The 55,421-nt window shown below is 69.3% G+C and carries 54 protein-coding genes and 3 tRNA genes (1 of these 57 cut by a window edge); 25 read left to right on the top strand and 32 right to left on the bottom strand.

The genetic code is table 11. The annotated features are described in order from the left end of the window. Nucleotides 1-8: 8 nt before the first annotated feature. From purQ to purC, 3 genes are all read right to left on the bottom strand, one after another. Complete coding sequence (gene purQ / locus D3218_RS02450) at nt 9-692, bottom strand: phosphoribosylformylglycinamidine synthase subunit PurQ (protein WP_119538281.1); 684 nt, start codon at nt 690-692, stop codon at nt 9-11. 11 nt (nt 693-703) lie between these two features. Next, the gene (gene purS / locus D3218_RS02455) at nt 704-946 is read right to left on the bottom strand and encodes a phosphoribosylformylglycinamidine synthase subunit PurS (RefSeq protein ID WP_119538282.1); all 243 of its coding nucleotides are present in this window, start codon (nt 944-946) and stop codon (nt 704-706) included. Nucleotides 947-1,013: 67 nt separating this feature from the next. Continuing rightward, on the bottom strand, nt 1,014-1,778 hold the full coding sequence (gene purC, locus D3218_RS02460) for a phosphoribosylaminoimidazolesuccinocarboxamide synthase (protein WP_119538283.1): 765 nt from the start codon (nt 1,776-1,778) through the stop codon (nt 1,014-1,016). Between the two features lie 210 nt (nt 1,779-1,988). Here purC and D3218_RS02465 point away from each other — a divergent pair, with 210 nt between their 5' ends. Both D3218_RS02465 and D3218_RS02470 read left to right on the top strand, forming a co-directional pair. Beyond that, complete coding sequence (locus tag D3218_RS02465) at nt 1,989-2,306, top strand: DUF1476 domain-containing protein (RefSeq protein ID WP_119538284.1); 318 nt, start codon at nt 1,989-1,991, stop codon at nt 2,304-2,306. Then, entirely contained in the window at nt 2,306-3,067 is a 762-nt protein-coding gene (locus tag D3218_RS02470; protein ID WP_119538285.1) for an HpcH/HpaI aldolase family protein, read from the top strand. Before D3218_RS02465 ends, D3218_RS02470 begins: the two co-directional genes overlap by 1 nt. Nucleotides 3,068-3,078: 11 nt before the next feature. On the opposite strand, the gene D3218_RS02475 is transcribed toward D3218_RS02470, so the two are convergent. Next, nucleotides 3,079-3,618, bottom strand: a complete 540-nt coding sequence (locus tag D3218_RS02475) for an RBBP9/YdeN family alpha/beta hydrolase (RefSeq protein ID WP_119538286.1) — start codon at nt 3,616-3,618, stop codon at nt 3,079-3,081. A gap of 54 nt (nt 3,619-3,672) precedes the next feature. Beyond that, nucleotides 3,673-5,118, bottom strand: a complete 1,446-nt coding sequence (gene cls, locus D3218_RS02480; RefSeq protein ID WP_119538287.1) for a cardiolipin synthase — start codon at nt 5,116-5,118, stop codon at nt 3,673-3,675. Between the two features lie 191 nt (nt 5,119-5,309). On the opposite strand from cls, the gene D3218_RS02485 reads away from it, so the two are divergent. Further along, nucleotides 5,310-6,122, top strand: a complete 813-nt coding sequence (locus D3218_RS02485) for an endonuclease/exonuclease/phosphatase family protein (protein ID WP_119538288.1) — start codon at nt 5,310-5,312, stop codon at nt 6,120-6,122. 38 nt (nt 6,123-6,160) lie between these two features. Here D3218_RS02485 and purB read toward each other — a convergent pair whose 3' ends face one another. The 3 genes from purB to D3218_RS02500 form a co-directional block, all read right to left on the bottom strand. After that, nucleotides 6,161-7,468 (bottom strand): adenylosuccinate lyase, encoded by a 1,308-nt coding sequence (gene purB, locus D3218_RS02490; RefSeq protein ID WP_119538289.1) that lies wholly within the window; start codon nt 7,466-7,468, stop codon nt 6,161-6,163. An 87-nt stretch (nt 7,469-7,555) separates the two neighbouring features. Then, nucleotides 7,556-8,566 carry a P1 family peptidase gene (locus D3218_RS02495; RefSeq protein WP_119538290.1) on the bottom strand — a complete coding sequence of 337 codons (1,011 nt, stop codon included), beginning with the start codon at nt 8,564-8,566 and terminating at the stop codon, nt 7,556-7,558. A 4-nt stretch (nt 8,567-8,570) separates the two neighbouring features. Beyond that, nucleotides 8,571-9,638: an ABC transporter substrate-binding protein gene (locus tag D3218_RS02500; RefSeq protein WP_168990392.1), complete on the bottom strand. Its 1,068-nt coding sequence runs from the start codon at nt 9,636-9,638 to the stop codon at nt 8,571-8,573. A gap of 121 nt (nt 9,639-9,759) precedes the next feature. Between D3218_RS02500 and D3218_RS02505 the strand changes: the two genes are divergently transcribed. Next, the gene (locus D3218_RS02505) at nt 9,760-10,971 is read left to right on the top strand and encodes an ABC transporter substrate-binding protein (protein WP_119538292.1); all 1,212 of its coding nucleotides are present in this window, start codon (nt 9,760-9,762) and stop codon (nt 10,969-10,971) included. A 68-nt stretch (nt 10,972-11,039) separates the two neighbouring features. Here the strand turns inward: D3218_RS02505 and D3218_RS02510 are convergent, their stop codons facing one another. The 5 genes from D3218_RS02510 to D3218_RS02530 form a co-directional block, all read right to left on the bottom strand. Next, on the bottom strand, nt 11,040-11,381 hold the full coding sequence (locus D3218_RS02510; RefSeq protein WP_119538293.1) for a DUF3140 domain-containing protein: 342 nt from the start codon (nt 11,379-11,381) through the stop codon (nt 11,040-11,042). A gap of 65 nt (nt 11,382-11,446) precedes the next feature. Beyond that, nucleotides 11,447-12,730 carry a branched-chain amino acid ABC transporter permease gene (locus D3218_RS02515; RefSeq protein ID WP_119538294.1) on the bottom strand — a complete coding sequence of 428 codons (1,284 nt, stop codon included), beginning with the start codon at nt 12,728-12,730 and terminating at the stop codon, nt 11,447-11,449. Beyond that, entirely contained in the window at nt 12,730-13,722 is a 993-nt protein-coding gene (locus tag D3218_RS02520) for a branched-chain amino acid ABC transporter permease (protein ID WP_119538295.1), read from the bottom strand. Before D3218_RS02520 ends, D3218_RS02515 begins: the two co-directional genes overlap by 1 nt. A gap of 43 nt (nt 13,723-13,765) precedes the next feature. After that, nucleotides 13,766-14,470 (bottom strand): ABC transporter ATP-binding protein, encoded by a 705-nt coding sequence (locus D3218_RS02525; protein WP_119538296.1) that lies wholly within the window; start codon nt 14,468-14,470, stop codon nt 13,766-13,768. After that, nucleotides 14,467-15,270, bottom strand: coding sequence for an ABC transporter ATP-binding protein (locus tag D3218_RS02530; RefSeq protein WP_119538297.1), 804 nt, complete (start codon nt 15,268-15,270; stop codon nt 14,467-14,469). Before D3218_RS02530 ends, D3218_RS02525 begins: the two co-directional genes overlap by 4 nt. A gap of 222 nt (nt 15,271-15,492) precedes the next feature. On the opposite strand from D3218_RS02530, the gene D3218_RS02535 reads away from it, so the two are divergent. The 7 genes from D3218_RS02535 (at nt 15,493) to D3218_RS02565 (ending at nt 21,267) form a co-directional block, all read left to right on the top strand. Further along, nucleotides 15,493-16,008: a flavin reductase gene (locus D3218_RS02535; RefSeq protein ID WP_245414887.1), complete on the top strand. Its 516-nt coding sequence runs from the start codon at nt 15,493-15,495 to the stop codon at nt 16,006-16,008. 63 nt (nt 16,009-16,071) lie between these two features. Further along, a complete protein-coding gene (locus D3218_RS02540; RefSeq protein ID WP_245414888.1) occupies nt 16,072-16,983 on the top strand; it encodes an AAA family ATPase in 912 nt (303 codons plus the stop codon). Next, complete coding sequence (locus D3218_RS02545; RefSeq protein WP_119538298.1) at nt 16,980-18,188, top strand: vWA domain-containing protein; 1,209 nt, start codon at nt 16,980-16,982, stop codon at nt 18,186-18,188. Before D3218_RS02540 ends, D3218_RS02545 begins: the two co-directional genes overlap by 4 nt. A 10-nt stretch (nt 18,189-18,198) precedes the next feature. Further along, nucleotides 18,199-18,519, top strand: coding sequence for an XdhC family protein (locus D3218_RS02550; RefSeq protein WP_119538299.1), 321 nt, complete (start codon nt 18,199-18,201; stop codon nt 18,517-18,519). Further along, nucleotides 18,519-19,223: an XdhC family protein gene (locus D3218_RS02555; protein ID WP_119538300.1), complete on the top strand. Its 705-nt coding sequence runs from the start codon at nt 18,519-18,521 to the stop codon at nt 19,221-19,223. Before D3218_RS02550 ends, D3218_RS02555 begins: the two co-directional genes overlap by 1 nt. Then, nucleotides 19,220-20,833, top strand: coding sequence for an NTP transferase domain-containing protein (locus D3218_RS02560; protein WP_119538301.1), 1,614 nt, complete (start codon nt 19,220-19,222; stop codon nt 20,831-20,833). Before D3218_RS02555 ends, D3218_RS02560 begins: the two co-directional genes overlap by 4 nt. 149 nt (nt 20,834-20,982) lie before the next feature. After that, a complete protein-coding gene (locus D3218_RS02565; RefSeq protein WP_119538302.1) occupies nt 20,983-21,267 on the top strand; it encodes an usg protein in 285 nt (94 codons plus the stop codon). Between the two features lie 4 nt (nt 21,268-21,271). Here the strand turns inward: D3218_RS02565 and radC are convergent, their stop codons facing one another. The 3 genes from radC to phaC all read right to left on the bottom strand — a co-directional run bounded on the left by radC (nt 21,272) and on the right by phaC (nt 24,809). Next, entirely contained in the window at nt 21,272-22,036 is a 765-nt protein-coding gene (gene radC, locus D3218_RS02570) for a RadC family protein (RefSeq protein ID WP_119538303.1), read from the bottom strand. A gap of 6 nt (nt 22,037-22,042) precedes the next feature. Beyond that, on the bottom strand, nt 22,043-22,894 hold the full coding sequence (gene map, locus D3218_RS02575) for a type I methionyl aminopeptidase (protein WP_119538304.1): 852 nt from the start codon (nt 22,892-22,894) through the stop codon (nt 22,043-22,045). A gap of 85 nt (nt 22,895-22,979) precedes the next feature. After that, a complete protein-coding gene (gene phaC, locus D3218_RS02580; protein ID WP_119538305.1) occupies nt 22,980-24,809 on the bottom strand; it encodes a class I poly(R)-hydroxyalkanoic acid synthase in 1,830 nt (609 codons plus the stop codon). A 273-nt stretch (nt 24,810-25,082) separates the two neighbouring features. Between phaC and D3218_RS02585 the strand changes: the two genes are divergently transcribed. The 5 genes from D3218_RS02585 (at nt 25,083) to recJ (ending at nt 30,957) form a co-directional block, all read left to right on the top strand. Beyond that, on the top strand, nt 25,083-25,385 hold the full coding sequence (locus tag D3218_RS02585) for a hypothetical protein (RefSeq protein ID WP_136625045.1): 303 nt from the start codon (nt 25,083-25,085) through the stop codon (nt 25,383-25,385). Nucleotides 25,386-25,508: 123 nt separating this feature from the next. After that, nucleotides 25,509-26,723: an LL-diaminopimelate aminotransferase gene (locus tag D3218_RS02590; protein ID WP_119538307.1), complete on the top strand. Its 1,215-nt coding sequence runs from the start codon at nt 25,509-25,511 to the stop codon at nt 26,721-26,723. A 49-nt stretch (nt 26,724-26,772) separates the two neighbouring features. Further along, nucleotides 26,773-28,077 (top strand): homoserine dehydrogenase, encoded by a 1,305-nt coding sequence (locus D3218_RS02595; RefSeq protein WP_119538308.1) that lies wholly within the window; start codon nt 26,773-26,775, stop codon nt 28,075-28,077. A 73-nt stretch (nt 28,078-28,150) separates the two neighbouring features. Beyond that, nucleotides 28,151-29,140, top strand: coding sequence for a class II fructose-bisphosphatase (gene glpX, locus D3218_RS02600; RefSeq protein ID WP_119538490.1), 990 nt, complete (start codon nt 28,151-28,153; stop codon nt 29,138-29,140). A 20-nt stretch (nt 29,141-29,160) separates the two neighbouring features. After that, nucleotides 29,161-30,957: a single-stranded-DNA-specific exonuclease RecJ gene (recJ, locus tag D3218_RS02605; RefSeq protein WP_119538309.1), complete on the top strand. Its 1,797-nt coding sequence runs from the start codon at nt 29,161-29,163 to the stop codon at nt 30,955-30,957. 69 nt (nt 30,958-31,026) lie between these two features. Here the strand turns inward: recJ and D3218_RS02610 are convergent. The 3 genes from D3218_RS02610 to D3218_RS02625 all read right to left on the bottom strand — a co-directional run bounded on the left by D3218_RS02610 (nt 31,027) and on the right by D3218_RS02625 (nt 32,943). Then, a tRNA-Glu gene (locus D3218_RS02610) sits at nt 31,027-31,101 on the bottom strand. Between the two features lie 128 nt (nt 31,102-31,229). Then, nucleotides 31,230-32,297 (bottom strand): YcbK family protein, encoded by a 1,068-nt coding sequence (locus D3218_RS19905; protein WP_245414889.1) that lies wholly within the window; start codon nt 32,295-32,297, stop codon nt 31,230-31,232. Between the two features lie 205 nt (nt 32,298-32,502). Then, the gene (locus D3218_RS02625) at nt 32,503-32,943 is read right to left on the bottom strand and encodes a VOC family protein (RefSeq protein WP_119538310.1); all 441 of its coding nucleotides are present in this window, start codon (nt 32,941-32,943) and stop codon (nt 32,503-32,505) included. Between the two features lie 328 nt (nt 32,944-33,271). Between D3218_RS02625 and D3218_RS02630 the strand changes: the two genes are divergently transcribed. The 6 genes from D3218_RS02630 to D3218_RS02655 all read left to right on the top strand — a co-directional run bounded on the left by D3218_RS02630 (nt 33,272) and on the right by D3218_RS02655 (nt 36,077). Then, nucleotides 33,272-33,847: a cold-shock protein gene (locus tag D3218_RS02630; protein ID WP_119538311.1), complete on the top strand. Its 576-nt coding sequence runs from the start codon at nt 33,272-33,274 to the stop codon at nt 33,845-33,847. Then, complete coding sequence (locus D3218_RS02635) at nt 33,847-34,302, top strand: DUF192 domain-containing protein (RefSeq protein WP_119538312.1); 456 nt, start codon at nt 33,847-33,849, stop codon at nt 34,300-34,302. The genes D3218_RS02630 and D3218_RS02635 overlap by 1 nt, the downstream gene beginning before the upstream one ends. Before the next feature lie 89 nt (nt 34,303-34,391). Next, nucleotides 34,392-34,468: transfer RNA gene (locus tag D3218_RS02640), tRNA-Pro, on the top strand. 14 nt (nt 34,469-34,482) lie between these two features. Next, nucleotides 34,483-34,818 (top strand): ETC complex I subunit, encoded by a 336-nt coding sequence (locus D3218_RS02645; RefSeq protein ID WP_119538313.1) that lies wholly within the window; start codon nt 34,483-34,485, stop codon nt 34,816-34,818. 18 nt (nt 34,819-34,836) lie between these two features. Then, nucleotides 34,837-34,912 (top strand) — tRNA-Arg (locus D3218_RS02650). Nucleotides 34,913-35,039: 127 nt separating this feature from the next. After that, a complete protein-coding gene (locus D3218_RS02655; RefSeq protein ID WP_168990393.1) occupies nt 35,040-36,077 on the top strand; it encodes an ROK family protein in 1,038 nt (345 codons plus the stop codon). A 22-nt stretch (nt 36,078-36,099) separates the two neighbouring features. On the opposite strand, the gene D3218_RS02660 is transcribed toward D3218_RS02655, so the two are convergent. Together D3218_RS02660 and D3218_RS02665 are read right to left on the bottom strand one after the other, a co-directional pair. Continuing rightward, the gene (locus tag D3218_RS02660; protein ID WP_119538315.1) at nt 36,100-37,230 is read right to left on the bottom strand and encodes an FAD-binding oxidoreductase; all 1,131 of its coding nucleotides are present in this window, start codon (nt 37,228-37,230) and stop codon (nt 36,100-36,102) included. After that, a complete protein-coding gene (locus D3218_RS02665) occupies nt 37,227-38,483 on the bottom strand; it encodes an aromatic ring-hydroxylating oxygenase subunit alpha (protein WP_119538316.1) in 1,257 nt (418 codons plus the stop codon). Before D3218_RS02665 ends, D3218_RS02660 begins: the two co-directional genes overlap by 4 nt. A 194-nt stretch (nt 38,484-38,677) precedes the next feature. Between D3218_RS02665 and D3218_RS02670 the strand changes: the two genes are divergently transcribed. After that, complete coding sequence (locus tag D3218_RS02670; protein ID WP_245414890.1) at nt 38,678-39,583, top strand: GlxA family transcriptional regulator; 906 nt, start codon at nt 38,678-38,680, stop codon at nt 39,581-39,583. Nucleotides 39,584-39,586: 3 nt separating this feature from the next. On the opposite strand, the gene D3218_RS02675 is transcribed toward D3218_RS02670, so the two are convergent. The 11 genes from D3218_RS02675 to D3218_RS02725 all read right to left on the bottom strand — a co-directional run bounded on the left by D3218_RS02675 (nt 39,587) and on the right by D3218_RS02725 (nt 52,767). Continuing rightward, nucleotides 39,587-40,093, bottom strand: coding sequence for a prolyl-tRNA synthetase associated domain-containing protein (locus D3218_RS02675; RefSeq protein ID WP_168990394.1), 507 nt, complete (start codon nt 40,091-40,093; stop codon nt 39,587-39,589). A 121-nt stretch (nt 40,094-40,214) separates the two neighbouring features. Next, nucleotides 40,215-41,294, bottom strand: a complete 1,080-nt coding sequence (locus tag D3218_RS02680) for a quaternary amine ABC transporter ATP-binding protein (RefSeq protein WP_119538319.1) — start codon at nt 41,292-41,294, stop codon at nt 40,215-40,217. Further along, on the bottom strand, nt 41,287-42,174 hold the full coding sequence (locus D3218_RS02685; RefSeq protein ID WP_119538320.1) for an ABC transporter permease: 888 nt from the start codon (nt 42,172-42,174) through the stop codon (nt 41,287-41,289). Before D3218_RS02685 ends, D3218_RS02680 begins: the two co-directional genes overlap by 8 nt. Before the next feature lie 119 nt (nt 42,175-42,293). Beyond that, nucleotides 42,294-43,301 carry an ABC transporter substrate-binding protein gene (locus D3218_RS02690; RefSeq protein ID WP_119538321.1) on the bottom strand — a complete coding sequence of 336 codons (1,008 nt, stop codon included), beginning with the start codon at nt 43,299-43,301 and terminating at the stop codon, nt 42,294-42,296. Between the two features lie 452 nt (nt 43,302-43,753). Beyond that, nucleotides 43,754-44,938 (bottom strand): formaldehyde dehydrogenase, glutathione-independent, encoded by a 1,185-nt coding sequence (gene fdhA / locus D3218_RS02695; RefSeq protein WP_119538322.1) that lies wholly within the window; start codon nt 44,936-44,938, stop codon nt 43,754-43,756. A 34-nt stretch (nt 44,939-44,972) separates the two neighbouring features. Then, nucleotides 44,973-46,361 (bottom strand): L-serine ammonia-lyase, encoded by a 1,389-nt coding sequence (locus D3218_RS02700; protein WP_119538323.1) that lies wholly within the window; start codon nt 46,359-46,361, stop codon nt 44,973-44,975. A gap of 84 nt (nt 46,362-46,445) precedes the next feature. After that, entirely contained in the window at nt 46,446-47,000 is a 555-nt protein-coding gene (locus D3218_RS02705) for a sarcosine oxidase subunit gamma (protein ID WP_119538324.1), read from the bottom strand. 12 nt (nt 47,001-47,012) lie between these two features. Next, nucleotides 47,013-50,006 (bottom strand): sarcosine oxidase subunit alpha, encoded by a 2,994-nt coding sequence (locus tag D3218_RS02710; protein ID WP_119538325.1) that lies wholly within the window; start codon nt 50,004-50,006, stop codon nt 47,013-47,015. Then, the gene (locus tag D3218_RS02715; RefSeq protein WP_119538326.1) at nt 50,003-50,305 is read right to left on the bottom strand and encodes a sarcosine oxidase subunit delta; all 303 of its coding nucleotides are present in this window, start codon (nt 50,303-50,305) and stop codon (nt 50,003-50,005) included. The genes D3218_RS02710 and D3218_RS02715 overlap by 4 nt, the downstream gene beginning before the upstream one ends. 11 nt (nt 50,306-50,316) lie before the next feature. Further along, nucleotides 50,317-51,570, bottom strand: a complete 1,254-nt coding sequence (locus D3218_RS02720) for a sarcosine oxidase subunit beta family protein (RefSeq protein ID WP_119538327.1) — start codon at nt 51,568-51,570, stop codon at nt 50,317-50,319. 120 nt (nt 51,571-51,690) lie between these two features. Beyond that, nucleotides 51,691-52,767 (bottom strand): GlxA family transcriptional regulator, encoded by a 1,077-nt coding sequence (locus D3218_RS02725; RefSeq protein WP_119538328.1) that lies wholly within the window; start codon nt 52,765-52,767, stop codon nt 51,691-51,693. 218 nt (nt 52,768-52,985) lie between these two features. Here D3218_RS02725 and purU point away from each other — a divergent pair, with 218 nt between their 5' ends. Further along, nucleotides 52,986-53,843: a formyltetrahydrofolate deformylase gene (gene purU, locus D3218_RS02730; RefSeq protein WP_119538329.1), complete on the top strand. Its 858-nt coding sequence runs from the start codon at nt 52,986-52,988 to the stop codon at nt 53,841-53,843. A 106-nt stretch (nt 53,844-53,949) separates the two neighbouring features. Further along, nucleotides 53,950-55,421 carry the 5' portion of a GcvT family protein gene (locus D3218_RS02735; RefSeq protein WP_119538330.1) on the top strand. Its footprint extends 1,090 nt past the window's final position, so the window shows 1,472 of its 2,562 coding nt (coding positions 1-1,472); its start codon is at nt 53,950-53,952; its stop codon lies beyond the right edge, outside the window.

Here is a 55,421-nt window from a genome sequence, read left to right on the forward strand (position 1 = left end):
CGTCGTCCTCAAGCGGCGAGACCGCGACCGAGAAGGCCGAGCGCGCCCTGGAAAAGGGGGCGACCATCGGTGCCGCCGTGCTCCGGCTCCACGAGGTTTTCCGGGTGCGGCATCATGCCGAGAACATTGCCGCGATCGTTGACGATGCCGGCGATGTCGTTGATCGCACCGTTGGGATTGGTGCCCTCCGCATAGCGGAACACGACGCGGCCTTCGCCCTCGATGCGCGCGAGCGTCTCGGCCTCGGCGAAGTAGTTGCCGTCGTGGTGCGCCACGGGCGAGCGGATGATCTGATCCTGCGCGTAGCCCGAAGTGAACAGCGTCTGTGCGTTGGTGACCTTGAGCTTCACCTCGCGGCAGACGAAACGCAGGCTCGTGTTGCGCATCAGCGCGCCCGGCAGAAGGCCTGCCTCGCACAGGATCTGGAAGCCGTTGCAGACGCCGAGCACCGGCACGCCGGCGGCGGCCTTCTCGGCGACGGCCCGCATCACCGGCGAGCGCGCGGCGATCGCCCCGCAGCGCAGGTAGTCGCCGAACGAGAAGCCGCCCGGCACGACGATCAGGTCGACATCGGGGATCTGCGTCTCGGTCTGCCAGACGGTCGCGGGAGCCCGGCCGGAGATCGTGGTGAGCGCCGCGATCATGTCGCGGTCGCGGTTGAGGCCCGGCAGGAGGACGACGGCGGACTTCATGGGCGGGCTCCTCAAACGAGCTCGATCGCGTAGTTCTCGATCACCGTGTTGGCGAGCAGCTTTTCGCACATCGCCTTGAGGTCGCCTTCCGCCTTGGCGCGGTCGGTGCCGTCGACCTCGACGTCGAAAACCTTGCCCTGGCGTACGCCGGACACGCCTTCGAAGCCCAGCGTGCCGAGGGCCCCTTCGATCGCCTTGCCCTGAGGATCCAGGACGCCGTTCTTGAGGGTGACGACGATGCGCGCCTTGATCACGTTGTCTGCCTGCCTTGCGAATGAACCAATCGGAGAGCCGGAGCCGGCTGCGACACGGGACGCCGTGCTACTTGACCAACACCGGCCCGGAAGGGCGGGGCGGCTCGTTCTCGTTCATGATGCCGAGCCGGCGCGCGACCTCCTGGTAGGCCTCCACGAGGCCGCCCATGTCTCGGCGGAAGCGATCCTTGTCGAGCTTGTCCTGAGTCTGCACGTCCCAGAGACGGCACGAGTCGGGCGAGATCTCATCGGCCACGATGATGCGCATCATGTCGCCCTCGAACAGACGGCCGGTCTCGATCTTGAAGTCCACGAGCTGGATGCCGACGCCGAGGAAGAGGCCGGACAGGAAGTCGTTGACGCGGATGGCGAGCGCCATGATGTCGTCGATTTCCTGCGGCGTCGCCCAGCCGAAGGCCGTGATGTGCTCTTCCGACACCATCGGGTCGTCGAGCTGGTCGGCCTTGTAGTAGAACTCGATGATCGAGCGCGGCAGCACCGTGCCTTCCTCGATGCCGAGCCGCTTGGCCAAGGAGCCGGCGGCGACGTTGCGCACCACCACCTCGAGCGGGATGATCTCGACTTCCTTGATAAGCTGCTCACGCATGTTGAGCCGCCGGATGAAGTGCGTCGGGATGCCGATCTTGTTCAGATGGCTGAAGATGTACTCGGAGATGCGGTTGTTGAGGACGCCCTTGCCGTCGACGACCTCGTGCTTCTTCTTGTTGAAGGCGGTGGCGTCGTCCTTGAAGAACTGAACCAGCGTGCCGGGCTCGGGACCCTCGTAAAGGATCTTGCCCTTGCCTTCGTAGATACGGCGGCGACGTGTCATGGATAATGCCTGATCGCGTAAAAGGGCGAGTCGAACGCCGACCCGCGAAAACCATATGTCTCCCGCGGGTGAATAGACCAAACGCCGTGCCTAAACAATCGCAAACCAGAAGCGGCGCGCGGAGCGCCCGCGTGACGATTGCTGGACAAGGCGGGCCGAGCCGCTAGCATGGTCACGACAAGCATGCGCAAGTGACGAAAGGACATCGGAATGTCGCTGAACGATCGGGGCCAGGATTTCGAGGCACGCTACGCCCACGACGAGGAACGCAAGTTCCGCATCGAGGCGCGGGCGACCAAACTCCTGGGCCTCTGGGCGGCCGGCAAGCTCGGCAAGGACGGTGCGGAAGCGGACGCCTACGCCCTGGCGCTCGCCCAGCTCGACCTCGGCGCGAGGGGGCCGGAGGACGTGTTCGCCAAGATCCGCGCGGATTTCGACGCGGCCAGCGTGAACCAGTCGGACCACCAGATCGAGCGCCATCGGAGCGAGTGCCTGGACGAGGCGGCTCGGCAGATCGCGGCATCCTGATGAGCCTGACGCGGCTGCGGGACCTTCTCGCGCGGCCCGAGCCGGTCCTCAGCGGCTGGTCGAGCCTCGCGGACCCCGTGGTCCACGAGATCCTGCTGCGTGCCTTCGACGCGCTGGTTCTGGACGGCCAGCACGGGCTCGCGGGGGTCGCCGACCTGCGCGAGGGTTGCGCCCGCGCGGCGCTTCTCGGCAAGCCGGCGATCGTCCGCGTCGCGCCCGGCGACCTGGCGCTCGCCGGACGCGCGGCCGATCTCGGCGCGGCGGGCGTCATTCTGCCCATGGTGGACAGTGCCGACGAGGCGCGGGCCTTCGCCAGGTCGCTGCGCTACATGCCCGGCGGCACGCGCTCGTTCGGGCCGACGCGGGCGGCCGACCTCTTCGGCATGACCCCGCGAGACTACATGCGGGCGGCCGACGAGGCGGTGGTGTCGTTCGCGATGATCGAGACCGCCGCCGCCTATGCCGACCTCGACGCGATCCTCGCCGTGCCCGAACTCGGCGGCGTCTTCGTCGGCCCGTCCGACCTCTCGATGGCGCTCGGAGACGGCGTCCTCGATCCGCAGGGAGAAGCCAACGACCGCGCGATCGCGCACATCGCAGCCCGCGCCCGGGCAGCCGGCAAGGCGGTCGCCATCTACGCCCTGGATGCGGCGGATGCGCGCCGATACGCGGACATGGGCTGCCAGTTGATCGGCATCGCGTCCGACGTCGGCATCCTCAAGGCGGGGTGCGCGCGGCTCGCGTCGGAATTCCGGGGCTGACGCGCCGCCCGTCAGGGCGCCGGAAGCCGAGACAGGAACTTGCCGAAAGTGAGCAGCCCCTCGGGCCAGGGGCCGTGGCCGCTCGCCTCGTCCAGCCCACCGGACTCGCCGGCGTCCACGAACAGGGAGCCCCAGGCGGCCGCCACGTCCTCGATCGCGTCGAAGGAATGGTCCGGCGCGCCGCGGCTCGCCACCACGATCGACGGGAAGGGAAGCGGCTCGCGGCTGTAGGCCTCGAAGCCCGACGCGCCGTCGCCGAGGTCCGTCGGCGCGACGAAGAAGGCGCCGGCGGCGGGGCGCCGGAACAGCGGCGCGGCGGCGACGGCGGCGGCAACGCCGAGCGCATGGGCGACGATCACGGGCGGGCGTTCCGCGCGCGACACCGCATCGGCCACGGCCGCGATCCAGGCCTTCGCGTCGTGCGGGTCGGCCGCGGGTGGTGCCACCCGGCTGGCGGTCGACAGCTTCGCCTCCCAGCGGGATTGCCAGTGCTGCTCGGAAGCGCCTTCGAGGCCTGGAACGATCAGGATATCGACGTCTGAAACTCGCATCGTTTGCAGATGCGAAGGGGCGCGCGCCTTGTCAAGGCGGCGCAACGCGCGCGTTCACAGCAGCGGGCTGATGAGCCGCGTGACGTTCTCGCCGAGTTGGATCATGAAGCCGCGCTTGTTCCAGTCCTCGAGGTTCAGCCGGTGGCTCTTGGCGCGGTAGTCGTCCTCGATCGCGCGCAGATCGCGCACCGTATCTTCGCTGTAGGCGATCAGCGTCACCTCGGAGTTCAGCTCGAACGAGCGTCGGTCCATGTTGGCCGAGCCGACGATGGCGATGTCGTCGTCGATCGACAGATGCTTGGCATGGAGGAACCGCTCCCGGTAGAGCATCACCTCGACGCCGGCCTCCAGCAGCTCGTCGTAGTAGGACTGCTGGGCGCGGTCGATCAACAGGCTGTTGGTGGTGGAGGTGACGAAGAGCGTGACCCGCACGCCCTTGGAAACCGCCGTGCGCATGGCCAGGAGCAGCGGCTCGTTGGGAATGAAGTAGGGCGTCGCCAGGACCACGCGCTGCCGCGCGCTGTAGATCAGGTCGGTGAATAGGATGTCGACGCCGGCTTCCGGGTAGTCCGGCCCCGACGGTAGAACCTGAGCCGTCGCCGTCCGGTCGGCCGAGGGCGGCTCGGGCGCCGGCATCAGCTCGGGCGAGCCGATATCCTCGGCCGTCTCCAGGTACCAGTCGCCGATGAAGATCGCCTGGAGTTCGAGCACCACCGGTCCCTCCACCCGGGCCATGAGCTCGCGATAGAAGGTCTTCGGCTCGTATTCGATGCGGTGCATGTTCTGCGAGCCGACCCAGCCGACCTTGCCGTCCACCACCACGATCTTGCGATGGTTGCGCAGGTCCATGCGCGTCGCCTGGTTCCAGAAGCGCAAGGGCAGGATCAGGCGCAGCTCGACGCCGGTGGTCCGAAGACGCTTGGCGATGGCCTTGCGATCGCGCGACGAGCCCACGGCGTCGATCAGGAGGCGGCACTTCACGCCGCGCCGCGCGGCCCGTTCGAGTGCACTCAGCACCTTGTTTCCCGCCTGGTCGTTCTGGAGGATGTAGACCATCACGTGGGCGTGGTGCCGGGCGGAGTCGATGTCGGCGGCGATGCGGTCCACCACGCGGTTGTAGTCCGCGTCCAGCACGATGCGGTTGTCGGCGAGGCTGGGAAACCGGCCGATCCGATGCACGAGGTGGGCAGTCATGCGATGGTGCGGGCGCAGGGTGCGCATGCCGCCCATGCCCTCCAGCGTCATGTGGGCGATGGCATGCCGGATGATGTCGGGCACCTTCTCGATGCGGTCGCGCCGCCATTTCGGATGGCGTGCGTTGCCGACGGCGAGGTAAACCACGAGCGCGCCCCAGGGCAGGAAGAAGAACAGCAGCAGCCAGGCCTGCGCCGCCACCGGGCTGCGCCGGAACGGGATGTAGATGACCGCGCCGATCAGGATGGCCCAGCTCAGGAACGCCAGGACCATCGGCAGGACCGTGCCGTCGAGATATTGGACCATCCTCGTCTCGACCCCCGGTCGCCACGCCGCCGGGCCTGCCTTGCACAGGTCCGTATCGAGCGATATGGGCGTCGGCGCGCGGGGGACGAGGGACCGCCCGGCAAGATCGTCGGCGGAACGGGCGCTCCCGGCGCCGCGTTTAGGGGCTCGACCGCACGCGAAGGCGGAACGGTTGCGGAAGCGGTGAGGGCATGTTGCGGATCGTCTACGCCAATCTGGGCTACAGCCGGGACATCGACGGCTCCATCGGGCACCATGTGCGCAGAGCCCATCACCACGTGTTCACGACGCGGCGGGTGCAGTTGCGAAGCCTCGGCCTCGTGCGCCAGCGCCTCGCCGAGCTGCAGCCGGACCTGTCCTGCTTCGCCGAGATCGACAAGGGGTCGCTCACCAACGGCTTCTTCGACCAGGTCGGGGCCCTGGCGGAAGCGCATCACACGACGGTGCGGATCGACAACAAGTACAGCGCCGACCGGCGCTTCCGCCGCCTGTCGGTTTCGCGCGGCAAGTCCAACGCGTTTCTCGCATCGCGTCCGCTGACCTACGTCGCCAGATACCTGTCGGCCGGCAAGAAGCGCCTCGTCTACGACATCAACATTTCGGGCGTGCGCATCCTGATGGCGCACCTGTCGCTGCGCTACCACGTGCGCTGCCTCCAGATGGCGGAGCTGGCGCGCTGGGTCGGAGAAAGCGACGCGCCGACCGTGGTGATCGGCGACTTCAACCTGTTCCGGGGCGCGGGCGAGTTGCGCCCGCTCTTGGCGGATGGGCGGCTCGTCCATGCCAATGCCCATTCCGGTCCAACCTTCCGCCTCGGGCCCTATCGCGCCGCGCTCGACATCTGCCTCCTGTCGCGCGACCTGCGCGACCATTGCCGGGTCGCGATCCTCGACCAGCCCTATTCGGACCACCAGATGATCCAGCTCGACATCGCGGGCGTGGAGGAACGGGGGGCGCCGCTGGAAACGCCGATCCTCGTGACGGCCGACGCACAGGCCGCCTGACGCCGGGCGGATCGTCCCGCCCGGCGCCCCGTTCGCGGTCAGGCCGCGCCGAACACGCGGGCGAAGATCGTGTCGACGTGCTTGGTGTGGTAGCCGATGTCGAACTTCTCGCGGATTTCCGCCTCGGAGAGCGCCGCCGTCACCTCGGCGTCGGCCAGCAGTTCCTCGAGGAAGTCGGCGCCGTGCTCCCAGACCTTCATCGCGTTGCGCTGGACGAGCCGGTAGGCGTCCTCGCGGCTGACGCCCGCCTGGGTAAGCGCGAGCAGCACGCGCTGCGAGTGGACGAGCCCTTTGAACTGGTTGAGGTTGCGGTCCATCCGCTCCGGGTAGACGAGCAGCTTGTCGATCACGCCGGTGAGGCGGGCGAGGGCGAAGTCCAGCGTCACCGTCGCGTCGGGCCCGATGTAGCGTTCGACGGAGGAGTGCGAGATGTCCCGCTCGTGCCAGAGCGCGACGTTCTCCATGGCCGGCATCGCGAAGGCGCGCACCATCCGGGCGAGGCCGGTCAGGTTCTCGGTGAGCACCGGGTTGCGCTTGTGCGGCATGGCCGACGAGCCCTTCTGTCCGGGCGAGAAGAATTCCTCGGCCTCCAGCACCTCGGTGCGCTGCAGGTGGCGGATCTCGGTCGCGAGCCGCTCGATGGACGAGGCGATCACCGCCAGCGTCGCGAAGTACATCGCGTGCCGATCGCGCGGGATGACCTGCGTCGAGACGGGTTCGGGCTTCAGCCCCAGCGCCTCGGCGACATGCTCCTCGACGCGCGGGTCGATGTTGGCGAAGGTGCCGACGGCGCCGGAGATGGCGCAGGTGGCGACCTCCTCGCGCGCGGCGCGCAGGCGCTCGCGGCAGCGGTCGAACTCGGCATAGGCGAGGGCGAGCTTGACGCCGAAGGTGGTCGGCTCGGCATGGATGCCGTGGCTGCGACCGATGGTGACCGTGTCCTTGTGCTCCAACGCGCGGCGCTTCAGCGCGGCCAGGAGCGCGTCCATGTCGGCGAGCAGGAGGTCGGTCGCGCGCACGAGCTGGACGTTGAAGCAGGTGTCAAGCACGTCGGACGAGGTCATGCCCTGGTGGACGAAGCGCGAGTCCGGGCCGACGAACTCGGCCAGATGCGTCAGGAAGGCGATCACATCGTGCTTGGTGACGCGCTCGATCTCGTCGATCCGGTCCACGTCGAACGTCGCCGCACCGCCCTTTTCCCAGATCGTCCGGGCGGCTTCCTCGGGGATCACGCCGAGTTCGGCCAGCGCGTCGCAGGCGTGGGCCTCGATCTCGAACCAGATCCGGAACTTGGTCTCCTGCGACCAGACGGCGACCATCTCGGGGCGGGAATAGCGGGGGATCATGGGCGAGGCCTTTCGCGCGCGGCATACGGGAGGTTCGCCGCGCTGTAACAGACCCCCGCGCCCGCCTCAATCAGCGCCGGCGCGCGCTCATGCCAGTTCCCGCCAGCAGGGGCGCAGGTCGCCCGGCGCGGGAGCGGCGGCGTGGACGCCGCGCGCGATCGCCCGCGCCATGACGGCGGCGGCCGCCGCCGCAAGCTCGATCCGCTCGGCGCCGTCGGGGCGCCAGCCGCTCCCGCCGGTTGCGGCCGCGAACACGAGGTCGCCGTCGAAATCCGTATGGGCCGGCCAGATCGCGCGGGCGAAGCCGTCATGCGCCGCGACCGCCAGCCGGCGCGCGCCGCCCTTGTCCAGCACGGCGTCCGTCGCCACCACCGCTATGGTCGTGGCCGCGCCCGACTGCGGCGCGAGCTTGGTGGGGGGCGGCGCCGACATGGCGGGGTGCGGATCCGGGAGGCCGAGCCCGCCGAACTCGGCGTCGAGCTCGAACGGGGCGGCATGGAAATGCCGCGTGGCGCCGATCAGCGGGGAGCCGACCGCGTTCACCGCGACCAGCGCCGCCACCGTCGCGCCGGAGGGGAGAACCACGGAAGCCGAGCCGAGCCCGCCCTTCACGAGCGCCGTGGTGGCGCCCGTGCCGGCCCCGACGCTGCCGAGCGCGAAGGCGGCACCCGCCGCCTCGGCGGCGCGAAGCCCCAGCTCGCGATAGGGCGAATGAAGACCCCAGTCCTTATCGCCGCCGTTGGCGAGGTCGAACAGGATCGCCGCCGGAACCAGGGGCACCCGGTGGCCTGCGACCTCGAACCCGCGCCCCGCCCGGCGCAGGAAGGCCTGCACGCCCGACGCCGCGTCGAGGCCGAAGGCGGAGCCGCCCGACAGGACCAGGGCGTCGATGCCCGGCACCAGCTTGTCCGGCGCGAGAAGCTCGGTCTCCCGCGTGCCCGGAGCGCCGCCCAGAATCTCCACGGCGGCCACGCAGGGGCGGTCGAACAACACCGCGGTCGTGCCGCTCTTCAACCGCTCGTCCTGCGCATGACCGACCATGAGGCCGGGAACGTCGGTCAGGAGGTTGCGCGGGCCGGCCCGCCAGAGGCGCGACACGACCTCAGCCCTGCGTCTGCGCCAAGAAGCGCGTGCCGTCCCAGCGATAGGGGCGGAAGGGAACGATGTCGGCAGAGCCGTCTCCACGGAAGCGCACGAGGCCGGCCGAGGTGACGAACGTCTCGACGTTCAGGACGTCGGCCAGGGTGCGGCCCTCGGCGGACGCACGGCGCGCGGCCTCGATCGCGATCTCCGCGCCCACGCGGGCGACCCGGGCATAGCCCTCGTCCTCGGGGGCGGTCTCGGACGGCGTCCAATCGACGTCGAAGCCGGACGCCACGGCGGTCACGCCCGCCGGCAGGGTTGCGCCGTCCGCCGCGTCCACCAGCGATTCGCCGCCGACCGCCTCGATCGACAGCCCGATCTCGGCCGCGTCGCGCAGGATGATCGCGGTGTCGCTGCGCGCGCCCAGGAACAGGACGCGCATGACGCCGCTCTGCCGAAGGCGCCGGACCAGCGGGAACTGCTTCTCCTCAGCCGGGCGATAGGTGTCGGTCACCGACGCGCGCAGCCCGCTTTCGTCCAGGGCCTGGCGCAGCTTGTCGGCAAGGTCCCGCGACTGGGGCGAGCCGTCCTCGACCATCGCGAAGGGGCTGTCCGGCCAGTGTTCGCGCACGAACGCGGAGAGCGCGACGACCTCGGCGTCCGCCGCCGGAGCGAGGCGCCAGAGGAGAGCGCCGTCCTTCTCGCGATGGCGCTGGATGCGCGTGGCCCGCACGCCCACGTCGATCACCGGGATGCCGGCGGCCGTCAGCCCCGGCAGCGCGGCCTCCAGCGCCACGGCGCAGAGGAAGCCGACGGCCAGCGTCGCGCGCGCCTCGGTCAATGCGGCGACGGCCTCCCGGCCGCCCTCGGTCGTGCAGCCGGTGTCGGCCCGCGCCGCGCCGACCCCGGCCGCGCTCGACGCGCGCTCCGCGCCCACGGCGATCTGCCGTCCGAGGATGTCGCTCGGGCCGGTGAGGGGGGCGGCGATCCCGACGACGATCCCGTCCGCCGTCTGGGCGGCGGCGCCGGCGAGAGGGGCGGCGGCGAGCACGATCGCGAGAGCGAGCCGGGGCGGGGTGCGGATCATGGCCTCTTCTACCGCCATCCGCCGCCGGGCGCGAGGCGCCTTCGCTTGACCCTCCGCGCGGGCCCCGCTTAAGTCGCGGCAAGCCGCCGCTAGGGCGCGCCATCAGTTCGGGAGTCTACGCATGATCGGCGGACGCAAAGCCATTCTCGGCCTCACGGCCTCATTCTTGGCGCTCGGCGTGTCCGCCGCGTCGGCGCAGGACGCCGCGCTGAAGCTGGGCTTCATCGGTGGCATCACCGGGCCGATCGAAAGCCTCATGCCGCCGATCACCAACGCCGCCAAGCTGGCCGTCTCGCAGGTCAACGAAGCCGGCGGAATCGGAGCGGGCGGCGCCAAGGTGGAGATGGTGATCGGCGACGACGGCTGCGTCGACGCCGCCCGCGCCTCGGACGCCGCCGACCGTCAGGTGAACTCGGAGAAGGTCGTGGGCATCGTCGGCGCCATGTGCTCCGGCGCCACCATCGCCGCGGCCAACGCGGCGGCGATTCCGGGCGGCGTGGTGATGGTTTCGCCGGCGTCCACCTCGCCCGCCGTGAGCGATCTCGACGACAAGGACCTCGTGTTCCGCACCGCGCCCTCCGACGCCTACCAGGGCGAGGTCCTGGCGCGCGTGGTGCGCAAGAACAATATCGACAACGTCGCCATCACCTACGTGAACAACGACTACGGCACCGGGTTCGCCCAGGCCTTCCAGAAGGCGTTCGAGGCCGACGGCGGCACGGTCACCGTTTCGCAGGCGCACGAGGACGGCAAGGCGGACTATCGGGCCGAGATCGGCTCGCTCGCGTCCTCCGGCGCGGATGCGCTGGTCGTGCTCGCCTATGTCGACGGCTCGGGCGGCCGCATCGTGTCGCAGGCGCGCGAGACGGGCGACTTCTCGACCTTCATCGGCGGCGACGGCATGGTGGGCGGCAACCTGACCAACGCGAGCGGCGGCGACGAGACGCTGATCCTGACCCGCCCCGGCGGCACGGCGGCGGTGGGCGCGGAGACCTTCGCGGCGGCGGCCAAGGCGGCGAACCTCGATCCGTCCGCCACCTATGCCTCGACCTCCTACGACGCAGCCTTCGCGCTGCTGCTGGCGCTGGAGAAGACCGGCGGCTCGCGCGACGGCCTCTCCCAGGCGCTGCGCGACGTCGCCTCGGCGCCCGGCGAAGTGATCCTGCCGGGCGAGTGGACCAAGGCCAAGCAGCTCATCGCGGCGGGCAAGGACATCAACTACGAGGGTGCGTCCGGCGCGCTGGAGTTCGACGCCAAGGGCGACGTGCCCGGCTCCTACGACGAAGTGACCGTCAAGGACGGGCAGATCGTGGTGGTCGGCCCGGCCATGTAAGCCGAACGGCCGAGACGCGAATTGGGAAAGGGCCCCGGCGCGGATGCGCCGGGGCCCTTTTCGTCTGTTCAGTGCTTCTTCATAGGGTCGTGGCCCCAGTTCATCAGCGAGTAGCGCCAGGGCGTGTCCTCGACCTCGCCCTTCGGCTTCTGCTTCATGTGGCGCTTGATGTAGCCCACCACCTTCTGCATGTGCTCGTATTCGGCATCGGTGAGATCGGACTTCTTCATGCCCTTGATCTCGATGATCTCGCGGCCTGACGTGTGGCCGACCGACTCGCCCTTTCCACCCGACTTGGCGCCGACTTCCTTGGACTCGTCGGTGCCCAACCACTTCTCGAGCTGCTTCGGCGTCATGTTCACGAGGTCCTTGAACTCGGCATAGACCTCGGCTCGCTTGTCGTCGTTCATTGGGGTCGCTCCCGCTCTCTTTGCGCGCCCAACGTGCCGTCGCTGTGGACGGTTCCTGCGATGCGTCAGTCCGCGCTGCACCGCTCCGGCAGGACGCCGTTCGGCGCGAAGCGCAGGACCAGCGTGATCGTCAGGCCGATCACGAAGACCCGCATCTGCAGCGCGCGGGAATCGAGGTCCGCCGGCGCGACCCATCCGAACAGGTCCCGCCCCCAATCGCGGGCCAGCGAGAACAAGGCGAGCGCGGCGGGCTCCGACATGGTCCAGACGATGTAGACGAACACCGCGCCGAAGATCGCGCCGCGATTGTTGCCCGCCCCTCCGAGGATCACCATCACCCAGATCAGGAACGTGTGGTTCAGGTCCACGAAGCCGGACGGATCGAAGATCGAGGTGAAGTGGACGAGGATCGCGCCGCCGAGCCCCATCAGCATCGCGCCCAGCACGAAGATCTCCAGCCGGCGCCCGTCGACGTTCTTGCCCATGGAGGCCGCCGCCGCCTCGTTGTCGCGGATCGCGCGCATCATCCGGCCCCAGGGTGCACGGTAGGCGCGCTCCATCAGGAGATACACCACGAGCAGCAGCGCGGCCGTCAGCGCCAGATAGAGGCTGCGACCCCACAGGAAGCCGACCTCGGCCGGGGTCGGGACGGGCCAGGGCAGGGGCGAGACGGTGAGCGTGCCGCGCGTCAGCCAGTCGGCGTTGCGTAGGAACGTCTTCACGATCTGCGCGATGCCGAGCGTCGCGATGGCGAGATAGTCTGCGCGCAGGCCGAGGCAGATCCGGCCGATCACGAAGGCGATGGCGCCCGCCACCACCCCGGCCGCGACCCAGCCGACCCCGACCGGAAGCCCGAACCCGCCGATGAAGCCCGCTTCCGCCTCGATCGCCACCGTGGCCGGATCGAACTTCGCCGTCACCACCATGAAGGCCACCGCTCCGGAGATGACCGTCAGCGCGCTGACCAGCCCCTGCGGCAATCCAAGCCGACGAAGCTGCGACACCAGGCCGACCGCGACCACCGCGCCGACCAGCCACAGCAGCGCCACGCCCAGCAGCGGCGCGCCGCTCGACGCCCAGAAGGCCTCGTTGATCGGAAAGGTCATCAACACGGAGGCGAACGCCCCGGCCACGATGAACCCCATGATGCCGACGTTGAAGAGGCCGGCGTAACCCCATTGAATGTTCAGGCCGATCGCGATGATCGCGTAGGCTGCCGCCTCGACCAGCATGCGGGTCGCGTAGGCGGAGCCCTGGAGCTGGAAGATCAGCGCCACGAGAAGGAGGAGTGCCAGCACGAGCAGCAGCTCGCGGCGACCGCCGCGCGACAGGGAGGACATTGCGGCCATCAGAACACCCGCCCCTTGAAGATGCCGGTCGGCCGGTAGATCAGGACGACGACCAGGATGAAGAAGGGGACCACGAGCCGGTATTCGGTCGGCACCAGGGCTAGGTTTGCGGGAATTTCGAGGCCGGCGGGCAGGAGCCCCGCGAAGGGCCGAAGCAGCAACGACAGGTTGAACACGGAAAGCGTCTCGGCGAAGCCGATCAGGTAGCCGCCGGCGATGGCGCCGTAGGGCTGGCCGATGCCGCCCAGGATCGCCGCGGCGAAGATCGGCAGCATGATGTTGTAGGCGAGGTCCGGCTTGAGCTGCACGTCCATGGCCAGCATCGTGCCCGCGATGGCGGCGAGCGAGCCGCCGATCACCCAGGTCGCCTTGACCACCGTATCCAGCGGGATGCCGGTGACGCGCGCGAGGTCCGGGTTGTCGGACACGGCGCGCATCGCCTTGCCGAGACGCGACCGGGTGAGAAAGAGATGCAGCGCGACCACCGAAACGACGGTGAGGACGATCAGCGCGACCTGCGGTTCGGTGATGACGATGGGCCTGCCGCCGGTGGGGATGCGGAAGATCTGCTTGGGTGCCTGCAGATACATGTCGCGCGATCCCGTGCCGGCGAAGAGGCGGATCAGCCCCTGGAGCATCAGCGCGACGCCGATCGAGGCCATCACCATCACCACCGGCCGCGCGCCGCGCTGGCGCAAGGGGCGGTAGAACGCCCTGTCGAGGCCGATCGCGAAGACCGACGTCAGCAGCATGACGACCGGCAGCAGCGCCAGCGCGAGCGGCACGGGAAGCGAGACGCCGAGCGCCGCGCACAGGCTGGCCAGCGCGAAGGCGAAGAAGGCGGCCGCCGTCATCATGTCGCCATGCGCGAAATGCGCGAAGCGCAGGATGCCGAAGATCAGCGTCACGCCCACCGCGCCGAGCGCATAGATCGAGCCGATGATGAGCCCGCCCATCAGGCCTCGGTTGATGAAGAAGACTAGCTCGTCCAACGGATTGTCCCGAAGAGTTCGTTCTGCGCGCGAAGCGTTCAGCTCAGCCGCCGAGAAAGGACTTGGCGACATCGGGGTCCGCCAGCAGCGCGGCGCCCGTATCGGTGAAGCGGTTGCGACCGCCGGCCAGCACGAAACCCTTGTGGGCGATGCCGAGCGCCTGGCGCGCGTTCTGCTCCACCATCGCCACCGTGACCCCGGCCGCATTGACGGCCAGGATGCGGTCGAAGATTTCGCTCATGTAGCGCGGCGAGAGACCGGCGGTGGGCTCGTCCAGAAGGATCAGCTTCGGGTCGATCATCAGCGCCCGGCCGACCGCCACCATCTGGCGCTGGCCACCGGACAGTTCGCCCGCGGGCTGCCGCCGCTTCTCCTTCAGCGGCGGGAAGATGTCGTAGACGCGCTCCAGGAGCCCGGACACGTCGTCGCGCCGGACATAGGCGCCCATTTCGAGGTTCTCGTGGACGCTGAGCGTCTTGAAGACATTGTGCTCCTGCGGAACGAAGGCCATCCGCAGGGCGCTGAGGGAATCCGTCGGGCGGTTGGTGATGTCCTGCCCGTCGAACATCACCCGGCCCGACGACACGCGCAGCAGCCCGAAGATCGCCTTCAGCGTGGTCGACTTGCCGGCACCGTTCGGCCCCACGATGACGCCGATCTCGCCGGCCTCGAGCGCGAGGTCGACGCCGTTGAGGATGGTGGCCTCGCCATAGCCGGCGACGACGTTTTCGACCGCGAGGAGGCTCATGCGGAATTCCCCGCGCGGGTGGTGGCGTGGCCCATCGGCGAGCCACCGAAATAGGCCTCCACCACCGCCGCGTCGGCCTGGATCTCGGCGAGCGAGCCGGTGCGCATCACCTCGCCGGCGGCCATCACCACGACCGGGTCGCAGAGGCGGCCGATCAGATCCATGTCGTGCTCGATCACGAAGAACGTGTAGCCGCGTTCGGCGTTGAGCCGCTCGATGTTGGCGGCGATGTCGTTGAGCAGCGTGCGGTTCACGCCCGCCGCGATCTCGTCCAGGAGCACGATCTTGGCATCCACCATCATCGTCCGACCGAGCTCGACCAGCTTCTTCTGGCCGCCCGAGAGGTTGCCCGCGGGCTCGCGGGCGACGTGGCCGATCTTCAGGAAGTCGATCACGTCCTCGGCGCGCTCGCGCACCTTCGCCTCGAACTCGCGCACCTTGCGGCCCCGGAACCACGCGTCCACGAGGTTTTCGCCCGGCTGCCCGCCCGGCACCATCATCAGGTTCTCGAGAACGCTGAGCCGCGAGAACTCGTGCGCGATCTGGAACGTGCGCAGAAGGCCGCGCCCGAACAGCTCGTGCGGTCGCAGGCCCTGGATCTCGCGCCCCTCGAAGAGGATCGTGCCCGAGGACGGCGGGAGGTTTCCCGCCACCATGTTGAAGAGGGTCGACTTGCCCGCGCCGTTCGGGCCGATCAGCCCGGTGATGCTCCCGGCCTCGACGGACAGGGAGCAGCGGTCCACGGCGGTGAAACCGCCGAACCGACGCGATACGTCGCGGATCTCCAGGATCGGCGCCATGGCGAAGTCCCATCGTGTGAAAGCGGGCGGCGAAGCGGCCTCGTCCGCCGGGCGGCAAGGAAGCGGGCTCGTCCTGACGCCTGCGGTGCGCGATGTCAAACCTGTTGACCTTTACGTCGCTCACGATCTTGAAAAGTTTCTCGGCGCATGCTGCGCCCGGCGCCGCCGCGCCCCATCTTGGAAACGCGTCCCAAACCGATGCGTCAGCCCGAAGGACCGACCGTGCTTTTGACCCGTGCCGAGATCGACAGAGCTGCCTTCCGCGAAGCGATGAGCCATTTCGCCGCCGCCGTCAGCCTGGTCACCACGGACGGCGCGGCCGGGCGCCGGGGCGTCACGGTCACCTCGGTCTGCTCCGTCTCGGACGAGCCGGCGACGCTGCTGGTCTGCCTCAACCGGTCGAGCGGAGCCAACGCGCGCTTCGACCAGAACGGCGTCTTCGCGGTCAACGTGCTGGCCGACCGGAGCGAGGCGGTGGCGCGCGCCTTCGCCGGCGAGGGCAAACTCGACCTCGAGCAGCGTTTCGCCGCCGGGCGCTGGACCACGCTGGAGACGGGCGCGCCGATCCTGGAGGACGCGATCGTCGCCTTCGACTGCCGCATCCTGGAAAGCCGGACGGTCGCCACGCACCGGGTCACGATCGGGCAGGTCGTCGGCCTTTCGGTCCCGCGCGCCGGCCAAAGCCTCGTCTACCGCGCGCGCCGCTACCACGCGTTGCAGCACCACGAGCCCGAATGACGCGGTTGTGACGCGGCGCGGTTGGCCTATCTTCCTGGCGACCCCGCATTCGGACCGGAACCGGTGACCACACTTCCCGACAGCATCGATCAGACCCGGACGCTTCTTCTCGACGGCGGCTATGTCGCCGATCGCTCGCTGGCGACGGTGCTCTTCCTCGCGTTGCGCATGGGACGGCCGATCTTCCTCGAAGGCGAGGCGGGGGTCGGCAAGACGGAGGTGGCCAAGGTCCTGGCCGAACGCCTCGGCCGCGACCTGATCCGGCTCCAGTGCTACGAGGGGCTCGACGTCTCCACCGCGCTCTACGAGTGGAACCACGCCGCGCAGATGATCGAGATCCGGCTGCGCGAGGCGAGCGGCGACACGGCGCGCGACGCCATGCGCTCCGACATCTTCTCCGAACGGTTCCTGATCCGCCGTCCCGTACTCCAGGCGCTGGCGGGCGAGCGCGGGCGGGCGCCGGTTCTGCTGATCGACGAACTCGACCGAGCCGACGAGGCTTTCGAGGCGTTTCTCCTGGAAGTGCTTTCCGATTTCCAGGTGACGATCCCCGAACTCGGCACCATTCGGGCCGCCGAGCCTCCGATCGTCGTGGTCACCACCAACCGGACGCGGGAGATCCACGACGCGCTGAAGCGGCGCTGCCTCTACCATTGGCTCGATTATCCGAGCGCCGAGCGCGAGCTGGAGATCGTGCGTCGCAAGGTGCCGACCGCCCATGCCGACCTGTCGGCCGAGCTCGTCGCCTTCGTGCAGCGCCTTCGCTCGGCCGATCTGTTCAAGGCGCCGGGCGTCGCCGAGACGCTGGACTGGGCCACGGCGCTCACCGAGCTCGACACGGTCGCGCTCGACCCGGAGGTGGTCACCGACACGCTCGGCGTTCTGTTGAAGTATCAGGACGACATCGCGCGGATCGGCGGCACGGAGGCCGACGAGATGCTGCGGGCGATCCGGCGCGAGCGCGCGCCCGCATGAGGGCCGCCGGCCATCTCGCCGACAACGTCGCCCATTTCGCCAGGGCGCTGCGCCGCGCCGGCATGCGGGTCGGGCCGGCGGACACGCTCGTGGCGATCGAGGCGATCCGGGCGGGCGGGATCGGCTCGCGCGAGGACTTCTTCTGGACGCTGCACGCCGTGTTCGTGTCCCGCCGCGAGGACGCGCCGGTGTTCGCGGAGGCGTTCCGGCTGTTCTGGCGCTCGCGCGAGCTCGTGGAGCGCATGCTCGCGCTCTTTTCGTCGCAGACGCCCGCCAAGTCGCCGCCGCCCGAGCCCAAGGCCGGCGCCCGGCGCGTCTCGGACGCACTGGAGCATGGCGGCGGGCGCCGTCCGGACGAGCGCCCGACGCTGGAGATCGACGCGCGACTGACCGTCTCGGCCGACGAGGTGTTCCGCCGCAAGGACTTCGCGCAGATGAGCGCGTCCGAGCTGCGCGAGGCGCGCGCGGCCGTGGCGCGCATGGCGATGCCGGACGACCGCGTCGCCGCCCGGCGGTTCCGCGCCCGCGATCGCGGGCCCCGCTTCGACGCGCGCCGCACGCTGCGCCTCTCGTTGCGCACCGGGGGCGACCTGATGCTGCCGCGCTTCCGCGAGGCGCGCACCGTTCACCCACCCTTGGTCGTGATCGCCGACATCTCCGGCTCAATGAGCCAGTACAGCCGGCTGATGCTGCACTTCATGCATGCGATGTCCGCGCGCCGCCGGGTGCGGGCTTTTCTGTTCGGCACACGGCTGACGCCGGTGACCCGGCAGCTCGCGCGGCGCGACCCCGACGAAGCCGTGGCGGCCTGCGGCGCGCTGGTGCAGGACTGGGCCGGCGGCACGCGCATCGGTGCGGCGCTGGAGGAGTTCAATCGCCGATGGTCGCGGCGGGTCCTGTCCGGCGGCCCCGTGGTTCTCCTGGTCACCGACGGGCTGGAGCGCGACGACATGGAGCGCCTGTCGCGCGAGGCGGACCGTCTCCACCGCTCCTGCCGGCGCCTGATCTGGCTGAACCCCCTCCTGCGATACGACGGCTTCTCGCCCCGCGCGCGGGGCGTGCGCGCGCTGCTGCCGCATGTGGACGAGTTCCGCTCGGCGCATTCGCTGGACACGCTGTCCGAGCTCTGTGCTGCGCTTTCTGGCGAGCGGAGCAGCCGGACGACGGATCCGCGCGCCTGGCTGCGTGCCGGCGAGGCGGCATGAGGACGAGGCGATGAGCGAGACGACGGATATCCTGCGCGTGGCCGAACGCTGGGTCGGCGAAGGGCGCCGGCTCGCCTTGGCGACGGTGATCGAGACCTGGGGCTCGGCCCCGCGCCCCGTGGGCAGCCATCTCGTGATCGACGCGGACGGCGGCTTCGAGGGCTCGGTCTCGGGCGGCTGCGTCGAGGGCGCCGTGATCGCCGAGGCGATGGAGGTGATCGAAAGCGGCGCGGCGCGGGTGCTGGAGTTCGGCGTCGCCGACGAGACCGCCTGGCGCGTCGGCCTGTCGTGCGGCGGCCGCATCCGCGTCTATCTGGAACGGGTCGCCTGATGCGGAGCGAACTCCTTCGCGCGCTGAACGCCGAACGAGCCGCCCGCCGCGGATGCCTGGTCGTGACCGACCTCGCGAGCGGCGTCCAGCGGCTGGTGCTGGAATCGGACGCGGAGGCCGAGGACGAAGCGGTGGCGCGCGCGCTTCGCTCCGGGCGCTCTGGGCTCCTGGCCGACACGCAGCGCTTCCTCAACGTCTACCTGCCGCCGCCGCGCATCCTGGTGATCGGCGCGGTTCATATAAGCCAGGCGCTCGCGCCGATGGCACGGCTGGCGGGCTTCGATATCGCGATCGTCGATCCGCGCACGGCCTTCGCCACGCCCGACCGCTTTCCCGGCGTCGACCTATTGGCGGAATGGCCCGAAGACGTCCTACGCGAGCGGCCGCTCGACGCCTACACCGCGCTGGTCGCGGTGACGCACGATCCCAAGATCGACGATCATCCGCTGATCGAAGCCTTGCAGACGGGCTGCTTCTACATCGGCGCCCTGGGCAGCCGGAAGACGCATGCGCGACGCGTCGAACGGCTGTTGGCCGCCGGTCTGCCGCAGCATCGTATCGACCGCATCGAGGCGCCCATCGGGGTCGATATCGGCGCGGCGACCCCGGCCGAGATCGCGGTCGCGATCCTGGCATCCGTGGTCGCCGCGTTCCGCGGACGCAAGATGCACGCCGAACGACGCGGAGAGGCGCCGGCCGTATGAGATTCGGCGCCGTTCCGACGGGGGAAGCCGAGGGTGCCCTGCTGGCGCACGCCACCTTGGCCGGCGGGCGGCGGCTCCCGAAAGGCCACCGGCTGACGCTTGAGGACATCGATGCACTCAGGGCCGGTGGGACGCAAACGCTGGTGGTGGCGCGTCTCGAGGATGGGGACGTGCCGGAAGACGAGGCGGCCGGGCGGATCGCCGCCGCCCTGGTCTCGGATGGCGTCGAGCTGGCGTCGCCGGGCACGGGCCGGGCCAATCTTCATGCGGGACGCTCGGGCCTCGTTCTGCCGGATCGCGCGCTGGTGGACGCGGTGAACCGCATCCACCCCGGCATCACCCTGGCCACTCTCGGCGAGTTCGCACCCGCCGGCCGGGGCCGGATGGTCGCGACGGTGAAGATCATCCCGCTCGCCGTACCGGGCGAGGCGGTGGATCGGGCCGTTCGGATCCTCCGTTCCGGCCGGGCGCTGGCGCTGGCGCCGTTCCGAGCGCGCGGCATCGGGCTCGTGCAGACGCGACTGCCGGCGGTGAAGCCGGCGACCCTCGACAAGACGCGCCGCGTGTTGGAGCGACGGCTGGGCTCGTCCGGCTCGCCTATCCTGCGCGAAGCACGATGCCCGCACGACGAGGAAGCCCTGGCCGAGCGGCTGGCTGCGGCCGAGCCGGGCGAGGAGCTGACGATCGTCTTCGGAGCCTCGGCGGTGATCGACGAGGCGGACGTGGTTCCGGCGGCGATCCGCCGCGCGGGCGGCGAGGTCGTCCATCTCGGGATGCCGGTGGACCCGGGCAATCTTCTGCTGCTCGGGCGCATCGGCCCGCGCGTGATCCTCGGCGCACCGGGCTGCGCGCGCAGCCCGGTGGAAAACGGTTTCGATTGGATTCTCAATCGTATCCTCGCCGATCTCGAAGTCGCGCGCGAAGACATCGTCGGTCTCGGCGTCGGGGGGCTCCTGATGGAAATCGCATCCCGGCCGCAGTTGCGCGAAGCCGCTCCCCGCGAGCCCGAGGCGCCGGCGCGGATCCACGCACTGGTGCTCGCAGCCGGGCGCTCCAGCCGCATGGGTGGGCCGAACAAGCTCCTGGCTCGCTTCGACGGACTGCCTCTCGTGCGGCGAACGGTGGACACCGCGCTCGCCAGCCGCGCGTGCGGTGTGACGGTGGTCACCGGCCATATGGCCGAGGCCGTCGAGGAGGCGCTGGCGGGCGCGGCGATCCGCACCATTCGCAACCCGCGCTACGCGGTAGGCTTGTCGACCTCCCTGGCAGCGGGCTTTCAGGCCGTGGCCGGTGGGTGCGACGGCATCCTCGTCCTTCTGGCCGACCAGCCGCTCCTGTCCACCGCCGACCTCGATCGCATGATCGCCGCCTTCGATCCGGCCGGTGTGGGATCGATCGTGCTGGCGACCGACGGTGGCAAGCGGGGCAATCCGGTGATCCTATCCACCCGCTTCGCCTCGGCCGTCGCCGCGCTCGAAGGCGATGTCGGCGCACGCTCGATCGTGCAGGCCCATGCCGACCTGATCCGCGAGGTGGAGATCGGCCGTGCGGCGTCGCTCGACGTCGACACGCCGGAGCTTCTGCACGCCGCCGGCGGGTCCTTCGACTGACGATTCGAGCGTGCCCAAATTTCTCGCGATGGATCGCGTTGGCGAAGTTCGCGCCATCTCGCGGCTTTGTCGTAACCTTTCGTTAACGGTGCGGGCGCAGCCTTTCGATCGGGGCCGCCTCCATCGGCTCGGATGCAGAAGGAGCCGACATGCCCATCGCACGTACGCCCGATCCGCAGTTCCTGAAGATGTTGTCCGGCTACGGCCTGACCTTCGCCGAGATCCTCTACCGGATGCCCGACCATCCGGCGTTCCTCCAGACCTTCTCCTGGCAGTTCGAGGACATCGCGCCGGAATATCCCCGCCTTCGCCGTTTCCTGGACCATTGGAAGCGTGACGTGGAGGCGAGCATCCATTCGGTTCGGGTGATGCACCAGGGGCTGATCCAGCCGCGCGAGATCCGGCTGGTGCAGGAGGCGGGCTACCTCAACTGACCTTTCAGATCAGCTTCTCGTTGCGGAAGCTGAAATGGCCGTCGCGGCCGATGATGACGTGGTCGTGGATCTGGATGCCGAGCGCGTCGGCGACGCCGATCAGGGTTTGCGTCATCTCGATGTCGGCCCGCGACGGGCGAGGGTCGCCGGACGGATGGTTGTGGACGAGCACCAGCGCGCTGGCGGATAGGGCTAGGGCGCGGCCCATGACCTCGCGCGGATAGACCGGCGTATGGTTCACGGTGCCGACCTGCTGCACCTCGTCCGCAATCAACGCATTCTTGCGGTCGAGGAACAGGATGCGGAACTGCTCGCGCGTTTCGTGGGCCATCGCGGCATGACAGTAGTCGAGCACCGCCGACCAGGACGACAGCACCTCCCGCGCGCGGATCGACGAGCGGAAGGCCCGCTGGTTGACCGCGGTGACGATGCGAAGGTCCATCGCCGTCCCCGCGCCGATGCCGTCGACCTCTTGGAGGAGGGCGGCAGGCGCGTTGAGGACCTCCGCCAGCGTGCCGAAGCGCGCGAGCAGCGACTTGGCGATCGGCTTGGTGTCCCTTCGCGGGATGAAGCGGAAAAGGAGCAGTTCCAGAAGCTCGTAGTCGGCCAGCGCGTCGGGGCCGGCTGCCGCGAAGCGTTCGCGCAGACGGTCACGGTGCCCGTCGTGATCCCTCGCGACGGGGTAGGGCTTGACGGTGGGAGGGTCCTGTCTGCTGCCCTCCCACGGCGTGCCGGACGCATCCTCCAGGCGATTCTCGCCGTCCCGCACGGCGCTTCAGCCGCTGGTCGCGGCCCATGCCGAGGCGGGAAAGCCCGGCATGTCCTGCGCGTTGCGGGAGAGCGTGAAGACCTCGCACCCGGTCTCGGTAACGCCGACCGTGTGCTCGTACTGAGCCGACAAGGAGCGATCGCGGGTGACCGCCGTCCAGCCGTCGGCCAGGACCTTCACGTGCGGGCGCCCGAGGTTGATCATCGGCTCGATGGTGAAGATCATGCCGGGGCGCATCTCCACGCCGTCGCCGCGACGGCCGTAATGGAGGATGTTCGGCGCGTCGTGGAAGAGGCGGCCGATGCCGTGGCCGCAGAAGTCCCGCACCACGGAGCAGCGCTCGCCCTCGGCATAGGCCTGGATGGCCGCGCCGATGTCGCCGATATGGCCCCCCGGCTTGACGGCTTCGATTCCGATCAGCAGCGAGCGGTAGGTGATCTCGCACAGACGCTCGGCCGCGCGCTTGATCTGACCGACGGGGTACATCCGTGACGTATCGCCGTAGTAGCCGTCGAGGATCAGCGTCACGTCGATGTTGACGATGTCGCCGTCGCGCAGCGGCTTGTCGTTGGGGATGCCGTGGCAAACCACGTGGTTGATCGAGGTGCAGACGTTCTTGGTATAGCCGCGATAGTTGAGCTGGGCGGGCAAGGCGCCGTTGTCGCGGGTGAACTCGAAGACGAAGCGGTCGATCTCGTTGGTGGTCACCCCCGGCTTCACGATGGCCGCCAGTTCGTCCAGCACCGTCGCCGACAGGCGGCTCACGCGACGCATGCCCTCGAACGCCTCGGCATCGTAGAGACGGATGGAGCCGGTGTTGCGGAGAGGGATGGCTTCGGCTTCGAGATAGACTGTCATGGTTGCAGCGGCACGGGCCCGGAACGGGAAAGGGAGATTCAATCGTGATGTCGCACCGAACGCGCGACGCTTCAACCCCGCCGCGCTATTGCCGCACGTAGCGCCCCGGCGCGTCCTCGATCACGGCCAGCCCGCCGGCGCCCGGCTCGCGCGCCTCGACGCGCTCGTCGCACAGCGCCTCGATCCAAGCCTGCCAGTGCGGCCACCACGACCCTTTGGTTTCGCGCGCCCGGCTCCACCAGTCATCGAAGGTCAGTTCGCCGGACGGCGAGGGCCCGACCCAGAACTGATACTTGCCCTTGGACGGCGGGTTCACCACGCCGGCGATGTGGCCCGAGCCGGACACGACGTAGGTGACCGCCGAGCCGAGCGCGCGGCTGCCCTCGAAGACGCTGAGCGCGGGCGCGATGTGGTCCTCCTTGGTCGCCAGGTTGTAGACCGGCAGCGTGACGGTCGAGAGATCGAGCCGCACGCCGCCGATCTCCATCAGGCCGCGCGACAGGCGGTTCTCCAGGTAGCAGTTGCGCAGGTAGAAGAGGTGGTTGGCCTTGGCCATCCGGGTGGCGTCGGCGTTCCAGAACAGGAGGTCGAAGGGCAGGGGTTCCTTGCCCTTCAGGTAGTTGTTGACGAAGTAGGGCCAGATCAGGTCGCCCGAGCGCAGGAGGTTGAAGGCGGCGGCCATCTGCGAGCCGTCGAGATAGCCCTTCTCCATGGTCCGCTCGATCTCGCAGAGCTGGCCCTCGTCCACGAAGACCTTGAGATCGCCGGAATGCCGAAAGTCGATCTGCGTGGTGAGGAAGGTGACGGACGCGATGCGCTCGTTGCCCCTGGCCCGCAGGTAGGGCAGCGAGGCGGCCAGCAGCGTGCCGCCGACGCAGTAGCCCACCATGTTGACCTCGCGCTCGCCCGTCGCCTGCTCCACGATGTCGAGCCCGAAGGCGATGCCCTCGTCGATATAGTCCTTCCAGGTCTTGTCGGCGTGGCGCTCGTCCGGGTTCACCCAGGAGATGACGAACACGGTGTGGCCCTGCTCGACCATCCAGCGGATGAACGACTTCTCCGGGTTGAGGTCGAGGATGTAGAAGCGGTTGATCCAGGGCGGCGCGATCAGGATCGGTCGCCGAAGCACCGTCTCGGTGGCCGGCGCGTACTGGATGATCTGGCAGACCTCGTTCTCGGCCACGACCTTGCCGGGCGTCATGGCGAGATTCTCGCCCACCGCGAACTTCGTCGGGTCCGACTGGCGCAGCTTGAGCTGGCCCTTTCCCTTCATCATGTCCTCGGCGAACATGCGCATGCCGCGCACGAGGTTCTCGCCGTTCTGCTCAACGGTCTCGCGGTAGAGCTCGGGGTTGGTCAGCACGAAGTTCGAGGGCGAGATCGCGTTGGCGATCTGCTTCACGTAGAAGGCGGCCTTCTGGCGCGTGTGCGGATCGAGCCCCTCGGAACGCTCCACCAGCATGGTCGCCCATTCGGAGGCGATCACGTAGGCCTCCTTCAGGAAACCGAAGAACAGGTTGCGGCTCCAGTCCTCGTGCGTGAACCGCTTGTCGGCCGGGGCGGACGAGGCCGACCCCGAGGCCGGCGCCGCGCCGGCCGCCTTGCGGATCGAGTCGGCCCACAGGCCCATGAAGCGGATCATCAGGGCGCTCTGCGCCTCCAGCGAGCGGCCGGGATCGCCCAACCAGTATTCGCCGACGCGCGACAGGGTGGCGACCATGTCGGGATAGCTGAGCGGACCGTCCTTCACCTCGCCGCGCTCGCGCGGCTCGACCCATGCGGACGCCGCCTTGCCGACCTGCTCCAGCATGCGCGCCATGTTGCGGGCGAAAGCTTCGGGATCGCGGACAGCGTAGTCCGCGAACGGAGGCATGTTCCCGGCGGGGGTGTCGGTCGTGGATGTCGTTTCCGCCATGGCCGGTCCTCCTCGGATCCCTGTAGAGCACAATGTCGCGCCTGCGGCAGCAGCGGGAAGCGTCTTGCGCCGGACTTTCGTCGCCGCGACGCAGCATCGCCGTCGCCGCGCCGCGCCATTCCCAAGCCCCGATCGTTCGGATAAGAAGGGCGCGTTCGGGGGAAGGCCTTCATGACCATGGCGATGCGAGCGGTTCGAATGACGGGGATGTGCGTGTCGCTCGCGCTGCCCCTGTCCGCGTGCCAATCCTTCCTTCCGCGCGACGAAACCCCCGTGACGCCTCCGCCGCTGGCCGCCGCGCCCGGCGTCGGCTCCTCCGGCCAGAAGCTGGACGAGCAGGGCTATCCGGTGATCGGGCGGATGCCGCGCGCCGCGCGCCCGCAGGCGTCCGACGAGACCGTGCAGCAGACGGAGCAGCGCTACGCCCGCGTCGAGGCGCGGGGGGGCGGCAACCCGGACGCCGCCTATCGGCGCGACGTGGCCGAGCTCCAAGCCCTGGCGGCAAGCCAGCAGGCAGAGGCGGACAGGGTGCTCGCACCCGCGCCGGCCGACGCAGCCAGCAGCCGGGCGCAGTAGAGCGCCGCCGACCGCCAAGCGGTCGATGTGCCCGGCTCCAGCGGACGCTCGATGCCCGAGTCCGTTCGGTCGGCGGCTTGTCCCGTCGCCCCATTCCATGCGTCCAGCCGAAGGCTAGTCACCATGAGCGAAGAGTACCACAAGATCCGCCGCTTGCCCCCTTACGTGTTCGAGGAGGTCAACAAGAAGAAGGCGGCCGCCCGCGCCCGCGGCATCGACATCATCGACCTCGGCATGGGCAATCCCGACCTGCCGACGCCGAAGTTCGTGGTGGACAAGCTGTGCGAGGCGATCCGCGACCCGCGCACCCACCGCTATTCGGCGTCCAAGGGCATCGCGGGCCTGCGCCGCGCCCAGGCCGCCTACTACGAGCGCCGCTTCAACGTGAAGCTCAACCCGGACACCCAGGTCGTCGCGACGCTGGGCTCGAAGGAGGGCTTCGCCAACATGGCCCAGGCGATCACCGCGCCGGGCGACGTGGTGCTCTGCCCCAACCCGACCTATCCGATCCACGCCTTCGGCTTCCTGATGACCGGCGGCACGATCCGCTCGATCCCCGCCAAGCCGGACGAGGACTTCCTGCGTGCGATCGATCGGGCGGTGCGCCACTCGATCCCCAAGCCCATCGCGATCATCCTCAACTATCCGTCGAACCCGACGGCCTACGAGGCCGACCTGGACTTCTACGCCGAGGTGGTGAAGTTCGCGCGCGAGAACGAGATCGTCATCCTGTCGGACCTCGCCTATTCGGAGATCTTCTTCGACGGCTCGCCGCCGCCCTCGGTGCTGGAGGTGCCGGGCGCGATGGACGTGGCGGTGGAGTTCACCTCCATGTCCAAGACCTTCTCCATGCCGGGTTGGCGCGTCGGCTTCGCGGTGGGCAACGAGCGGCTGATCTCGGCGCTCGCGCGGGTGAAGTCCTATCTCGACTACGGCGCCTTCACGCCCATCCAGGTCGCGGCCACCGCCGCGCTGAACGCGGGCGATGCCGCGATCGAGGAAGTGCGCGCGGTGTATCGCCATCGGCGCGACGTGCTGGTGGAATCGTTCGGGCGTGCGCATTTCGACGTTCCGCCGCCGTCATCCACCATGTTCGCCTGGGCGCAGATCCCCGAGCGGTTCCGCTACATGGGCTCGCTCGAGTTCTCCAAGCTCCTGATCGAGAAGGCGGACGTCGCCGTCGCGCCCGGCATCGGCTTCGGCGAGTACGGCGACGACTACGTGCGCATCGCCCTGGTGGAGAACGAGCACCGCATCCGGCAGGCGGCCCGCAACATCCGCCGCTTCCTTGCGTCGGGCAACGATCCCGTCCAAAAGGCGGCATCCGCGGACGCGTAGCCCGAACGGCGCGCGCCGCCCCACCGACGATCAAGGTTCAAGGACAGCCATGGATAGCCCGTTGCGGATCGGCCTGGCCGGATTGGGAACGGTCGGCGCTTCGCTCGCCCGCCTCCTTTCGACCCGTGCGCAGACCTATGCTCTGCGTGCCGGGCGGCCGATCGAGGTCGTCGCCGTTTCGGCCCGCGACCGCTCGCGCGATCGCGGTGTCGACATCTCGGCCATGGCCTGGTTCGACGATCCGGTGGAGCTGGCGTCCAAGGCCGAGATCGACCTCTTCGTCGAGCTCGTGGGCGGCGCGGAAGGGGCGGCGCTCGCCAGCGTCAAGGCGGCGCTGAACCGGGGCATTCCCGTCGTCACCGCCAACAAGGCGCTGCTCGCCCACCATGGCGTCGAGCTCGCCAAGCTCGCGCAGCGGAAGGGGGCGACGATCTTCTTCGAGGCCGCCGCCGCGGGCGGCATCCCGATTATCAAGACCATGCGCGAGGCGCTGCGCGGCAACGCCGTGAACCGCGTCTACGGCATCCTCAACGGCACCTGCAACTACATGCTGACGCGCATGGAGGCGGAGGGGATCGCGTTCGAGGACTGCCTGCGGGACGCGCAGCGCCTCGGCTATGCCGAGGCCGACCCGACCTTCGACATCGGCGGCTTCGACGCGGCGCACAAGCTGGCGCTTCTGACCTCGCTGGCCTTCGGCTGCGAGATCGATCTCGACTCGATCTTCATCGAGGGCATCTCTGCGGTCACCAACGCCGACATCGAGGCCGCCGCCGAACTCGGATACCGCATCAAGCTGCTGGCGGTCGCCCAGCGCACGGACAGCGGTATCGAACAACGTGTCCACCCGACCATGATCCCGGCCCATTCGGCGCTGGCGCAGGTGAACGGTGTCACCAACGCGGTGGCGGTCGATACCGACCTTCTCGGCTCGATCCTGCTCGTCGGGCCGGGGGCGGGCGGCGACGCCACGGCTTCGGCGGTCCTGTCCGACGTGATCGACATGGCACGGGACATCCGCCTGCCGACCTTCGCGGTCGAGGCCAAGCAGCTCGTGCCCTACCGCCGTGCCCGCATGCGCGCGCACGAGGGGGGCTACTACATCCGCCTCAGCGTGCTGGATCGCGTGGGCGCCTTCGCCTCCATCGCGCGGCGCATGGCCGAGAACGACATCTCGCTGGAATCGATCGTCCAGCGCAAGCGGAACGACGGCGACGCGAGCGATACCGCGCCCGTGATCCTCATCACGCACGAAACCACCGAGGCGGCTGTCAAAAAGGCGCTGGACGCCGTGTCCAAGGACGGCCACCTGAAGGAGGCTCCGCGCATGATCCGCATCGAGGCGCTGGACTGAACTCGGGGAAAAGCCGCCGATCGGCCGCAGTCCGCTGCGCGCCGTCCCGCGCGGCGAACAGGACGACGGCATGATGGGCAGCGACGTTTCCCGCGAATCCGACCCGCTCGACCGGATCCTCTCGGTCGAGATCGCCCGCGTGACGGAGCGCGCGGCGGTGGCCGCGGCCATGCTGCGCGGGCGCGGCGACGAGCGCGCCGCCGATCAGGCGGCGGTGGACGCGATGCGATCCGAGCTCGACGGCTTGGCCATCGACGGGACGGTGGTCGTCGGCGAGGGCGAGCGCGACGAGGCGCCGATGCTGTTCGTTGGCGAGCGCGTCGGGCGCGGCGGCGCGGACGTCGACCTCGCGCTGGATCCTCTGGAAGGCACCACGATCTGCGCCAAGAGCCTGCCCAACGCGCTGTCGGTCATCGCGGTGGCCGCGCGGGGCACGCTCCTGGTCGTGCCGGACGTCTACATGGAGAAGATCGCGATCGGGCCGGGCTATGCAGACGGCGTCGTCGCCCTCGACCGCAGCCCGCGCGACAATCTCGAATCGCTGGCCGCCGCCAAGGGCGTGCCGGTGGACCGGATCACCGCCTGCATCCTCGACCGGCCGCGCCATGCGCAACTGATCGAGGAGATCCGCGCCACCGGCGCGGCCATCCGGCTGATCGGGGACGGCGACGTGGCGGGGGTGATCCATGCCACCGACCCCGAAGGCACGGGGATCGACATCTACATGGGCATCGGCGGCGCGCCGGAGGGCGTTCTCGCCGCGGCCGCCGTTCGCTGCACCGGCGGCCAGATCCAGGGGCGGCTCAAGCTGAACACGGGCGAGAAGCGCAACCGGGCGGAGAAGCTCGGCCTGCACGACCCGGAGCGCATCTACAGCCTCGCCGACATGGTGCGCGGGGACGTCATCTTCGCGGCCTCCGGCGTGACGGACGGAAACCTGCTCGACGGCGTCCGCTTCTACTCGAACCGGATCGAGACCCATTCGCTGGTCATGGATTCGCGGAACGGTACGCTGCGCGACATGCGTACCCGGCACCTCGGTTCCGACGTCTTCGGGCGCTGACGGACCGGAAGCGTTCCCTGATGACGGATTCCCGCCGGACCTTCCTCGGCGTCGATCGCTCGGTCGGCGGGCGGCGCTGGGTCCACGCGCTCGACCCGCGCGCCGAGGCGGCGGCGGCGCGCATGGCACAGCTTTCGGGCCTGCCGGACATCGTGAGCCGCGTCATGGCGGCGCGCGGCGTCGCGCCGGAAGCGGCCGAGGCTTTCCTGGCGCCGACCATCCGCGACCTGATGCCCGACCCGTCGACGCTCACCGACATGGACGCCGCCGCCGCCCGCCTCGCCGACGCGATCGAGCGGCGCGAGACGGCCGCCGTGTTCGGCGACTACGACGTCGACGGCGCGGCATCGGCGGCGTTGATGCACCGCTACTTCGCCCATTTCGGCCTGCGCTGCGAGATTCGCATCCCGGACCGCATCACCGAAGGCTACGGGCCGAACGCGGCGGCGCTGAAGGATCTCGCGGACCGGGGCGCCACGCTGATCGTCACCGTCGACTGCGGGTCCACCAGCCGGGACGCCCTCGTCGCCGCCGCGGAGCAGGGCACCGACATCGTCGTGCTCGACCACCATCAGGTCGGCGCGGACCTTCCGCCCGCGGTCGCCCTGGTCAATCCCAACCGCCAGGACGACCTTTCCGCCCAGGGCCATCTTTGCGCCGCCGGCGTCGTGTTCCTTACCCTGGTGGCCGTCTCGCGCGAGTTGCGCCGACGTGGGCACGCGACCTCCTCGCTCCCCGATCTCCTGAACGACCTCGACCTCGTGGCGCTGGCGACCGTCTGCGACGTGGTGCCGCTCGTCGGCTTCAACCGCGCGTTGGTCGTCCGGGGGCTCGAGATCCTGCGCGCGCGCCGAAACCCGGGTCTGCGGGCCCTGGCCGAGACGGCGCGGCTCCAAGGGCCGGTGGAGGCGTTCCATCTCGGCTTCCTTCTCGGGCCGCGCATCAACGCCGGCGGGCGCATCGGCGACGCGGCGCTCGGCAGCCGGCTGCTGACGCTGCGCAGCGAGAGCGAGGCGAAGGAGATCGCGGAGGAACTCGAACTCCTGAACGCCGAACGGCAGGCGATGGAGCGCGAGATGCTGGCTGAGGCGGAGGCCGAGATCCGGGCCGAGATCGGCGAGGGCGACGGGCCGCCGATCCTTGTGGCCGGTCGATCCACCTGGCATCCGGGCATCGTCGGGCTGATCGCCGCGCGGCTCAAGGAACGGTTCGGGCGCCCGGCCTTCGCCATAGCCTTCGACGCGGCGGGGCGCGGAACGGGCTCGGGCCGCTCCATCGCCGGCTTCGACATCGGGCGCTTCGTTCGCGATGCCGTCGCCGACGGCACGCTCCTGCGCGGCGGCGGCCACGCCATGGCCGCCGGGCTCACGATCGAGCGCGACAGTCTCGCCGACTTCCGCCTGCGCGCCGAAACGAGGGCGCGCAGCGTGGTGGACACGCTGCGCGCCGCCGACAGCCTGGCGCTGGACGGCGCGATCGGCGCGCGCGGACTGACGGTCGACATGGTCCGCACGATCGAGCGGGCGGGGCCCTTCGGCTCTGGCCACCCGGCGCCGGTTTTCGCGCTGCCGCGTCATCGCCTCGTGTCGTCGGCTCCGGTCGGCTCGGGCGGGCACGTGCGCGCGACGCTTCGCGGCGCCGACGGCGCCACCGCCCCGGCCATCGCCTTCCGCGCCGCCGGAACGCCGATCGGAGACGTGCTTCTCGGGCGCCGCGGCGAGGATGTCCACGTCGCGGGAAGCGTCTCGATCGACCGTTACCAGGGCAGCGAGAAGGTGACCTTCCGCATCGTCGACGTGGCGCTTCCCGCCATCTGAACCCGACGTGCACAGACCAGCGGCGCGAACGGTGCCGGCAAACAGATCGATATTTCAGTCGAGGAAGAGTGGTACGCCCGAGGGGAATCGAACCCCTCTCTCCACCGTGAAAGGGTGGCGTCCTAACCGATAGACGACGGGCGCGGACGAGTGGGTCTATACGGCGAGTCGCCCGGTGGCGCAACCCGGAAACGATGCGCGCCGGGCGCTTTTGCGCCGAGGCGAAGCCCCGACGGACCGGGGCGGCGACAGGGCGGCGCCGTGCGTCGCGGTCAGGTGGACGAGCGGCGGCGGCAAGGCCAGTTCCAGTCGCGCATCTTGCCCACGTCGATGTGGATCGCCGCCGTGTGGCAATAGGTGCCGACGCCGCCGCGTCCGGGCAGTGCGCGCACGAAGCGGGCGACCTCCTGGCCGTTGACGCCGGGCACATGCAGGTCGGCCGCCTTGCAGGCCATGTGCATCGACGCCTTGGCGCCGTTGACCCGGCGGTTGTGCGACGGCGAGCGGAAGCCGGACGTGATCACCACCTTCTGTTTGAAGCGGCGCTCGATCTGGCCGATCAGGTTCATCAGGTTGGAATCGAAGCAGTTGGTGACCACGTCCTCGCGCTGGATCAGAAGGCCGCTCGGCGCGAGGCGCGCGATGCCGGAAAGCGAGGCGAGCTGGTAGCTGCTGCCGATGTCGTCGATCAGCTCCGAATCGACCGAGGCGCGCTGGCCGATCTCGAACAGCGACTTCGGATCGACGCCGGGCAGGGCGTTGGCCGCCCCGTCGTCCTGGGTGTCGTTGCGCTGATGGACGACGACCCGGCCGCTCTTGCCGGCTTCGGCATTGCGAAGCGGCGTCTTGGCCTGCGCCTGGTTGTAGAGCGAGGCATAGAGCGAGTGATCCGCCTCGACGTTCTTCTTCGGCTCCGCGAAGGCGGCGACCGAAGGGCTCGAAGTCCGCGTCAGAAAGGTTCCGGCCTTGATGCCGCCGTCGGCTTCCTGCGCGGCCGCGACCTCGGCATCGCCGGCGGGCTCGGCCGCCGCGACCTTCGCCGCCAGGGAGGGAGAGACCCGCGCCGCGACCGCGGCATCCGTCCTCGCGGAGGGAGATGCCTCCGCCACGGCCGTGGCCTCGGCCCCGTCATCGCTCGCCGACTCGGCGGAGGCCGCCGCGTCCTGCCCGATCGCCTCTTCGATCGACGTTGGCTCCGGCGCCTGGGCGAAGCCGAAGGCGCTGGTCTCGTCGACGGCCGAGACGCAGCCGCCGAGGAGAGGAGACAGAGACACCACGGTCGCGGTCAGGAGCGCCTTGCGTGACACGGCGCGACGGAAGGAGATGTTTCGTTCGGTCAATCGGTCGTCCACCCTCTCGACGACGGGGCTTGTCGCCCGTCGTCCAAGCCATGACCGACGCCCAACATCGGACTGTCGGCAGACTGCCGCCTCGATCGCGTTCGCTTCCCCAAGCGCGGGCCCGAAGGCCCGACCGCGAAAAGTGACTAGTTCGTTACCACTGTGTCGTTTCCGAGGCCAGTGTTGCCTCGACTCCTCGTGGCGATCACCAGGAACCGGTGTTGGGCATGGACGACCAAGGCTCGGCGGGCGCCTTCGCATCGCCGCGCTGCAGAAGCTCGAACGAGATGTCGTCGGGCGACTTCACGAAGGCCATGCGCCCGTCGCGCGGCGGACGGTTGATGGTCACGCCCTGGTCCATCAGCCGTTGGCAGGTCTCGTAGATGTCGTCCACCTCGTAGGCCAGGTGGCCGAAGTTGCGTCCGCCGGAATAGGCTTCCGGGTCCCAGTTGTAGGTGAGTTCCAGAAGCGGCGCCGCCTGCGAGCGGCCGGTGGCTTCGTCGTCTCGCGCCGCCAGGAAGATCAGGGTGAAGCGACCGCCCTGGCTCTCGCTCCGACGTACCTCCACCATGCCCATCTTGTTGCAGTAGAAGTCGAGGGAACGGTCGATGTCCGTGATCCGGACCATCGTGTGTAGATATCGCATGGGGCAGGGCTCCGAACGTCGTTCCGAGGCGACTTAGGGGCGGCCACCGCTCTGCCAATACGTCGCGCATTCGATCCCGTTCTAGGCGCGCGGCTTTTTGCGAAGCTTGCGACATCGCGCCGAGCGGGAAGTTTTTTGCGCGGAACGCGAAAATCGACTGCCGCGAGGATTCCCAAATTCACCTTTCAAACTATTCTGAAACCTCGGGTGATCGTTTGACGAATGGCATCGGATCGCGAATGCTGACGTGTCCTGCATGGAAAGAAGAACGGTCGGTGCCAAACCGTTTCCATGGCGGGCAGCGGCGGCCGACGAGGCGTTACGTTCGATGACAGCGCGTGCTCCCACTATATCCTCGCACGAAGCGGACAGCGCCTCGCAGGCGCTCGATCTCGAGACGATATCGGGTCGAATCAAGTGGTTCGACGTCGCGAAGGGGTTCGGCTTCATCGTGCCGGAGGAGGGGGGCGACGACGTCCTCCTGCATGTGACGTGCCTCCGTCGCGACGGGTTCTCCACCGCCCTCGAAGGGGCCACGGTGGTCTGCGAGGTGCAGCGGGGCGAACGCGGCCTCCAGGCGTTCCGCGTGCTCAGCATGGACACGTCCACCGCCGTCGCGCCGAACCCGGCCGCGTCCGGGCGCACACACGTCCAGGTCGTTCCGACGAGCGAGCTCGAGCGCGCCTCGGTCAAATGGTTTAACCGCAGCAAGGGCTACGGGTTCATCTCCCGCGGCGAGGATACGGAGGACATCTTCGTGCACATGGAAACGCTGCGCCGGTTCGGAATGGCCGAGCTGCGTCCGGGGCAGGAGGTGCTCGTGCGATTCGGCCAGGGCGAGAAGGGGCTGATGGCGGCGGAAATCCATCCCACGACGGGCCCCATCCGGCCGGGAACGCACTGATGGCGACCCTGGCGATACGTCGGGCCCGATCCTTCGCCGCCGCAGCGGCGATCGCCTTGTCGATGGCGACCGCCGCGCTGGCCGACACGGCGACGCTCGTCACCGCGTCCGGATCGCATCCGATCGAGGTCGAGGTCGCGGCCACGCCGAAGGAGCGGGAGGTCGGCCTGATGAACCGGGAGACGCTCGCGGAAGGGGCAGGCATGCTGTTCGACTTCCGGGAAAGCCGCCCGGTCAGCATGTGGATGAAGAACACGCTGATTCCGCTCGACATGCTGTTCGTGGACAAGAGCGGCACGATCGTTCGCATCGCCCGCAACGCCCGGCCCCATTCGCTGGAGACCATCCCGTCGGGCAAGCCGGTCCGCTACGTCCTGGAGATCAACGGCGGTGCCGCCGCAGGCTACGGGGCGAAGACCGGAGACCGGCTGGAGCATCCGCTCATCAAGCCTTGAAACCAAGCGTTGGCGATGTCGCGCGGGCCACGTTGCGCCGCCCGTGGCCATGGTCTAGAAGCCCAGTGTTTCGGATGGTTCCGGTTCGTCGGAGCGTAGCGCAGTCTGGTAGCGCATCTGGTTTGGGACCAGAGGGTCGCAGGTTCGAATCCTGCCGCTCCGACCATCCCGGGAACACCGATGGAAACCGAATCCGGAGACGGCGCGAACATGGTGGCCCGCATCTATCGTCCGGCCCGCACGGCTATGCAGTCGGGCAAGGGCAACACCCGCGAATGGCTCTTCCTCTACGAGGCGGAGGATCCCAAGACCGTGGAGCCTCTGATGGGCTACACGTCGTCGCGGGACATGCGCTCCCAGATCCGGCTCTCGTTCGAGACCAAGGAACTGGCGATCGAGTATGCCGAGCGCAACGGCATCCCCTATCGCGTCGAGGAGCAGCACATCGCCGGTCGGCCGAAGGTGTCCTATTCCGACAATTTCCGTTACGATCGCGCCCAGCCCTGGACGCACTGACCGCGTCCGAGCGGCCCGGGCCCCGTAGCTCAGTGGATAGAGCACCGGCCTTCTAAGCCGATGGTCGCAGGTTCGAATCCTGCCGGGGTCGCCAGCCTTCCGTCGCCTCCTATCCCGTGCGGGCACCGCTGCTCGCGAAAAGTTGCCGGAACCGCTTGTTCTCCTTCCGCCTTGGTCCGTAGACGGCTGAGGATCGAGGGAAGCGAATGGAAGCGGCGGGGATGGAACGGGAGGTTCGGCACGGCGACGGGCGGCTTCCCCAGGTCGAGGTGCGCAGCTACAGCCTGCCTCTCAAGGTAGGCAATGAATTCCTTGGCGATCTCGCCAGCGGTTCCGAGTTCCGCAAGGTCTTGCGGCACGAGCGGCACCGCGTGGACTGCCGCGGCGAGCCGCCCTTCGGAGACGACCGGACGCACGAGATCGAAGGCGACGACCTCGACGAGGCGCTGCGGGAGCAAGCGTCCACCACCGAAGGCCAGGTCGTCGAGAAGGCGGTGGACACCTTCTCTCGGCGCTTCGCCGGCGTCTTGCTCCGCTTCCTCGACACCTCCGAATGGCGTGGCACGCAGCGGATCGTCTGCGGCGGCGGGCTGATGGAAGGCGGGGTCGGGGCGGAACTCATCCGGCGCACCCGGCGGCATCTGCGCGAGGAAGGTCCGGCGGTGGATCTCCGGCGGTTGCACCACGCACCGGACGAGGCGGGTATGATCGGCTGGGCCTTCGCGGCACGCCCCGAGACGCTGGGCAAGGGCGACGCCTTCGTTGCCGTGGATATCGGCGGAACCAACCTTCGCTGGGGTATCGTGCGGATCGACCGCGCCGCGCCGGCGACGGAGGCCTTCACCGTGATCCGCCACGACAAGTGGTGCCATGCCGACGACGCGGTGGACCGCGAGACGGTCGTGGACAGGATGGCCGAGGGCATCCGCGACATGATCGAGGCGGCGGAGCGCGCCGCGTTGCGGCTCTGTCCGCTCGTCGGCCTATCCTGCCCGGGCGTCGTGTGCCCGGACGGCCGTCTGGCGAGCGGTGGCCAGAACCTTCCCGGCGACTGGAGCGACGGCGCCTTCTCGTTGCCGCGCGAAGTCGCCGAACGGATCGGCACCATCGCCGGGCAACCACCGAGGGTCCTCGTCCACAACGACGCGGTGATTCAGGCTCTGAGCGAGCTGCCGCACCTGCGCGACGTCGATCGCTGGGCCGCCGTGACGCTCGGCACCGGCCTCGGCAACTGCAGCTTCGACAACCGCGCGCGGTAAGGTGCGTCGCGCGCGTGCGCCCTTAGCGTTCGATCACCAGGTCGCTCGTCGGTCGGGAGCAGCAGAGAAGCACCATGCCGGCGTCGATCTCCCGCTGCCGGATGCCGCCCTGGTGGGACATCTCGACGGTGCCGGACACCTTCTTCGACTTGCACGTACCGCAGAGACCCTGCGAGCACGACGAGGGTAGGCGCATGCCGGCCCGCTTCGCCGCCTCCAGCACCGTCGTGGTCGCAGGAACCTGGATGCTCCGGCGGGTCTTGGTGAATTCCACGGTGTAGGTCTTCACCGCGGCTTCGGCATCGCCCTCGAGCTGCGCCTCCGCCTCCGCCGCCTCGGCCTGCTCCGCGGCAGGAAGCGCGCCGAAGTCGAAGCTCTCGTCGTGGTACCGCGCCATGTCGAACCCGGCCGCGCGAAGCATGTCGCGGACCGCGGCCATGTAGGCGGCCGGACCGCAGACGAAGACTTCTCGCTCCATGAAGTCCGGGGCCACGAGGTCGAGGATCGCGCGGCTCAGCCGGCCCCGCAGGCCGTTCCAAGGTGCGAGCGGCGTCGTGCCTTCCGCGATCGGGACGAAGCGGAAGGCGGGGTTCACCCGCGCCATCGCCTCCAGCTCCTCGCGGAACACGATGTCGGCCGCCGTGCGGGCGGAATGCGCGAACACGACATCCTCCTGCTGGCCGAGGTCCTGGAAGGTCCGCGCCATCGACATCAGCGGCGTGATGCCGCTGCCGCCCGATAGGAACAGGTACTTGCGGCCGGTTCGCGAGCCGCAGGTGAACTCGCCCATCGGGCCGACCGCGCGCACCCGCATGCCGGGCCGCATGGTGTCGTGCAGCCAGTTGGAGACCGCGCCGCCGGGCACCCGTTTCACCGTGAGGCAGAGCCGGTCCGGCCGCGTGGGCGCCGACGAGATCGTGTAGCAGCGGTAGATCACCTCGCCGCCGATCTCGAACGCGTAGGTCATGAACTGCCCGGGCTGGAAGCGGAAGCGCCCCGGCGCCGCCGGTTTCAGCACGAAGGTCTTCACGTCGTGCGTTTCCTGCCAGACGGCCTGGCAGATTAGCGTGTCGTCCGCCTCGCCGTTCCAGACGCCGTCGGCCAGCTCGACGGCCGCTTCGCTCGGGCCGTGCCCGTTCTGCGCCGAGGTCATTTGGCGAGGTGATCCGCCATGCGGTCGATGTACCAGCGTATGAACTTCTCCACGAGCATCTCGGTGTTGGGCGAGTAGGGGCCCGGCTCGTAGGCCGGGCTCATGGCGCCCTGCTGGCACATCTCGACCAGGGTCGCGTCCTGCGCGTTGGTGGCGGTCCAGACCTCGATCAGCCGGTCGACCTCGTAGTCGACGCCTTCGACGGCGTCCTTGCTGACCAGCCACTTGGTGCGCACCAGGGTGCGTCCCGCGTCCAGCGGCAGCACGGAGAAGGTGACGATGTGGTCGCCCAGGAAATGGTGCCAGGAGTTGGGCTGGGTCCAGAACGACAGGCCGCCCAGCTTCGCCGTGCTGAAGCGGCCCAGCGGAACGCGGCAGGCGGCGCGGGTGTCCATCGTGTGGCTCTCGCCGTCGCCGTCCAGCGGCAGCCGCTCCGTGCGAAAGCCGCTCACCCGCGTGTCGAGTTCGTCGATCTCGCGCGAGGGCAGGCCCATGCTCTCCCACTCGGCGTGGCTGGTCTGGCGCAGCGCGTCGTAGCGCTGGGCGTTCTCGAGGTCGAGCGCGTCCATCTCCTCCGGCGCGAAGCCGAAGCCGTAGGCGAAGAGGGGAACCGTCAGCTCGGGGTGGTTGGCCTCGCAGTGGTAGCATTCCCGGTTGTTCTCGAGCGTGAGCTTCCAGTTGCCCATCTCGATCAGGTCGCTCTGGTAGGCGATCTTGGTCCCGCGAACGTTGTGCGGAGCGATGTAGGGCGCCATGCGCGCGGCGAGCTGGTCGAAGTCCTCCGGCGGCTCGTCGGCGAGGCAGACGAAGAGCAGGCCCTCCAGCGAACGCAGGTGTACCGGCTTGAGCCCCTTGCAGGAGGCGTCGAACCCGACCCCCATGTGCGGCGCGTGCACCAGGCGCCCGTCCAGACCGTAGGTCCAGGAATGGTAGCGGCAGACGAGGTTGCCGACCGTGGTCTTCTCCTCGTCGATCAGCCGGGCGCCGCGATGGCGGCAGACGTTGAAGAAGGCGCGAACCTCCTCGTCGTCGTCGCGCACGAGCAGGATCGACGCCTTGCCGATGTCGACCGTCGCGACGTCTCCGGGCTCCGGCACGTCCGGCTCGACGCCCACGAAGATCCAGTGGCGATAGAAGATCGCCTCCATGTCCGCGTCGAAGACATCGGCCGAGGTGTAGAACGGCGCGTCGAGGCTGTGGCCCGGCTTGCGCCCGCGCACCAGCGATTCCAGGGAGTTCAGCGTGTTGAGCATGACCGATCGCCACTTTCGGCTGCGAGGCGCGGAGAGCCTCTTCGACTTGGAAGGATTCTCGGTTTCCACGGTCCTGTCTTGAAGCCGTACGACAGCTATTTTAGATTTTGCGACAATGTCGCGGTGCGGGTGTCGTGGTGAAGAACGGTTCGGGGTCTCAACTGTTCGGTTTCATGCTGACCGAGCGCTTCTCGATGATCGCATTCACCGCCGCGCTGGAGCCGCTGCGCCTGGCCAACCGGGCGGCGGGCGCCCCCCTTTACGACTGGCGGCTGTTCTCGGCGGACGGTGCGGGCGCCGAGGCCTCCAACGGCGTGCGCGTGTGCGCCGACGGGGCGTTCCGCGATGCGCCGGGCCTCGACGCCGTGGTGGTCTGCGCCGGGGTGGACGTGCATCTCGTGGACCACCACGATCTCCTGTCGGCCCTGCGCCGCCTGTGCAAGTCGGGCACGGCCGTCGGCGCGGTGTGCACCGGCGCCTACGTCCTCGCGCGCGCCGGCCTGCTCGACGGATACCGCTGCACCATCCACTGGGAGAATCGTCCCGGCCTGACCGCCGGCTTCCCGGACCTCGAAGTCGGCGACGAGCTGTTCGAGATCGACCGCGACCGGTTCACCTGCGCCGGCGGCGTCGCGGCGGCCGACATGATGCTGTCGCTGATCCGCAAGGACCACGGCGAGGCACTGGCGCGCGCCGTCGCCGAACAGCTCATCCACCAGCGGATCCGCGAGCCGGGGGAGCGGCAGCGGCCGGACCTCGGCAAGCGGCCCGGCACGGCGCATCCGAAGCTCCAGCGCGTCCTGGAGATGATGGAGGCCTCGATCGGGCGGCCGCTCAGCATCGAGGAGTTCGCCGGCAGCGTCGCCCTGTCGCCGCGCCAGTTGGAGCGCCTGTTCATCGAGCATCTCGGCGTCCCGCCCAACCGGCACTACGTCAACATCCGGCTGGAGCACGCCCGCCACCTGCTGCGCCAGACGCGCATGTCGGTGCTCGACGTGGCGATGACGAGCGGCTTCAACTCCGCGTCCTACTTCTCGCAGAGCTACCTCGAACGGTTCGGGCACAGCCCGAGGGCCGAGCGCAAGGCCACGCCGGCCTGAGGGTTACGGCGCGTCGAGCGCGTCGAAATCGACGATGGCGGGCCGGTGCCCCGTCGCCTCCACCACGGCCAGCAGCTCGGTGCTCACCAGCGACAGGGTGGCCGTGTTGGTCAATGGATGCACCGTGATGCGCGGCGCGGCCAGCATGTCCTTCGCCAAGACCAGCGTCACGGCGCCGGCCTTGTCGTTCACGAGCGCAAGCGGGCTCACCGAGCCCTGCACCACGTCGAGCGCCGCAAGGAGCGTCTCCGCGCTGGCGAAGGAGAATTTCTTGGCCCCCAGATGCGCGGCGAGCGCCTTGAGGTCGAGGCGGCGATCGCTGGGAACGCAGACCAGCCACAGCCCGCCCTTCGCGCCCTTGAGGAGGAGGTTTTTCGTGTGGACGCCCTCGAGCGTCTCCCAGTAGGGCAGGGCCTCCTCCACCGTATGGACCGGGGGATGCTCGATCGAGACGGGCTCGATGCCGAGGCGGGCGAATAGGGCGTCGAGTTCGGCACGTGCGTTCGGCATGGGGTCCAGTCGGGGTTTCGGCGCGGGGGCTGGGGAACGGTACCGCGAGCGCGCCGGCGTCATCGCACCGATGCGCGCGCCGGTCCAGCGGCGGGGCCCGGTGCGCCGTGCGCCGCGCCCGTCAGGGCGAGACCATGGCCGAGACGACGTCCGGCAAGGTGAGGCAACCCAGCACCGTGCCGCGTCCGTCGGTGACCAGGATCATGCTCTTGCCGGACCCGAGCAGGGCGGCGACCGCCGTTTCCAGGAGCGTGCTGGCGGGCAGCTCGATCCCGTCCGCGTCCGGGGGAACGGCGCGCGCGCCCGTCAGGGCGCCGAGCTGGATCACCTTCCCGCGGTTCACATGGCGGACGAAATCCATGATGTAGTCGTCGGCGGGCGACAGCACGATCTCCTGACCCGTGCCCTGCTGCACCACCTCGCCGTCGCGCAGGATGGCGATGCGGTCGCCCAGGCGCAGCGCCTCGTCCAGGTCGTGGGTGATGAAGACGATGGTCTTGCGGATCTCCTTCTGGAGGTCGAGCAGGATCGACTGCATGTCCACGCGGATCAGCGGGTCGAGCGCCGAGAAGGCCTCGTCCATCAGTAGGATCGGCGCGTCGTTCACCAGCGCCCGGGCGAGGCCGACGCGCTGCTGCATGCCGCCGGAAAGCTGGTGCGGATAGTGGCCCTCGAAGCCCGCCAGCCCGACGCGGCCCAGCCAGTGCATCGCCGCGTCCACTTGACGGGCGCGGGGCACGCGCTGGAGCTCCAGCCCGTAGACCGCGTTGTCGAGCACCGTGCGGTGGGGCAGGAGGCCGAACTGCTGGAACACCATCGCCGTCTTGTGTCGGCGGAACTCGCGCAGCTCCCGGGGCGACATCCTGCAGACGTCGACGCCCTCCACCAGCACCTCGCCGACGGTCGGGTCGATCAGCCGGTTGATATGGCGGATCAGGGTCGACTTGCCGGACCCCGAAAGCCCCATGATGACCTGGATGCAACCCGCCGGCATCCGGATGTTGATGTCGTTGAGCCCGAGGATGTGCTTGTGCACCTCCATCAGCTCCTGCTTGCCGACGCCCTGGCCGAGCAGCGGCACGATCTTGTCCGGGTTCTTGCCGAACACCTTGGACAGGTTGCGGATCTCGATGCCGTGCCGCGCGGGGGCCTGTTCGTCGCGGGTCGCCGGCGGCGGGAAGGAGGACGCGACGTCAAGCATGTCCGTGCTCCCTGTGGCGTTGCAGGCGCTGCCCGAAGGCCTGGCTGATGCGATCGAAGATGATCGCGATCCCGACGATCGCGAGACCGTTGAGGATGCCCATCGTGAAATACTGGTTGTTGATGGCGCGCAGCACCGGCTGGCCCAGGCCCTGCACGCCGATCATCGAGGCGATCACCACCATGGCGAGCGCCATCATGATGGTCTGGTTGATCCCGGTCATGATGGTCGGCATGGCGAGCGGGAGCTGGACGTTGACGAGCTTCTGCCAAGCCGACGAGCCGAAGGCGTCGGACGCTTCCAGCACCTCCTTGTTCACCAGCCGGATGCCGAGGTCCGTGAGGCGGATGATCGGCGGAATGGCGTAGATCACCACGGCGATCAGCCCCGGCACGCGGCCGATGCCCATCAGCATCACCACGGGAATGAGATAGACGAAGCTCGGCAGCGTCTGCATCACGTCGAGGATCGGGCTGACGATGCGGCGCAGGCGGATGGACCGCGCCATCCCGATGCCGATCGGGATGCCGACGACGAGCGAGATCAGCGTGCAGACGAGGATCATGGAGATCGTCCGCATCGTGTCGTCCCACATGTCGAACAGGCCGATCAGCAGGAGGGTGACGACGGAGCCGACGACGATCGGCCAGCGGCGGCTCGCGCCCCAGGCAAGGGCCGCCACAACGAGCACGATGACGGGCCAGGGCGTGTTCAGCATCACCCATTCCGCCCAGACCAGGAGGAGGCGCAGCGGCTCGAACAGGGCCTGGATCGGATCGCCCCACGCGCGGGTGAAGGTGCGGAACGCGTCATCGACCGTCGTGCGGATCAGCCGAAGACGATTGTCGTCCATATGCGGAAACGTCCACAGCCAATCCATCCCGCGTACCCTCTCGATCGATGTCGTCGGCGCCTTGTCCTTCCCGCGCGTCCCGTGGCTCGGATGCTATGCCGAAACCGGCGGGCCGCGCGAGTGGGGTCCTGCGAAGTCGGCCCGTGCTAGAGAGCCGCCTCGATCTTGGTGGCCACCTCCGGGGAGACCCACTGGCTCCACACGTCCTTCTTGTTCTCGAGGAAATGGCGGGCGCCGTCGTCGCCGTTGGCCTGGTTGTCGGTCATCCAGGCGAGCAGCTCGTTGACCGTGGCGTTGGACCAGGAGCGGTTGGCGAGATAGGTCATCACCGGCTCGCCCGCCCGGTCCGCGAACTTCGTGGTCACGATGGTCTCGACCTTATCGGCCACCCACTCGTTGAGCTTCGGGTCGGGGCAGTCGGCGTTGGCGTTGCAGCGCTTCCATTCGGCGTCGTCGCGCGGCGCGTCGAAGCCGAGCTTCTTCATCGGGTAGCGGCCGAGGATCGCCGTGGGCGCCCAGTAGTAGCCGAGCCAGCCCTGCTTGTTCTCGTAGGCGCGGGCGATCGAGCCGTCGAGGCCGGCGGCCGAGCCGGTGTCGACCAGCGAGAATCCCTTGTCCGCGCCGTCATAGGCCTTGAAGAGCTGCGTGGTGACCACCGTGCCGCCCCAGCCCTGCGGCCCGTTGAACACGGCGCCCTTGCTCTTGTCCTCCGGGTCGGGGAACAGCTCGGGATGCTTCAGCGCGTCGCCGATGGTCTGGATGTCGGGATGGGCCTCGGCGACGTACTGGGGAATGAACCAGCCCTGTTGCGCGCCGTCCGAAAGCGCGAGGCCGGTGGCGACCAGCGTCTTCTCCGAAAGGCCGCGATTGATGACCTCCGGCACGAGGTCCACCCAGCCTTCCGGCGCGATGTCCGGCTGGCCGCGCTCGGCCATCGAGGTCAGCGTCGGCACGGTGTCGCCGGAAATCACCGAGACGCTGCAGCCGTAGCCGTTCTCGAGGATGAACTTGTCGAGGCTGGCGAGGACTTCGGCGCTCTGCCAGTTCATCGCCGCGATGGTCACGTCGCTGCAGTCGCCGGCGGCGTAGGCCGCAAGGGAGCCGCAGGAGGACATGGCGATCGCTAGGCACGTCGATTTCACGAAACGATTCATCGTCTGCTTCTCCCGCGGCGCCGAAACGAGGACCGCCCGGCGGCGCCGATTGCCGGGTCCTCCAGTTCGAGATCGGTCGGCCGGATCTCGGGGCGGGCCGGACGCCCCCGAGTTGGCGTCGAACCGTCATGCCGAAGCATCTCCTACCGCGCCCGGTGCGTACTCGTCGCGATCCGACCGGGCGGTTTTCCGACAAGCGAACCATCGTTTCATCGCCGGCCGACACGCCTCACCTTAGAAAGTCTATCGGCGCCACAACCGCAAACTAGGATCGATGCGACAACGCCGTTGTCGTTTCGCGACGCATCGGCTTCCTCTCTGACCATCACGGGGTCGGTGCCCAAACTCTGTTCAGGGGTGCGACACATGGGCTCGCAGCCCGCAACGCCGCGAGCGATGTCGGTGACGCCGCGCCGACATCGCCAACGCGGCGTCCCGTTCGATCCCGCCTCTCAGGCGGCCAGCGCGCCGTGCGGATCGAGCACGAACTTCACCGCCGCGCCCTGGTCGAAGGTCTCGTAGCCGCTGGCGGCGTCGTCGAGCGGGATGACGCGGGCGTTGACGATATCGGCGATCGGCAGGCGGTCGTGCAGGATGGCCTGCATGAGCTGGCGGTTGTATCTCAGCACCGGCGTCTGCCCGGTATGGAACGACTGCGCCTTGGCCCAGCCAAGCCCGAACCGGAGCGACAGGCTGCCGTGCCGCGCCGCGTCGTCCACTGCGCCGGGATCCTCGGTGACGTAGAGGCCGGGAATGCCGATCGAGCCCGCCGGCCGGGTGATCGCCATCATCTGGTTCAGGACGATCGCCGGCTGCTCTCCGCCCGAATGGCCGCGCGCCTCGAAGCCCACTGCGTCGATCGCGCAGTCCACCTCGTTCGTGCCCACCACCTCTGCGACCATCTCGCCGAGGTCGTCGTGCTGGGTCAGGTCGATCGGCGCGAAGCCCATCCTGGCCGCGTGGGCGAGGCGGTCCTTGTTGAAGTCGCCGATCATCACCACCGCCGCGCCGAGGATCCGGGCCGAGGCGGCGGCGGCCATGCCCACCGGGCCTGCCCCGGCGACGTAGACCGTGGACCCGACGCCCACCCCGGCCTTCACCGCCCCGTGGAAGCCGGTGGGCAGGATGTCGGAGAGCATGGTCAGGTCGCGGATCTTGCTCATGGCCCGGTCGCGGTCGGGCAGCTTCAGGAGGTTGAAGTCGGCATAGGGCACGGTCACGTAGCGCGCCTGCCCGCCGATCCAGCCGCCCATGTCGACATAACCGTAGGCGCCGCCGGCGCGGGCGGGGTTCACGGTGAGGCAGACGCCCGTGTCCTGCGACTTGCAGCAGCGGCAACGGCCGCAGGCGACGTTGAACGGCACCGATACGATATCGCCGATCTCCAGCATCTCTACGTCGACGCCCTTCTCGATCACCTCGCCGGTGATCTCGTGGCCGAGCACGAGCCCGGGCTCGGCCGTCGTGCGCCCACGCACCATGTGCTGGTCGGAACCGCAGATGTTGGTGGAGATGACCTTGAGGATGACGCCGTGCTCGATGCGGCGGCCGTCCGGCGCCGCAAGCTTGGCATCGTCTATGTCGCGCACCTCGACCTTGCCGGGCTCCAGGTACACCACGCCGCGATTGCTGCTCATTTCGATTTCCTCCCAGTGTTGCTCCGCCGGGCGCTCAGCACTCCGGCAGATTGACCGCCAGCCCTCCCAGACTGGTTTCCTTGAACTTCAGGCTCATCTCCTCGCCGGTCTGGCGCATCGCCTCGATGCAGTTGTCCAGCGGCATGAAGTGCGAGCCGTCGCCGCGCAGGGCGAGCGACGCGGCCGCGACGGCCTTGGTCGCCCCGATCCCGTTGCGCTCGATGCACGGCACCTGGACCAGGCCCGCCACCGGGTCGCAGGTCATGCCGAGGTGATGCTCCAGCGCGATCTCGGCGGCGTTCTCCACCTGCTCGGGCGTGCCGCCGAACACCGCGCAGAGGCCCGCCGCCGCCATCGCGGCGGCCGAGCCGACCTCGCCCTGGCAGCCCGCCTCGGCGCCCGAGATCGAGGCGTTGTGCTTGATCAGGCCGCCGATCGCGGCGGCGGTCAGCAGGAAGTCGGACACCTTGGCCGGGTCCGCGCCGTGGCAGTTGTCGAGGTAGTAGCGCAGGACGGCCGGCACGACGCCGGCCGCCCCGTTGGTCGGCGAGGTGACCACCTGTCCGCCCGCCGCGTTCTCCTCGTTGACGGCCATCGCATAGACGCTGAGCCAGTCCGAAGCGGCATGCGGCTGGCTGGCGTTGCGCATCCTCTCGGCCAGGAGCTGCTGGTGGATCCGCCGGGCCCGGCGCTTGACCCGCAGGCCTCCCGGCAGCTCGCCCTCCAGCGCCAGCCCCCGGTCGATGCATCGGCTCATCACCGACCAGATGTGCCGCAGCCCGGCTTCCACGTCCTCCGCGTCGCGCAGCCGCGCCTCGTTCTCGCGTTTCATCTGCGCGATCGAAAGCCCGCTGCCCCGCGCCATGCGCAGCATGTCGGCGGCGTTGCGAAACGGGAACGGCCACGCGACATCGCCCTCGGCGGGGTCGGCTGCCGGCGCCTCGCGCTCGGCCGCCGTCACCACGAAGCCGCCGCCGATCGAATAGAAGGTCTGCGCCACCAGCTCGGCGCCCTCGGCGTCGCGGGCCGCGAGCACCAGCCCGTTGGCATGGCCGGGCAGGGGCGGGCCGAAGTCGAACACCACGTCGGTCGCCGGATCGAAGGCGAGGGCGGGAAGGCCCTCGGGTCGCAGCACGCGCTCGGTGCGCAGCGCCTCCAACTGGCGCTCCGCCATCGCCATGTCGATCGTGTCGGGCTGCCAGCCGAGAAGGCCGAGGGCCACCGCCCGATCGGTGCCGTGGCCCTTGCCGGTGAAGGCGAGCGAGCCGTGCAGCGTCGCCCGGACGCCGGCGGCCTGCTGCTGGGCGTGGGCCGACTGCCGGAGCTGGGCGAGGAACCGCGCCGCCGCCGTCATCGGCCCCATCGTGTGCGACGAGGAGGGCCCGATACCGATCTTGAAGACGTCGAAGACGCTGAGGAACACGGGTTTCCGCCTCGGCTCAGGGAAGGGCGCCCGGACCGTCCGGCTTCGCGGCGTTCGGCATGGCGACCTCCCTCCTTGCCGGCCTCAGAGGCCCAGTTCGAACTCGCGGCGGATGGCGGCCAGAAGGTGCCAGACGTGATCGGCGAACGAATGCCAGACCTCAATACGGAACCGGTCCTCCGCCTCGCGCAGGAGGATGATCTGCACGCGGTCGATGATGGTCCGGCGCGCGCCGCCGACCGGCATCGCGGCGACGTCGGCGGCGATGCTCGACTGGAGGGCCTTGGCGGCCTCCGGTCCCTCCACCGCGATGCCCACTTCCCGGTGGCCGATGTCGACCAGGCTGTGGACCGTGATGGCGTAGAGGTCGGCGAAGGCCGCCACGATCGCGTCCCCGTCGCCGGTCGGCGCGATCAGATACCATTCGTCCGGCCCGATGCAGGCGGCGATCCGTCCGGAGGCCGCGGCGAACGTCCCGATCGCCGAGGGCAGGGGCGCGCCCCACGCCGCGGCGGCCGCCGCGAGGTCAGCCGGCGCGACGCGCAGGTTGAAGCGGGCGCAGTTCTCGATCGGGCGGATCGAGACGGGGCCGGCGCCGGACAGGTTGCGTCCGACAAGGGGATGACGTTCCTGAAACATCCTCGCGTCTCCTCAGGCGCTCAGTCGCTTGTTGTCCGGGTCGAAGAAGACCGTCCCCGTCACCTGCGCGCGCAGCGTGCGACCCGGCATCGGAATGTGGACGGTCTCGCCCATCCGCCCCTTGCCGCCCTCGACTACCGCGAGCGCGATCGAGCGGCCGAGCGCGACGCTCCAGTAGGAGGAGGTCACGTGGCCGACCATGCGCATGGGGACGGGCTGGTCGGGGTCGAGGACGATTTGCGCGCCCTCCTCGAGGATCGTCGCCGGATCCTCGGTCAGGAGGCCGACGAGCTGCTTGCGATCGGGCTTCACCATGTCCGGCCGGCTCAGCGAACGCTTGCCCACGAAGTCGGGCTTGGCCTTGCCGATGGCCCAGCCGAGGCCGGCGTCGTCGGGCGTCAGCGTGCCGTCCGTGTCCTGGCCGACGATGATGTAGCCCTTCTCGGCGCGCAGCACGTGCATCGTCTCGGTGCCGTAGGGCGTGATGCCGAGCGGCTGTCCCGCCTCCACCAGCTTCTCCCAGACGGCGCGGCCGAACCGGGCCGGCACGTTGACCTCGTAGCCGCGCTCGCCGGTGAAGCTCATGCGGAACAGGCGGGCGGGAACGCCGCAGATCCGCCCCTCGGCCACCGACATGTGGGGGAACCATTCCTCGGACAGATCGATGCCTTCGATCAGCGGCTCCAGAAGGGTGCGCGATGCGGGTCCGTTGACGGCGATCACCGCCCACTGCTCCGTGGTGGAGGTCAGCCAGACCTTGAGTTCGGGGAACTCGGTCTGGAGGTAGTCCTCCATCATGTTCAGGACACGGGCCGCGCCGCCGGTCGTCGTGGTGACGTGGAAGCGGTCGCGGCTCAGGCGTCCGATCACCCCGTCGTCGCGGATGAAGCCGTCCTCGCCCAGCAGCACGCCGTAGCGCGAGCGGCCGGGCTCCAGCTTGCTCCAGGGGTTAGTGTACATCAGGTTCAGGAACTCGGCGGCGTCGGGGCCGACGATCTCGATCTTGCCCAGCGTCGAGGCGTCGAAGATGCCGACCGCCTCGCGCGTCGCCCGGCATTCGCGGGCCACCGCGGCGTGCATGTCCTCGCCCGCCTTCGGGAAGTACCAGGCCCGGCGCCACAGAGCGACCGGCTCGAACACCGCGCCGTGCTCCTCGGCCCAGCCGTCGATCGAGGTCCTGCGCGTGACGTCGAACAGGCGCCCGCGGTTGTAGCCGCAGAACGCCCCGAACGTGGTCGGCGTATAGGGCGGCCGGAAGGTGGTGAGGCCGACGGCGGGGGCGGGACGGCCGACCGCGTCGGCGGCGATGGCGAGGCCGTTGATGTTGGAGATCTTGCCCTGGTCGGTCGCCATGCCGTTGGTGGTGTAGCGCTTGATGTGCTCGATGGACTTGAAGCCCTCGCGAACCGCAAGCCGGATGTCCTTGGCGGTGACGTCGTTCTGGAAATCCACGAAGGCCTTGGCCTTCAACGCGTTCCCGTCGGTCGGGAGCTCGCGGCTGGTGACGCCGGTGAGACGGCGCTCGCCGTCCACGCGATAGGTGCCGGCGCGCGCGGCGAAGCCGGCGTCGGCCGCCGCAGCCGCGCCAGCCGCCGCGCCCGCTCCGAGGGCATTGGCGAGGCCGAACTCGCCGTTGCCGGCGCCCGCGCAGCGGCACGCCTCGCGGTAGGCGGAGGGCAGGAACATCTGACCCTCCTCGCGCCAGGCGAGCTTGCCCTGCGTGTGCGAGAAGAGATGGAGGCTCGGCGTCCACCCGCCGCTCATCAGGAGCGCGTCGCAGGCGATGGTGCGCGCCTGCGCGGCACCGCCGTTCGCGGGCAGGACGCGGACCGAGGAGACGCGCAGGCGCCCCTCGGTCCCGGTCGCCGTCCAGCCCTGCAGAACCTCGATCCCGGCCGCCTCGGCCTCCGAGCGCAGCGCGGCGTCGACGCTGGATCGCACGTCCACGATCGCCGAGACCCTCACGCCGGCTCGCGCGAGGTCGAGCGCGGCGAGCCACGCGCTGTCGTGCGCGGTGACCACCACGACCTCGTCGCCGACCCGGACGCCGTAGCGGTTGAGATAGGTGCGGGCAGCGCCCGCCAGCATCACGCCCGGACGGTCGTTGCCGTCGAACACGAGCGGTCGCTCGATCGAACCCTGCGCCAGAACGACCTGCGTGGCGCGCACCTTCCACATGCGCTCGCGCGGAGCGCCTTCGGGCGCCGAGGGCAGGTGATCCGTCAGGCGCTGGCATAGGCCGACGAAGTTCTGGTGGTAGTAGCCGATCGCGGTGGTGCGGGGCAGGAGCGTGACGTTGGGCATCCCGGCCAGCTCGCCGAGCGCGGTGCGCAGCCAGTCCCAGCCGCTACCGCCGTCGATGCCCGCGTCGGTTTCCGAAAGGAGGGAGCCGCCGAACTCGGCCTGCTCGTCGGCCAGCATCACCGTCGCGCCGGAGCGCCCCGCTTCCAGCGCGGCGGCAAGGCCTGCGGGTCCCGAGCCGACCACCAGCACGTCGCAATGCGCGAAACGGCTGGAATACACGTCCGGGTCGGGCTCGACGGGCGACTTGCCGAGCCCCGCGGCGCCCCGGATCACCGGTTCGTAGACCTTGTTCCAGAAGGCCTTCGGCCACATGAAGGTCTTGTAGTAGAAACCGGCCGAGAACAGCACCGAGAGCGTGTCGTTGATCGCCCCGACGTCCCGCTCCAGCGACGGCCAGTGGTTCTGGCTCCGGGTCTTCAGGCCCTCCGATATCTCCAGCACGGTGGCACGCGTGTTGGGCTCGGTCCGCGCCCCGCCGCGATCGACGCCGAGCAGCGCGTTGGGCTCCTCCGACCCGGCCGAAAGGATGCCGCGCGGCCGGTGGTACTTGAAGGAACGGCCGACCAGGTGCACGCCGTTGGCGAGAAGGGCGGAGGCGACCGTATCGCCCTGGAAGCCCCGGTAGGTCCTGCCGTTGAAGGAGAAGGCGACCGGGCGCCCGTAGTCGACCCGGCCCCGGTTGGCGACGCGGAAGGCGCTCATGCGCGTACGTCCTCGGCGGTCGCCTCGTCCGGCCCCGCGCTTCCGGCCTCGTAGGTCGCGGCGAACTTGTCGGTCACCGTGTCGCGGATCGCGTTGAAGAACCGGCCGCAACCGTGGACATGGCGCCACCGCTCGCGGTGCCGCCCGCGCGGGTTGTCGCGGATGTAGAGAAAGTCGCGCCACGCGTCGTCGGACAGGGCGGACGGGTTCTCCGGGCGGGCGATATGGGCCTGCCCGCCATAGGCGAACTCGACCTCGGGACGCTCGCAGGCGCAGTAGGGGCAGTGGATGAGCAGCATCGGACGATCCGTCAGTGCGCGACGGCGGCCGCGGCCGCCTCGTCGATGAGCCGACCGGTCCTGAACCGGTCCAGCGTGAAGGGTGCGTTGATGCGGTGCGGGGCGTCGTTGGCGATCGTGTGCGCGAAGACGTTGGCCGAGCCGGGCGTCGCCTTGAAGCCGCCGGTTCCCCAGCCGCAGTTGACGTAGAGGCCGGGCACCGGCGTCCTGCCGATGATCGGCGACCTGTCGGGCGTCACGTCGACGATGCCGCCCCATTTGCGCAGCATGCGCATGCGCGTGAAGATCGGGAAGATCTCGCAGATCGCCGCCACGGTATGCTCGATCAGCGGCAGGCCGCCGCGCTGGCTGTAGGAGACGTACTGGTCCGTGCCGGAGCCGATCACCAGCTCGCCCTTGTCGGACTGCGAGATGTAGGCGTGCACCGTGTTCGACATGACGACGCAGGGGAACACCGGCTTCACCGGCTCGGACACCAGCGCCTGCAGCGGGTAGCTCTCCAGCGGGAGGCGCACGCCCGCCGATTCCATCACAACCGACGTGTTGCCGGCGGCCGAGACGCCGACCTTGCGGGCTCGGATGAAGCCGCGCGCCGTCTCGACGCCGCTGACATTGCCGGCCGCGTCGCGGCGGATGGCGGTGACCGGGCAGTTCTGGATGATGTCGACGCCCCGCGCCGCCGCGCCGCGCGCATAGCCCCAGGCCACCGCGTCGTGCCGCGCGACGCCGCCGCGGCGCTGCAGCGCGGCCCCCATCACCGGGTAGCGGGCGTTGGGGGAGATATCGAGCGGCGGGCAGAACGCCTTGGCCTCCTCGGGCGTCATCCATTCGTTGTCGATGCCGTTGAGGCGGTTGGAATGGACGTGGCGGCGGAAGCTCTGCACGTCGTGGACGTTGTGCGCGAGCATCATCACGCCGCGCTGCGAGAACATGACGTTGTAGTTCAGCTCCTGGGACAGGTTCTCCCAGAGCTTCATCGCGTGCTCGTAGAGCATCGCGCTTTCGTCGTAGAGGTAGTTCGAGCGGATGATCGTGGTGTTGCGGCCCGTGTTGCCGCCGCCGAGCCAGCCCTTCTCGATCACCGCCACGTTGGTGATGCCGTGCTCCTTGGCCAAGTAGTAGGCGGCGCCCAGCCCGTGCCCGCCGGCGCCGACGATGATGACGTCGTATTCCGCCTTGGGCTCCGCGTCGGGCCACTGCGGCTCCCAGTTCTTGTGTCCCGTCAGCGCGTTGGCCACGAGGGACGGAAAGGAGAAACGGGTCATCGCGCACCTCGAACGAGCATTGCGGCCGCATCATCGCGGCAACGTTCACCAGGGAACAGGATATTTGCGTCAATCGGGTCGCACTTTAGGCGCAGGCGGGGCCCGGCGGGCGCCAAGCCGTCAGGCGCTCAGGCGGCTTCCGCCTCGCGCCTCGGGCAGGCTCGCGGCCTGCTGCGCCTGCCTGCGGATCTCCTGCGGCGTGCGGTCGAAGCGCTGCCGAAACATGCGGCTGAGATGCGAGGAGTCGCAGAAGCCGCACTCCACGGCCACGGCGGCCACGAGCTTGTCGGTGGTCTCGATCAGGTGCCGCGCGAAGGTAAGCCGGATCTGGAGGAAGGCGGCCTGCGGCGAGGCGCCGAGGGCGGACCGGAAGTGGCGTTCGAGCTGGCGCTTGCTATGCCCCATCCGCCGGGCGAGCTCGGCGACCGAGAGAGGCGTGTCGATGTTCTGCTGCATCAGCAGGAGCGCGCGCATCACCATCGGATCGCGGGTGGAGATGTCCATCGACACGCCCGGCTGCGGCTTCTCCGGCCGCATGGCGTCGTCGATGATCATGATGTGCAGGCTCTTGCTGGCCTGCGCGCGGCCGACGTGCCGCTCCACCAGATACGCCGCGAGATGGGCCGAACTCGCGCCGCCGGAACAGGTCAGCCGATCACCGTCGTCGATGAAGATCTGGTCGGACACCGGGTCGAGCCCGTCGAACTGCTCCAGGAAGTCGACGTGGTGGAACCAGCTCACGCAGCAGCGGTACCCCTTCATCAGCCCGGCCTTGTGCAGCAGGAAGCCGCCCGTGCAGATGCCGATCAGGGGAACGCCGGCCTCGGCCGCGCGACGCAGGTAGGCGGCATAGGCCGTCTCCAGTCCCGACAGCTCCTCCATCACCCCGCCGACCACCACGATGTAGTCGAACTTCGTCGGATCGCCGAGCCGCTCGTTCGGCTGGATCGAAACGCCGCTGCTGGAGGGGATGGCGCACATCGTGTCCGACAGGACGCTCCAGCCGCACAGGATGGGGCGGCTCCGGTCGCCCTCGTCGGCGGCGAGGCGCAGCACGTCCACGAAGTTGGCAAAGGCGCAGAGCGTGAAGCGCCGGGCGAGGATGAAGCCGACCGAAAGCCGCGCGCCGCCCTTGCGGGGCTTGTAGGCGGACGACGACAACGCACCGGCCCGACCGTCTGCACCCCTGGCGTCCATCGGCTCTCCTCGCGGCGAACTCGTCGTCCGTTGTCGTACTGCTAATCCGGTTTTGACGCAAACATCCTGTTCCGGGGGGAGGGCGTGTCGCAATGCTTCATCCCGTGAGCGAAATCCGTCGCTCGGATCGCGACCAACGGCGGCGGCGAGTCGCAGCGTGGGCGCCATCCACGGCGGGTGCCTCGAGTGCCTTGCCCGCTTCCCGTCGAGAGATGCCGATGGCCGAGAACACGTTCATCCTGAAGCTCAGCTGTCTCGACCAGCCCGGGATCACCGCGGCGCTCGCAACGGCGCTGGCCTCGCGCGGCGCCAACATCGTGGAGGCCAACCAGTTCTGCGACCGGCAGACCAACCAGCTCTTCGTGCGCATCGCCGTCGCGGCGCCCGAGGCCATCACCCAGGCCGCCCTGGATCTCGCCCTGAAGCCGGCGGTGGATCGTTTCGAGATGCGCATGAAGGTCGAGGATTTGGCGCGGCGGCCGAAGATCGTGATCATGGTGTCGCGGTTCGACCACGCGCTCCTGCACCTTCTCTACCAGATCAAGGTCGGCTGGCTGAACGCCGAGGTCGCCGCGATCGTGTCCAACCACGAGGGCGCACGTAGGACGGCCGAGCAGGAGGGGATTCCCTTCCACCACTGGCCGGTCACCCGCGAGAACAAGCGCGAGCGCGAGGAGCAGCTGATCGAGCTGGTCAAGGACACGGGCGCCGAGCTCGTGGTGCTGGCGCGCTACATGCAGGTCCTGTCGAACGACCTGTCCAACCGGTTGTTCGGAATGGTGATCAACATCCACCATTCCTTCCTGCCGAGCTTCAAGGGCGCCAAGCCCTACCACCAGGCGCACGAGCGCGGCGTGAAGCTGATCGGCGCCACCGCGCACTACGTCACCGCCGACCTCGACGAGGGTCCGATCATCGAGCAGGAGACGGAGCGCGTCACCCACGCGATGACGGGCGACGACTTCGTGGCCGCCGGCCGCGACATCGAATCGCGGGTGCTGGCGCGGGCCGTGAAGTATCATCTGGAAGGCCGAGTGATGCTCAATCACCACCGCACGGTGGTCTTCACTCCCTGAAGCCCGCCGCCGCCCCGCGCCGCCGACCGAGGCGAAGCGCATCGACCGTATCCGGCGCTCCGCGCGCCCGTCTCGACCAAGCCCCCGGACCGGAGGAACGTTCACCATGGCAGCATTTCCCGAAAAGGCGCGGGTCGTCATCATCGGCCTCGGCGGCATCGTCGGAGCCTCGATCGCGCACCACCTCGTGGAGCGCGGTTGGGACGACATCGTCGGCATCGACAAGTCGGGCATCCCCACCGACATCGGCTCCACCGCCCATGCGTCCGACTTCTGCTACACGACCAGCCATGATTTCCTGAGCTGCTGGACCACGCTCTACTCGATCGACTTCTTCGAGAAGATGGGGCACTACGCGCGCGTCGGCGGCCTGGAGGTCGCGCGCGTCGGCGACGACGAGCGCATGGACGAGATCAAGCGCAAGGTCGCTTCCGGCAAGGCGTTCGGCACCCGTGTGCGGCTGATCGGGCCGGCGGAGATCAAGCAGCGCATGCCGCTGATCGAGGAGAGCCTCGTCCAGGGCGGGCTCTGGGACCCCGATGCCGGCCTCGTCATCCCGCGCTCCCAGACGGTGGCCGGCAAGCTGGTCGACCAGGCCGCGAACGCCGGCAAGCTCCAGGCCTTCGCCAACACCGCCGCGAAGTCGCTGGTGATCGAGGACGGGCGCATCCGCGGGGTGGTGACCGATCGCGGCACGATCATGGCCGATCACGTCGTGGTCTGCGCCGGCCTCTGGGGGCGCCTGATCGCCGAGATGGCGGGCGAGGATCTGCCGGTGATGCCGGTGGACCATCCGCTGACCTTCTTCGGCCCGTACGACGAGTTCGCCGGCACCGGCAAGGAGATCGGCTACCCGCTGCTGCGCGACCAGGGCAACTCGGCCTATCTCCGCGACACCGGCGACCCGAAGACCGCCGAGGGCGGCCAGATCGAGTGGGGCTACTACGAGGAGCGCGATGTCCGCCTCGTCCATCCGCGCGAACTTCTGGAGAAGCACGAGGCGCGCCTGTCGCCCTCGCAGCGCGACCTGGAGATGGAACAGGTCCTCGAGCCGCTGGAGCGCGCCATCGAGCTGACGCCGATCCTCGGCGAGCTCGGCTACAACGAGGGCCATTCCTTCAACGGCCTGCTCCAGACCACCACCGACGGCGGCCCCTCGATGGGCGAGAGCCGCAAGGTGCGCGGGCTCTGGTACTGCGTCGGCATCTGGGTGAAGGACGGGCCCGGCATGGGCAAGCTCATCGCCGACTGGATGACCGACGGGCGCACCGCGATCGACCACAACCGGATCGACTTCGCCCGCTTCAACGACTTCCAGCTCGACGAGGGCTTCATCGAGGAGCGGTGCACCGAGACGGCGCGCAAGATCTACAACCCGCCGGTGCACCCGCGCGAGCCCTTCGCCGGGGGGCGCGGCATCCGCCGCTCGCCGTTCCACGAGCGGGAAAAGGAGCTGGGCGGCTACTTCATGGAGCTGGGCGGCTGGGAGCGCGCCCATGGCTACGCCGCGAACGAGCACCTACTGGAGAAGTTCGGCAACCGCGTCCCGGTGCGCGAGAACGAGTGGGACAACCGCCA

This window comes from Aureimonas flava, from assembly GCF_003583935.1.
Taxonomy (GTDB): domain Bacteria; phylum Pseudomonadota; class Alphaproteobacteria; order Rhizobiales; family Rhizobiaceae; genus Aureimonas; species Aureimonas flava.

What these genes read in the sequence shown, in the direction of transcription:
- D3218_RS02715 (WP_119538326.1), bottom strand. Translation starts at nt 50,305, where the DNA reads ATGCTGCTCATCCACTGCCCCTACTGCGCCTGCGAGCGTCCCGAGGTC.
- glpX (WP_119538490.1), top strand. Translation starts at nt 28,151, where the DNA reads ATGGGCAGCGACGTTTCCCGCGAATCCGACCCGCTCGACCGGATCCTC.
- D3218_RS02530 (WP_119538297.1), bottom strand. Translation starts at nt 15,270, where the DNA reads ATGGCGCCGATCCTGGAGATCCGCGACGTATCGCGTCGGTTCGGCGGT.
- D3218_RS02465 (WP_119538284.1), top strand. Translation starts at nt 1,989, where the DNA reads ATGTCGCTGAACGATCGGGGCCAGGATTTCGAGGCACGCTACGCCCAC.
- map (WP_119538304.1), bottom strand. Translation starts at nt 22,894, where the DNA reads ATGACAGTCTATCTCGAAGCCGAAGCCATCCCTCTCCGCAACACCGGC.
- D3218_RS02685 (WP_119538320.1), bottom strand. Translation starts at nt 42,174, where the DNA reads ATGGATTGGCTGTGGACGTTTCCGCATATGGACGACAATCGTCTTCGG.
- D3218_RS02500 (WP_168990392.1), bottom strand. Translation starts at nt 9,638, where the DNA reads ATGATCCGCACCCCGCCCCGGCTCGCTCTCGCGATCGTGCTCGCCGCC.
- D3218_RS02625 (WP_119538310.1), bottom strand. Translation starts at nt 32,943, where the DNA reads ATGCGATATCTACACACGATGGTCCGGATCACGGACATCGACCGTTCC.
- D3218_RS02515 (WP_119538294.1), bottom strand. Translation starts at nt 12,730, where the DNA reads ATGGCCGCAATGTCCTCCCTGTCGCGCGGCGGTCGCCGCGAGCTGCTG.
- D3218_RS02660 (WP_119538315.1), bottom strand. Translation starts at nt 37,230, where the DNA reads ATGACCTCGGCGCAGAACGGGCACGGCCCGAGCGAAGCGGCCGTCGAG.
- D3218_RS02705 (WP_119538324.1), bottom strand. Translation starts at nt 47,000, where the DNA reads ATGTTTCAGGAACGTCATCCCCTTGTCGGACGCAACCTGTCCGGCGCC.
- D3218_RS02595 (WP_119538308.1), top strand. Translation starts at nt 26,773, where the DNA reads ATGGATAGCCCGTTGCGGATCGGCCTGGCCGGATTGGGAACGGTCGGC.
- D3218_RS02525 (WP_119538296.1), bottom strand. Translation starts at nt 14,470, where the DNA reads ATGAGCCTCCTCGCGGTCGAAAACGTCGTCGCCGGCTATGGCGAGGCC.
- D3218_RS02555 (WP_119538300.1), top strand. Translation starts at nt 18,519, where the DNA reads ATGCGGAGCGAACTCCTTCGCGCGCTGAACGCCGAACGAGCCGCCCGC.
- D3218_RS02645 (WP_119538313.1), top strand. Translation starts at nt 34,483, where the DNA reads ATGGAAACCGAATCCGGAGACGGCGCGAACATGGTGGCCCGCATCTAT.
- D3218_RS02550 (WP_119538299.1), top strand. Translation starts at nt 18,199, where the DNA reads ATGAGCGAGACGACGGATATCCTGCGCGTGGCCGAACGCTGGGTCGGC.
- D3218_RS02545 (WP_119538298.1), top strand. Translation starts at nt 16,980, where the DNA reads ATGAGGGCCGCCGGCCATCTCGCCGACAACGTCGCCCATTTCGCCAGG.
- D3218_RS02720 (WP_119538327.1), bottom strand. Translation starts at nt 51,570, where the DNA reads ATGACCCGTTTCTCCTTTCCGTCCCTCGTGGCCAACGCGCTGACGGGA.
- D3218_RS02470 (WP_119538285.1), top strand. Translation starts at nt 2,306, where the DNA reads ATGAGCCTGACGCGGCTGCGGGACCTTCTCGCGCGGCCCGAGCCGGTC.
- recJ (WP_119538309.1), top strand. Translation starts at nt 29,161, where the DNA reads ATGACGGATTCCCGCCGGACCTTCCTCGGCGTCGATCGCTCGGTCGGC.
- purC (WP_119538283.1), bottom strand. Translation starts at nt 1,778, where the DNA reads ATGACACGTCGCCGCCGTATCTACGAAGGCAAGGGCAAGATCCTTTAC.
- D3218_RS02510 (WP_119538293.1), bottom strand. Translation starts at nt 11,381, where the DNA reads ATGAACGACGACAAGCGAGCCGAGGTCTATGCCGAGTTCAAGGACCTC.
- D3218_RS02485 (WP_119538288.1), top strand. Translation starts at nt 5,310, where the DNA reads ATGTTGCGGATCGTCTACGCCAATCTGGGCTACAGCCGGGACATCGAC.
- purB (WP_119538289.1), bottom strand. Translation starts at nt 7,468, where the DNA reads ATGATCCCCCGCTATTCCCGCCCCGAGATGGTCGCCGTCTGGTCGCAG.
- D3218_RS02590 (WP_119538307.1), top strand. Translation starts at nt 25,509, where the DNA reads ATGAGCGAAGAGTACCACAAGATCCGCCGCTTGCCCCCTTACGTGTTC.
- fdhA (WP_119538322.1), bottom strand. Translation starts at nt 44,938, where the DNA reads ATGAGCAGCAATCGCGGCGTGGTGTACCTGGAGCCCGGCAAGGTCGAG.
- cls (WP_119538287.1), bottom strand. Translation starts at nt 5,118, where the DNA reads ATGGTCCAATATCTCGACGGCACGGTCCTGCCGATGGTCCTGGCGTTC.
- D3218_RS02670 (WP_245414890.1), top strand. Translation starts at nt 38,678, where the DNA reads ATGATCGCATTCACCGCCGCGCTGGAGCCGCTGCGCCTGGCCAACCGG.
- D3218_RS02635 (WP_119538312.1), top strand. Translation starts at nt 33,847, where the DNA reads ATGGCGACCCTGGCGATACGTCGGGCCCGATCCTTCGCCGCCGCAGCG.
- D3218_RS02725 (WP_119538328.1), bottom strand. Translation starts at nt 52,767, where the DNA reads ATGGACGCCAGGGGTGCAGACGGTCGGGCCGGTGCGTTGTCGTCGTCC.
- D3218_RS02675 (WP_168990394.1), bottom strand. Translation starts at nt 40,093, where the DNA reads ATGCCGAACGCACGTGCCGAACTCGACGCCCTATTCGCCCGCCTCGGC.
- D3218_RS02565 (WP_119538302.1), top strand. Translation starts at nt 20,983, where the DNA reads ATGCCCATCGCACGTACGCCCGATCCGCAGTTCCTGAAGATGTTGTCC.
- phaC (WP_119538305.1), bottom strand. Translation starts at nt 24,809, where the DNA reads ATGGCGGAAACGACATCCACGACCGACACCCCCGCCGGGAACATGCCT.
- purQ (WP_119538281.1), bottom strand. Translation starts at nt 692, where the DNA reads ATGAAGTCCGCCGTCGTCCTCCTGCCGGGCCTCAACCGCGACCGCGAC.
- D3218_RS02690 (WP_119538321.1), bottom strand. Translation starts at nt 43,301, where the DNA reads ATGAATCGTTTCGTGAAATCGACGTGCCTAGCGATCGCCATGTCCTCC.
- D3218_RS02655 (WP_168990393.1), top strand. Translation starts at nt 35,040, where the DNA reads ATGGAACGGGAGGTTCGGCACGGCGACGGGCGGCTTCCCCAGGTCGAG.
- purU (WP_119538329.1), top strand. Translation starts at nt 52,986, where the DNA reads ATGGCCGAGAACACGTTCATCCTGAAGCTCAGCTGTCTCGACCAGCCC.
- D3218_RS02630 (WP_119538311.1), top strand. Translation starts at nt 33,272, where the DNA reads ATGACAGCGCGTGCTCCCACTATATCCTCGCACGAAGCGGACAGCGCC.
- D3218_RS02710 (WP_119538325.1), bottom strand. Translation starts at nt 50,006, where the DNA reads ATGAGCGCCTTCCGCGTCGCCAACCGGGGCCGGGTCGACTACGGGCGC.
- D3218_RS02560 (WP_119538301.1), top strand. Translation starts at nt 19,220, where the DNA reads ATGAGATTCGGCGCCGTTCCGACGGGGGAAGCCGAGGGTGCCCTGCTG.
- D3218_RS02665 (WP_119538316.1), bottom strand. Translation starts at nt 38,483, where the DNA reads ATGCTCAACACGCTGAACTCCCTGGAATCGCTGGTGCGCGGGCGCAAG.
- D3218_RS02505 (WP_119538292.1), top strand. Translation starts at nt 9,760, where the DNA reads ATGATCGGCGGACGCAAAGCCATTCTCGGCCTCACGGCCTCATTCTTG.
- D3218_RS02475 (WP_119538286.1), bottom strand. Translation starts at nt 3,618, where the DNA reads ATGCGAGTTTCAGACGTCGATATCCTGATCGTTCCAGGCCTCGAAGGC.
- D3218_RS02680 (WP_119538319.1), bottom strand. Translation starts at nt 41,294, where the DNA reads ATGCTTGACGTCGCGTCCTCCTTCCCGCCGCCGGCGACCCGCGACGAA.